39 protein-coding genes and 1 pseudogene are annotated in these 44039 nt (G+C 37.6%); 14 read left to right on the top strand and 26 right to left on the bottom strand.

Annotated elements, in window-relative coordinates; genetic code table 11:
- Both VKY50_RS00090 and VKY50_RS00095 read left to right on the top strand, forming a co-directional pair.
- Positions 1-1159 (top strand): S1 RNA-binding domain-containing protein (locus VKY50_RS00090; RefSeq protein WP_324297578.1); only part of this gene is annotated, 1159 nt, incomplete at its 5' end.
- Between the two features lie 198 nt (positions 1160-1357).
- Positions 1358-2206: a DUF2911 domain-containing protein gene (locus VKY50_RS00095; protein ID WP_324297580.1), complete on the top strand. Its 849-nt coding sequence runs from the start codon at positions 1358-1360 to the stop codon at positions 2204-2206.
- Positions 2207-2273: 67 nt separating this feature from the next.
- Here VKY50_RS00095 and VKY50_RS00100 read toward each other — a convergent pair whose 3' ends face one another.
- From VKY50_RS00100 to VKY50_RS00120, 5 genes are all read right to left on the bottom strand, one after another.
- Positions 2274-2975 carry a hypothetical protein gene (locus VKY50_RS00100; protein ID WP_324297586.1) on the bottom strand — a complete coding sequence of 234 codons (702 nt, stop codon included), beginning with the start codon at positions 2973-2975 and terminating at the stop codon, positions 2274-2276.
- Positions 2976-2992: 17 nt separating this feature from the next.
- Complete coding sequence (gene ggt, locus VKY50_RS00105; RefSeq protein WP_324297589.1) at positions 2993-4675, bottom strand: gamma-glutamyltransferase; 1683 nt, start codon at positions 4673-4675, stop codon at positions 2993-2995.
- 21 nt (positions 4676-4696) lie between these two features.
- Positions 4697-5314, bottom strand: coding sequence for an acyl carrier protein phosphodiesterase (locus VKY50_RS00110; protein ID WP_324297591.1), 618 nt, complete (start codon positions 5312-5314; stop codon positions 4697-4699).
- Positions 5315-5409: 95 nt separating this feature from the next.
- Entirely contained in the window at positions 5410-6297 is an 888-nt protein-coding gene (locus VKY50_RS00115; protein WP_324297654.1) for a 3-hydroxyacyl-CoA dehydrogenase family protein, read from the bottom strand.
- Between the two features lie 32 nt (positions 6298-6329).
- Positions 6330-7295, bottom strand: coding sequence for a Gfo/Idh/MocA family protein (locus VKY50_RS00120; RefSeq protein ID WP_324297593.1), 966 nt, complete (start codon positions 7293-7295; stop codon positions 6330-6332).
- A 234-nt stretch (positions 7296-7529) separates the two neighbouring features.
- Here VKY50_RS00120 and VKY50_RS00125 point away from each other — a divergent pair, with 234 nt between their 5' ends.
- Positions 7530-8171, top strand: coding sequence for a protein-L-isoaspartate(D-aspartate) O-methyltransferase (locus VKY50_RS00125; protein ID WP_324297656.1), 642 nt, complete (start codon positions 7530-7532; stop codon positions 8169-8171).
- Between the two features lie 151 nt (positions 8172-8322).
- Positions 8323-9711 carry a phosphoglucosamine mutase gene (gene glmM / locus VKY50_RS00130; protein WP_324297595.1) on the top strand — a complete coding sequence of 463 codons (1389 nt, stop codon included), beginning with the start codon at positions 8323-8325 and terminating at the stop codon, positions 9709-9711.
- Positions 9712-9718: 7 nt separating this feature from the next.
- On the opposite strand, the gene VKY50_RS00135 is transcribed toward glmM, so the two are convergent.
- Positions 9719-10606 (bottom strand): lysophospholipid acyltransferase family protein, encoded by an 888-nt coding sequence (locus VKY50_RS00135; RefSeq protein WP_324297597.1) that lies wholly within the window; start codon positions 10604-10606, stop codon positions 9719-9721.
- A gap of 292 nt (positions 10607-10898) precedes the next feature.
- Between VKY50_RS00135 and VKY50_RS00140 the strand changes: the two genes are divergently transcribed.
- Positions 10899-11546 (top strand): rhomboid family intramembrane serine protease, encoded by a 648-nt coding sequence (locus tag VKY50_RS00140; protein WP_324297599.1) that lies wholly within the window; start codon positions 10899-10901, stop codon positions 11544-11546.
- A gap of 47 nt (positions 11547-11593) precedes the next feature.
- A complete protein-coding gene (locus VKY50_RS00145) occupies positions 11594-12283 on the top strand; it encodes an SIMPL domain-containing protein (RefSeq protein WP_324297602.1) in 690 nt (229 codons plus the stop codon).
- Between the two features lie 396 nt (positions 12284-12679).
- Here the strand turns inward: VKY50_RS00145 and VKY50_RS00150 are convergent, their stop codons facing one another.
- Positions 12680-13783: a TlpA disulfide reductase family protein gene (locus VKY50_RS00150; protein ID WP_324297604.1), complete on the bottom strand. Its 1104-nt coding sequence runs from the start codon at positions 13781-13783 to the stop codon at positions 12680-12682.
- Positions 13784-13913: 130 nt separating this feature from the next.
- The gene (locus tag VKY50_RS00155) at positions 13914-14408 is read right to left on the bottom strand and encodes a hypothetical protein (RefSeq protein WP_324297606.1); all 495 of its coding nucleotides are present in this window, start codon (positions 14406-14408) and stop codon (positions 13914-13916) included.
- Between the two features lie 81 nt (positions 14409-14489).
- Here VKY50_RS00155 and VKY50_RS00160 point away from each other — a divergent pair, with 81 nt between their 5' ends.
- Positions 14490-17381, top strand: a complete 2892-nt coding sequence (locus tag VKY50_RS00160; protein WP_324297607.1) for an FAD-binding and (Fe-S)-binding domain-containing protein — start codon at positions 14490-14492, stop codon at positions 17379-17381.
- 61 nt (positions 17382-17442) lie between these two features.
- Here VKY50_RS00160 and VKY50_RS00165 read toward each other — a convergent pair whose 3' ends face one another.
- The 4 genes from VKY50_RS00165 to recG form a co-directional block, all read right to left on the bottom strand.
- Entirely contained in the window at positions 17443-17673 is a 231-nt protein-coding gene (locus VKY50_RS00165) for a DUF2007 domain-containing protein (RefSeq protein ID WP_324297609.1), read from the bottom strand.
- Between the two features lie 24 nt (positions 17674-17697).
- A complete protein-coding gene (locus tag VKY50_RS00170; RefSeq protein ID WP_324297611.1) occupies positions 17698-18408 on the bottom strand; it encodes a hypothetical protein in 711 nt (236 codons plus the stop codon).
- Positions 18409-18551: 143 nt separating this feature from the next.
- Positions 18552-20978, bottom strand: coding sequence for a phenylalanine--tRNA ligase subunit beta (gene pheT, locus VKY50_RS00175; RefSeq protein ID WP_324297613.1), 2427 nt, complete (start codon positions 20976-20978; stop codon positions 18552-18554).
- 226 nt (positions 20979-21204) lie between these two features.
- The gene (recG, locus tag VKY50_RS00180) at positions 21205-23307 is read right to left on the bottom strand and encodes an ATP-dependent DNA helicase RecG (protein ID WP_324297615.1); all 2103 of its coding nucleotides are present in this window, start codon (positions 23305-23307) and stop codon (positions 21205-21207) included.
- 154 nt (positions 23308-23461) lie between these two features.
- Here recG and VKY50_RS00185 point away from each other — a divergent pair, with 154 nt between their 5' ends.
- The 4 genes from VKY50_RS00185 to VKY50_RS00200 are packed head-to-tail and all read left to right on the top strand — an operon-like array spanning position 23462 to position 26303.
- Positions 23462-23638: a hypothetical protein gene (locus tag VKY50_RS00185; RefSeq protein WP_324297617.1), complete on the top strand. Its 177-nt coding sequence runs from the start codon at positions 23462-23464 to the stop codon at positions 23636-23638.
- The gene (locus tag VKY50_RS00190; RefSeq protein WP_324297619.1) at positions 23635-25179 is read left to right on the top strand and encodes a 2TM domain-containing protein; all 1545 of its coding nucleotides are present in this window, start codon (positions 23635-23637) and stop codon (positions 25177-25179) included. The genes VKY50_RS00185 and VKY50_RS00190 overlap by 4 nt, the downstream gene beginning before the upstream one ends.
- Before the next feature lie 4 nt (positions 25180-25183).
- Positions 25184-25495, top strand: coding sequence for a 2TM domain-containing protein (locus VKY50_RS00195; protein ID WP_324297620.1), 312 nt, complete (start codon positions 25184-25186; stop codon positions 25493-25495).
- Positions 25496-25547: 52 nt separating this feature from the next.
- On the top strand, positions 25548-26303 hold the full coding sequence (locus VKY50_RS00200; protein ID WP_324297622.1) for a LytR/AlgR family response regulator transcription factor: 756 nt from the start codon (positions 25548-25550) through the stop codon (positions 26301-26303).
- An 18-nt stretch (positions 26304-26321) separates the two neighbouring features.
- On the opposite strand, the gene VKY50_RS00205 is transcribed toward VKY50_RS00200, so the two are convergent.
- Positions 26322-27746, bottom strand: a complete 1425-nt coding sequence (locus VKY50_RS00205) for an L-serine ammonia-lyase (RefSeq protein WP_324297624.1) — start codon at positions 27744-27746, stop codon at positions 26322-26324.
- Between the two features lie 365 nt (positions 27747-28111).
- Between VKY50_RS00205 and lpdA the strand changes: the two genes are divergently transcribed.
- A complete protein-coding gene (lpdA, locus tag VKY50_RS00210; RefSeq protein WP_324297626.1) occupies positions 28112-29515 on the top strand; it encodes a dihydrolipoyl dehydrogenase in 1404 nt (467 codons plus the stop codon).
- Between the two features lie 141 nt (positions 29516-29656).
- On the opposite strand, the gene VKY50_RS00215 is transcribed toward lpdA, so the two are convergent.
- Positions 29657-30541 (bottom strand): aldose 1-epimerase family protein, encoded by an 885-nt coding sequence (locus VKY50_RS00215; RefSeq protein WP_324297628.1) that lies wholly within the window; start codon positions 30539-30541, stop codon positions 29657-29659.
- Between the two features lie 110 nt (positions 30542-30651).
- On the opposite strand from VKY50_RS00215, the gene VKY50_RS00220 reads away from it, so the two are divergent.
- The gene (locus tag VKY50_RS00220; protein WP_324297630.1) at positions 30652-31188 is read left to right on the top strand and encodes an NADPH-dependent FMN reductase; all 537 of its coding nucleotides are present in this window, start codon (positions 30652-30654) and stop codon (positions 31186-31188) included.
- 78 nt (positions 31189-31266) lie between these two features.
- Here VKY50_RS00220 and argH read toward each other — a convergent pair whose 3' ends face one another.
- The 12 genes from argH to VKY50_RS00280 form a co-directional block, all read right to left on the bottom strand.
- The gene (gene argH, locus VKY50_RS00225) at positions 31267-32547 is read right to left on the bottom strand and encodes an argininosuccinate lyase (protein WP_324297632.1); all 1281 of its coding nucleotides are present in this window, start codon (positions 32545-32547) and stop codon (positions 31267-31269) included.
- Positions 32548-32637: 90 nt separating this feature from the next.
- The gene (locus tag VKY50_RS00230; RefSeq protein WP_324297634.1) at positions 32638-33702 is read right to left on the bottom strand and encodes a M20 family metallo-hydrolase; all 1065 of its coding nucleotides are present in this window, start codon (positions 33700-33702) and stop codon (positions 32638-32640) included.
- A gap of 6 nt (positions 33703-33708) precedes the next feature.
- Positions 33709-34494 carry an acetylglutamate kinase gene (gene argB / locus VKY50_RS00235; RefSeq protein WP_324297635.1) on the bottom strand — a complete coding sequence of 262 codons (786 nt, stop codon included), beginning with the start codon at positions 34492-34494 and terminating at the stop codon, positions 33709-33711.
- A gap of 15 nt (positions 34495-34509) precedes the next feature.
- The gene (locus tag VKY50_RS00240) at positions 34510-35448 is read right to left on the bottom strand and encodes an N-acetylornithine carbamoyltransferase (protein ID WP_324297637.1); all 939 of its coding nucleotides are present in this window, start codon (positions 35446-35448) and stop codon (positions 34510-34512) included.
- Positions 35449-35518: 70 nt separating this feature from the next.
- On the bottom strand, positions 35519-36304 hold the full coding sequence (gene proB / locus VKY50_RS00245; RefSeq protein ID WP_324297639.1) for a glutamate 5-kinase: 786 nt from the start codon (positions 36302-36304) through the stop codon (positions 35519-35521).
- 123 nt (positions 36305-36427) lie between these two features.
- Entirely contained in the window at positions 36428-37210 is a 783-nt protein-coding gene (proB, locus tag VKY50_RS00250) for a glutamate 5-kinase (protein ID WP_324297641.1), read from the bottom strand.
- Positions 37211-37293: 83 nt separating this feature from the next.
- Positions 37294-38490, bottom strand: coding sequence for a glutamate-5-semialdehyde dehydrogenase (locus VKY50_RS00255; RefSeq protein ID WP_324297643.1), 1197 nt, complete (start codon positions 38488-38490; stop codon positions 37294-37296).
- Positions 38483-39631 carry an aspartate aminotransferase family protein gene (locus VKY50_RS00260; protein ID WP_324297645.1) on the bottom strand — a complete coding sequence of 383 codons (1149 nt, stop codon included), beginning with the start codon at positions 39629-39631 and terminating at the stop codon, positions 38483-38485. Before VKY50_RS00260 ends, VKY50_RS00255 begins: the two co-directional genes overlap by 8 nt.
- Before the next feature lie 66 nt (positions 39632-39697).
- Entirely contained in the window at positions 39698-40486 is a 789-nt protein-coding gene (gene proC / locus VKY50_RS00265; RefSeq protein WP_324297647.1) for a pyrroline-5-carboxylate reductase, read from the bottom strand.
- 18 nt (positions 40487-40504) lie between these two features.
- Positions 40505-41479, bottom strand: coding sequence for an N-acetyl-gamma-glutamyl-phosphate reductase (gene argC, locus VKY50_RS00270; RefSeq protein ID WP_324297648.1), 975 nt, complete (start codon positions 41477-41479; stop codon positions 40505-40507).
- On the bottom strand, positions 41476-42663 hold the full coding sequence (argG, locus tag VKY50_RS00275) for an argininosuccinate synthase (protein WP_324297650.1): 1188 nt from the start codon (positions 42661-42663) through the stop codon (positions 41476-41478). The genes argC and argG overlap by 4 nt, the downstream gene beginning before the upstream one ends.
- The gene (locus VKY50_RS00280) at positions 42660-43307 is read right to left on the bottom strand and encodes a GNAT family N-acetyltransferase (RefSeq protein WP_324297652.1); all 648 of its coding nucleotides are present in this window, start codon (positions 43305-43307) and stop codon (positions 42660-42662) included. Before VKY50_RS00280 ends, argG begins: the two co-directional genes overlap by 4 nt.
- Before the next feature lie 327 nt (positions 43308-43634).
- Between VKY50_RS00280 and VKY50_RS00285 the strand changes: the two are divergent.
- Positions 43635-44039 (top strand): annotated as a pseudogene (locus tag VKY50_RS00285) (aminodeoxychorismate synthase component I); the annotation flags it as partial.

The following is a 44039-nucleotide window of genomic DNA, read 5'->3' on the forward strand; positions in this document are numbered from 1 at the left end:
GGCTGATATCGAAGAACAGAAAAAAGAAATCATCGGACAACTTGAAAAAGGTCAAGTTCTTGAAGGTACTGTTAAAAACATCACTTCTTACGGAGTGTTTATCGACCTTGGAGGTGTGGATGGACTTATCCATATCACAGACCTGTCTTGGTCACGTATCAACCATCCAAATGAAGTGGTAGAACTAGATCAGAAACTCAATGTTGTTATCCTTGATTTTGATGATAATAAATCAAGAATCCAATTAGGACTTAAACAATTACAGAAACATCCTTGGGAAGCACTTGGAGAAGAAGTAAAAGTTGGTGATAAGGTTAAAGGAAAAGTAGTAGTTATCGCTGATTACGGTGCATTTATTGAAGTGGCCGAAGGTGTTGAAGGTCTAATCCACGTTTCTGAAATGTCATGGTCAACACACTTGAGATCTGCACAAGATTTTGTAAACGTTGGGGATGAGGTTGAGGCAGTGATCCTTACATTGGATCGCGAGGAGCGTAAAATGTCTCTAGGTATCAAACAATTGACACCAGATCCATGGACGGATATTACCGCTAAATACCCAGTTGGATCTAAACACACTGGAATTGTACGTAACTTTACTAATTTCGGAGTGTTTGTAGAACTTGAGGAAGGTATTGACGGGTTAATCTATATCTCTGATCTTTCTTGGACTAAGAAAATCAAACATCCTTCTGAATTTGTAAACGTAGGTGATAAATTAGAGGTTGAGGTTCTAGAACTTGATGTTGATGGACGTAAACTAAGCCTAGGTCACAAACAAACTACAGAAAATCCTTGGGATAAGTACGAGAGTGAATTTGGTGAAGGTACCGTTCATACAGCAGAAATTTCTGAGATTGTCGATAAAGGAGCTACTATTGAATTCAACGAAGATATCGTAGCATTCGTTCCTTCTAGACACTTAGAGAAAGAAGATGGTAAAAAACTGAAAAAGGGAGAAACAGCTGAATTTAAAGTTATCGAGTTTAACAAAGAATTCAAAAGAGTTGTCGCTTCTCATACAGCTATCTTTAAAGAAGAAGAAGAGAAAAATGTTAAAGCTGCAGCAAAACGTAGCACCCAAGCGGAAAAAACTACCCTTGGAGATGCCAATGCAGAGCTTCAAGCATTAAAAGATAAAATGGAAGGAAAAGCGTAATTGACACTTTTTCAAAAAATTTATATCTAGACCCTCCCTTGCGGAGGGTCTTTTCATTTAAAAAATCCACTCGTTTGAACCTCGAATTTACCTAAGTGGTAAAAATGCCTTTTAAGGCAGACAACTGTGATCTATTGTGGGCCAGGTAAACAGTTTTTGTGTAAATTGCCTGTAGTGTAACTAAATAATAAAACAACCATGAGAAAAATCATTTTTTGTGCTTTTATGTTCCTTTGTGGGCTTCAGATACAAGCACAAGTTAAAACGCCACATCCCAGCCCTGGAGCAACTATTGAGCAAACTGTTGGACTTACTGAGGTTACAATTAAGTATTCTCGACCCTCGCTTCGTAATAGAGCTATTTTTGGGGAACTCGTGCCTTATGACAAAATATGGAGAACTGGTGCTAATGAGAATACCATAATCTCCTTTAGTGACGATGTTATCATCGACGGACAAACCTTGCCAAGAGGTCAATATTCTTTATATACCAAACCAGGGAAAAACAACTGGGACGTTTACTTTTATACCACTACAAACAATTGGGGTAATCCTGCACAATGGGATGAATCTAATATAGCTGTATCGCTTCAAGTCACGCCATTAACTCTTCCTTTTAAAATAGAAACATTTACCCTTTCATTGGACAACCTTAGTAATAGCGGTGCTGTGTTAGGGATTCTATGGGAAAACACCTATATAGGGATCCCTTTTCAGGTACCCACCGATAAAAAAGCAATGGCAAGTATCGAGGATGCCTTTAATGGCCCATCAGCGACAGATTATTTCGAGGCTGCAGTCTATTACTTCGAGCAAGGGAAAGATCTTAAAAAAGCGGCGCAATGGGTGGATAAGGCTATTGCTATGCAAGAGCGACCTGCCTTTTGGATGCTCTATCAGCAATCGCTTATTCAACATGCCAATGGTGATACCAAAAAGGCTATTGCCACCGCAAAGGAGTCTTTAAAAGCCGCAAAGGCCGCAGGAAACCCCGATTATGTCCGTTTAAATCAGCATTCTATCCAAAAATGGGAAACCATGGAATAGTCTTATAGAATACCATAACATAAAACCACCGTTTCAAAGTGAAATCACTTTTGTTGCTGTGGTTTTTTTAATTATAAGCCTCTAGATTTGTTAGTTTTATCGTTTGTAGCCATAACTTGTGCTTTGAAGGTAAGAAAATATTAGCCCTAGTAACTTTCCATTCATCCCAGCTTGCCTTAAGACCTCCTATGGGATTTTTTTTGGTCCACATCTTAAAACTGTTTGGAAAACCATCTTCATTTAATAGCCATAGATAAGTATTCTCTGGCTTTTGTTCACTGTCTAAATAGGTCACCAACAAGCCTTCGCTTCCATCTTCTAATTCGACAAAGTGACGCTGAACATTTGGATCCATGATTTCAAACGGAGCAACCAGCCAAAACGAATCATTTTTAAAATAAGATGTTGCTTTTTCTATTAGCGCCTCTTTGGGATCTGTGTGCATTTTAACACCCCCTATGAACACCTCACTTTTAGCATAGTTGTTTAGATTTAATTGCACTTCAATATCCTCCCACTTTACAACAACGTGACCTTTTAATTTATCCCATTTATAATGATTCTTTTCGTTATAGGTCCATTCGAGGTACCTTACTTTTTTGTAATTGGTATAATTTATCGCTTTGAGCATTTTTTGTGTTAACTCCTCAGCTTTTGAACCTGCTTTGGAGGGTGGAATGGGTTCGTTAAGACTAAAGTAAACCCCGGCGCCTAACAACAGTATCACGAGTGCAGTTACCAACAAAAATTTAAATAATTTATAAAACATAATTGATGTGTTAGTGGTTAAAATCCTACTGCCGTGTCATCGCCTCTATGATCAGCACCGCCTTCTAATTGTCCATTCGGTAAAACATAAATTCCATCGACTTTTCCAATAATACGAGACTGCCCATGTTTTATATGGTATCCTTTATTCTTTAGAGTTTGAATGGTTATAGAATCAAATCCATTAGGTTCCATTAAAATCTCATCAGGTAGCCACTGGTGATGGAACCTAGGGGCATCCACCGCTTGTTGCATCCCCATTTTAAATTCGTATACATTTAACAATGTTTGAGCCACGGAAGTTATAATGGTCGCACCTCCTGGGGTCCCCAAAGTCATGGAGAGGGCACCATTCTTTTCAACGATGGTTGGGGTCATACTACTGAGCATACGTTTCTCAGGGGCTATGCTATTGGCCTGACCACCAGTTAAACCAAACATATTTGGTGTTCCAGGCTTGATGCTGAAATCATCCATTTCATTATTGAAGAAAAATCCAAGTTCTTCGCTGTATAGTTTTGATCCATATGCCCCGTTGATGGTCGTAGTGACGGCTATGGCATTACCCATGGGATCCACAATGGAGAAATGAGTAGTCTGATCATGTTCTAGAATTTCGATGGCTCCGTGACCTACATCAGATGAGCTGGTCGCCTTATCAAAAGAAAATGATTCCATACGATTATCTATGTACTCTTGACTCAGGAGCTGTTGTTGTGGCACGTAAATAAAGTCTGGATCGCCTAAAAAGTAAGCTCGATCTGCATAAGCTCTTCTCTCGACTTCAGTCAGTAGTTGGATGTGCTCTATACCATTATGAGAATAATTACCAATGGAGTAAGGTGCAACCATTTTCATAATTTGGGCTAGGGTAATTCCCCCACTACTTGGTGGGCCCATGGAAATGATCTTGAGATCGTTATACTCAAACGTAACGGCATCCCTCCAAACTGCCTGGTATTGCTCCAGATCCTCTAGGCTAATTATCCCATCGTTAATGGTAATAAAGTCTACTATTTTTTGTGCTATTTCACCTTGGTAAAACCCTGCTTTTCCCTTATCTCTTATTTGCTCTAATGTTTTGGCTAAAGCCGTGTATTTAATGGTGTCATTGGCATGGAATTTCTGGGCAAATAAGATGGTATCACCGCTAACTTCAATGATTTTATCTCTGTAATGCTGTAGGGAATTTGCCTGTTTATCTGTAACTACCACTCCTTTTTTAGCTAGATCAATGGCTGGCTGGATAAGGGAACTCATCGGAAGGGTACCAAATTTTTTATGCGCTGCAAACATTCCAGCAACACTGCCAGGCACACCAACGGCAGTAGCTCCTGTAGTACTTTTTCCTTCAATGACATTACCCAAAGAATCGAGGTACATTTGTTTTGTTGCGGCAAGTGGTGCCTTTTCTCTAAAGTCTAATGTACCCGAGGTTCCATCATAAAGGCGGTAGACCATAAAACCCCCACCACCAATGTTGCCTGCAAAAGGAAAACAAACAGCAAGGGCAAACTTAGTGGCAATCATGGCATCAAAAGCATTCCCACCTTTCTTTAAGACCTCAAGACCAATTCGAGATGCCTCCTCTCTAGCCGAGACTACCATGGCATGATCAGCAATAGGACCTGTGGTAATATCCTTTGTCTTACAGGATACGAAAAAAATACATAATAAGATATACAGAGGTGTCTTTTTCATAGAATGTTTCTTCAGGGGAGGCTAGATATCTAGCGGGCTTTTAGTATTTAATTGGGTTAACTTTTGTAATTGAATCGATGAAAAAACTCTTAATTCCTCAAAGAAGGAGATGAATTCAGATTCAAATTCACTGTAATGCTCTTTAAGATCTTCGGTTGCATAATTCATCTTGGATCTGTTTTGTGTTCTACGATTCATCCCATTTAACACCTTGGAAATACCTTCAAGTTTTGCATAGCTCAACAACCAGTTATCTGCTATTAAGTAAGGCATCATACGTTTGACATTCATAGGAAGAATGTGATAATGTTCCCGGAGGAGGTCGTAAAATTCATCAGCATAAACATCCAAGGGTATCTTAGAGTAATCCTGCCAATTTTTGGCTAAAAAGTGATCGTAAAAGATATCGACAATTACTCCGCTGTAATGGCTGTAGTTGGCATGAAGCTTTTTGGTGCTTTTTCGTACCGTTGGATGCGAATCAGTAAAGGTATCTATGGCTCTATGCAATAGTATACCGATTTTGTAATCCTCTGGATAAGCCTCATATTTTTTGCCACGTATACTATCGGCCATAAAATTGCCCACCTTGACTTTGGGATTATCTCCAGATAAGTATATGTGTGCTAAAAAATTCATCCTACGGGTAATTAATATAATATTCCTGGAATCATCAGTAAATGAAATAACATCATTTGATAACCGGTCAGGTATTAAAAGTACTATTTTTTTACTCAACTAAACTGTTCAGCCACCTGCTCTGCTTTTTTACTGTTGCTATAGTTGTAGAATCCTTCACCAGATTTAACACCCAATTTTCCAGCTGTAACCATATTTATCAATAGGGGACAAGGTGCATATTTAGGATTTTTAAATCCATCATAAAGAACATTCATAATATATAAACAGACATCCAATCCGATAAAGTCAGCAAGTTGTAAGGGACCCATCGGGTGAGCCATGCCGAGCTTCATTACAGAATCAATTTCTTTTACTCCAGCGACTCCTTGAAAGAGCGATTCAATGGCCTCGTTTATCATCGGCATTAGAATTCTATTGGCTATAAACCCTGGATAATCATTTACCTCCACAGGAATTTTGGAAATAGATTCACATAGGGACATGATTTGCTTTAAGATCGTATCACTGGTATTATAGCCCTTTATAACCTCTACAAGTGGCATAATTGGAACAGGATTCATAAAATGCATTCCGATAAGGCGACCTGGATTTGATAAAGCGGTGGCGATCTTGGTGATCGAAATGGAGGAGGTGTTGGTGGCTAATATGGCGGTGTCCTTAGAATAGTCATCCAGGGATTTAAAAATTTTTAATTTAAGCGTTAGATTTTCGGTCGCAGCTTCTACTACCAAATCAGCCTTAGCAACGGACTGTTTTAAATCTACTGTAGTTACAATGTTTTCCAAGGTACTGGTTTTAACGTCTTGGGATATTTTTTCTTTGGCTACTAATCTGTCAAGATTAGTCTCTATTGTGGTTATGGCCTTATCAAGTGCCTCCCCGGAAATATCGTTTAGAAATACCTTGTAGCCATGTTGGGCAAAAGTGTGTGCAATCCCATTGCCCATAGTTCCAGCTCCAATGACAGTAATGTTTTGAATGTTTTCCATGTCGTTTAGTTTGTGCTTGTGGATTATTTTCCTACAAGTTCAACAACTTTCAGTGCCACTTTCAGCGCAGCTGTACCTTGTTCAAGGCTAACTGGCGGAACAGTGTCATTTTCAATAGCCTCTGCAAATGTTTCCAACTCTTCCAAGATGGCATTGTTCTGTTGAACTTTTGGATTCTCAAAATATATTTGTTTTTTCTCCCCTTCAGCATTTTGAAGAATAAGAGCGTATTGGTCAGGATCCTTTGGAGCACTTTTCATTTTAACAACCTCCACCTTCTTATCAAGAAAATCCACCGCTATATAAGCATCCTTTTGAAAAAATCGTGATTTACGCATGTTCTTTAAGGAGATTCGACTCGCCGTTAAATTAGCTACGCAGCCATTTTCGAATTCAATTCTGGCATTGGCAATATCTGGAGATTGACTAATTACGGAGGTCCCGCTTGCGTGAATTTCTTTAACGGGCGAATTGACCACACTTAATATAGCATCGATATCGTGTATCATTAAGTCGAGTACTACAGGGACATCAGTACCTCTAGGATTAAACTCCGCTAGACGATGGGTCTCGATAAACATTGGGTTGTCAATTTTATCCTTAACCGATAAAAAGGCTGGGTTAAAGCGCTCAACATGTCCCACTTGTCCTTTGACCCCGTGTTGTTTTGCTAATGCAATTAAATGTTCAGCTTCCTCCACGGTATTGGTAATGGGTTTTTCTAAAAATACATGTTTCCCCTTTTTTATGGCCTCTAAGGCACAATTATAATGTGAGAGTGTAGGGGTCACAATGTCTACCACATCCACTGCATCAATAAGTTCTTCGATAGTGTCGAAGTATCGATAGCCAAATTCAGCAACAATCTTCTTAGCTGTTTTTTTATCTGGATCATAAAATCCTACGAGTGTATATTTATCGGATTGATTGATTAGTTTTAGATGAATTTTCCCAAGGTGACCAGCACCTAGAACTCCTGCTTTAAGCATATAAGTATGTTTTTTAACAAAAATAAGATTATTGAAGCACTCTTTCAACCTTAATTTTTAAAAGACTGAAATCTAAGGAATTATTTTCACTCTTTACTTATTCGAAAAACATTCAATAGCGCAACATATTGGGAACCAGCCACCAGAACAATACGCGAAATATCGTCACTACTTTTTTACATTGAAATTGTCTAGCTTTGTAGAAAACTAATCCATCATAATATTCTAGAAGTGTTGAAAGATACCTATCGACATCAGGGCATGCGTAAAAAATTAGCTGAAATCGTTGAACAAAAAGGTGTTTCAGATAAGAGGGTTCTCAATGCCATAAGAAAAATACCCCGTCATTTATTTATGGAAAGCGGTTTTGAGCAGCATGCATATCAGGATAAAGCCTTCCCAATTGGAGCGAACCAAACCATATCTCAGCCCTTTACTGTGGCCTTTCAAAGCGAATTATTAGCGGTGAAAAAGGGCAGTAAAATACTTGAAATTGGTACTGGGAGTGGTTATCAAACAGCCGTTTTACTTGAATTAGGAGCCCAGGTTTATACCATTGAAAGACAGAAAGAACTTTTTAAAAAGACCAACTTGTTTCTCCCTAAGCTAGGTTATAAACCAAAACAAATGATCTTTGGAGATGGGTATAAAGGATTGGTTTCCCAAGCACCTTTTGACGGTATTATTGTAACTGCGGGAGCCCCTTTTGTTCCTAAACCTCTTTTGGCACAACTTAAAGTAGGGGGAAGACTTGTGATCCCGGTAGGAGAGCAGGTGCAGGTTATGACTTTATACACTCGAAAATCACCTAAAGAGTTTGAGAAATTCGAATATGGTGAATTTCGATTTGTACCCATGTTAGAGGACAAAAATTAAGCAATCTTACCATTTAACTGATTTAATTAAAAATTCGTAGTTGAAACAAATATAGCCTATAGGTTTACGTTATATTTGTCTACCATTACTTTAAGGTAAGGTGCCATGACTTATATAAAATCAACATAATATATTTTAACTGTTTTATTATATGACACTTATAAAATCAATTTCTGGAATAAGAGGAACTATTGGAGGTAAAACTTCGGACAACTTAACACCTTTAGATACAGTGAGGTTTGCTGCTGCATATGGTAGTTGGCTTAAATTACACTCGTCTAAGGAGAAGTTAAAAGTGGTTGTAGGTCGTGATGCACGGCTCTCTGGCGAAATGATTGAAAAGTTGGTCGTATCAACCTTGGTGGGTCTTGGAATAGATGTCATAAACTTGGGATTGTCTACCACACCAACGGTAGAGATCGCAGTGCCATTAGAGAAGGCAGATGGTGGAATTATTTTAACAGCAAGTCATAATCCAAAACAATGGAATGCGCTTAAATTACTCAATCATAAAGGGGAGTTTATAAATGGGGAAGAAGGGCTGAAGATATTAGAAATTTCAGAACTAGAAGATTTTAATTTTGCAGAAGTGGATGATTTAGGAAAGGTTACCTTGAATGACTCCTATATGGATATTCATATTGATCAGGTCTTGAATTTACCCCTTGTGAATGTAGATCAAATTAAGGCCGCAAATTTTAAGGTGGTTGTAGACGGTGTTAATTCAAGTGGAGGCGTGATTATACCGAAGCTTCTAAAAGAACTTGGCGTAACGGTTATTGAATTATACTGTGAACCTACGGGTGATTTTCCACACAATCCCGAACCATTAAAAGAACACCTAACGGATATCTGCAAACTTGTTGTAGAGAAGCAGGCTGATATGGGTATAGTAGTGGATCCAGATGTAGATCGTTTAGCTTTTATCACCAATGAAGGAGAAATGTTTGGTGAGGAATACACCTTGGTAGCCTGTGCAGATTTTGTGTTAGGGAAATCAATAGGAAATACCGTTTCAAATCTCTCTTCATCAAGAGCTTTAAGAGATATTACCCTAAAACACGGTGGACATTATCAAGCCTCCGCAGTAGGAGAGGTTAATGTCGTTTCCCTGATGAAAAAAACGCAAGCCATCATAGGAGGTGAGGGGAATGGAGGGATTATCTACCCTGAGAGCCATTACGGAAGGGATTCTCTTGTAGGAATCGCATTGTTTTTAACTCATTTGGCAGAAAAACAACTAACAGTTAAGGAGCTTCGAGACTCTTATCCTTCCTATTTTATGAGTAAAAAGAAAATTGAATTAACACCAGAATTGGATGTCGATAAAATCCTTGATAGTGTGGTTAAGGCCTATAGCCATGAGGAGATTACTACTATTGATGGGGTGAAAATTGATTTTGATACAAGTTGGGTTCACCTTAGAAAATCCAATACCGAACCCATTATTCGCATTTATACCGAGGCAACCACACAGCAAAAGGCAGATGATTTAGCTGATAAATTTATCGCTGAATTAAAAGCGATAGCACTTGTTTAATAGGGATTTACCTTTTTTTAGGTGCCTTGTCTTTATGCTTAAATCTGTTATGAGTCCAGAGGTAATACTCTGGCTTATTTCTGATCTCACGCTCAAGATATTCCCAATAAATATCGGTTATCTGGTAATCAGGGTATTTTGCTGAATTTGATGCAATGTCAATAATAGTGGTTTCATAATACCCTCTTTTTACCTTTTCGACGCAAAAGAATACCACCGCCATATCAAATTTTTTTGCTAAAGTCTCCGCTGCTGTAAAAACAGGTACCTTTACCCCAAAAAATTCTCTCCAATAGTCCGAATGGACTAATTGAGGCGATTGATCGTTTACGAACCCATATATTGATAAGCGATTCTCCCGATGATTTTTAAGAACTTTTCTTGCTGTTTGATATCTCGAGATCAATTCACCTCCGTTTTTCTTCCTTATTCTTTTAATAAGTCGATCAAAGTATTTATTAGATAGTGGTGAATATATACCAAATCCTTCGTGTTTAATGTGGTTTGCAAGAGATAGTACCCACTCATAATTGCCGTAATGCCCACAGAGCAACACGACACTTTTATTTTGTTCAGCATATTTATCTAAGACCTCCACATTGTGAAAAACAGCGTGTCGTTCCATCTCCTCATGGCTCATGGATAAGGACTTGATCATTTCTAAAAAAAGATCGCACATGTGCCGATAGAATTTTTTGCGAATGGTCAATAATTCTTGGTGACTTTTTTCGGGAAAACAAAGGGTTAGATTCTTAAGGACTAATTTTTTCCTATAACCTACCACATGAAAAAAGATGATATATAAAAAGTCCGAAACCTTATATAATAAAATAAAGGGTAATTTGGAAATAACCCAAAGTATTGGATAAGTTAACAAATAAACTAGTAGCTGCATGCAGTATCAATTTTGGCAAATGTACATAAAAATTAACAGTAGTCTTTTTTGACTAAATTCACCCTGTAGAACTTTTTAAAAATTACTTATCAGTATGTTTCTTGTAGTGTTAAGGGCTGAAAAACCCTTTATAGGTTTGCGTTTAATTGCGCTAGTTTGGTAGTGGGGAAACATATTGAAAATTAGAAGATGGTGGTACTTTTAAGAAGCAATTCTGAGAATTTGGACACCACGAGGATAATATAAAAATGGAATACCATATATTTGAACTAGAAAACTTTTAAAGCGAACTATGAATATAGATATTGTTACCATTGTGGTTATTCTAGCCAATGTTATGGCCTCCTACAAAGGGTTTAATGATCCCAACTTTTTTGATCGTTATAAGTTTCATATTGGTGCTATAAAAGCAGGAGAGAAAATTAGAATTTTAACTTCGGGATTTCTACACGTTGATATGACGCACCTGTTGTTTAATATGTTAACACTCTATTTTTTTGCACCTATTGTGGTGGTTTATTTTGGCAGTGTTAAGTTCTTAATTGTTTATCTAGTTAGTCTTGTAGCAGGAAATGTTCTTTCGATGATTTTCCATAAAAATGAATACCAATATAGTGCTGTAGGAGCTAGTGGAGCTGTTACTGGTATTTTATACGCAGCAATTCTTTTACAACCCGATATGCGTCTTGGATTCTTTTTTATTCCTATCCCGGTTCCGGCCTATATTTTTGGAATAGGTTACCTGTTGTATTCCATTTATGGAATGCGCAATAGGGTAGGGAATATTGGACATACTGCGCACTTTGGCGGTGCCATTGGTGGATACCTGGTCACCCTGTTGTTTTTCCCTTCTCTGATATGGATACAACCACTGATGGTCGGCCTGTTGGCCCTTCCGATAGTAATTTTATTTATTCTTGAAAAATCAAAAAAATTATAGTTTGGCACTAGGTTTGTTAAAGAACTATTGAACCAATAAAGTAAACAATGATGAAAAAAGCAATTTTAGTATTAACTGTATTATTTACAACTATGAGCCTAACAGCACAAGAAACATCACCATACATCTCAGTAAGTGGAGAAGGTATTGTTAAAGTTACTCCAGATCAAGTATTTATTAAAGTAAGAGTAGAGAATCAGGGTAAATCAGCTCAAGAGGTAAAAGAATTAAACGACAAGGCCATCGATAAGGTACTTAAGTATGTCAAATCCATGGGGGTCGATCAAAAGGATGTCAATACAGAATATATCAACTTAAACAAAAACTACGATTACCAAACAAAAGAATACAATTATGTAGCCAATCAGTCGATCGCTATCCTATTAAAAGATTTGGAAAAGTATACTGATTTTACACAAGGGCTATTAAATGCTGGAATAAATAGAATCGACGGGGTAGAATTCAGATCTACTGAGATCGAGAAACACAAAACAGAAGCCCGTATTGCAGCCGTAAAAGATGCGAAAAAGAAAGCAGAGGAGCTCGCTTCTGCTCTAGGAATGAACGTTGGAAAAGCCCTCTATATTAATGAATCAGGAGGGGTGAGTGCACCACAACCCGTTTACAGAATGGAAATGGCTAAAGCAAGTTTTAGTGATTCCAGCAATATGGAAACCATTGCTGTTGGTGAAATGGCTATTAAAGCCTCTGTTTCTATTCGATTCGAACTGAAATAATACGCTATTATCCGCACTCAAAGTAAAGATTTTTTATTGGGCTATCCCCTTGGGTAGCCCTTTTTATTTTAGATTGCTTGAAGCCAACAATCTATCTTTGAACTTTATTAAAACGTGTGATGTAAATCCTCAGAGTACAAAGGTTATCCATTGTTCTATCATTCATTTTATTGAATTTAAAAAGTTACCATGCGTATTAGAAACAGTAGAGGTATGAAAGAATTTCGGACAAGCGTTTGTTTATAGTTTTTATCTAAGGCTTAGTAGAGTAGTGCTCATTGAATGCAATACATCGAACCAAAAGTAAAATGCTCAGGCAATTTTCTAAAAATTGCCTGAGCATTTGTCTTGAGCATAAAAGTATGCTTGTAATATACTATTGTATTTTTTATCTCCCTAAGGAAGAAGAGTTGAAATTTTATTATAAAGCTCCTCTCCACGAAGATCTTTAGCAATAATCCTTCCTTCTGCATCTAAGATATAAGTTGCAGGAATGGACTTAATATTATACAATTTTGCGATAGGATCTTGCCAAAACTTTAAGTTTGACATATGATGCCATGGCAATTGATCCTCCTCTATAGCTTTAACCCAATCTTCTGCCTTTCTATCCAAAGAAACACCTACAACACTTAAACCTTTCTCATGGAAATCGTTGTATAGTTTCACCAAATTAGGGTTTTCAACTCTACAGGGCTTACACCATGCCGCCCAAAAATCAACAATGGTAACTTTACCCAGTGACGATTTTAAAGAGATGGTATCTCCTTCAGGGGTTGGCGCCGAAAAATCAGGAGCAACAGAACCAATGGCAAGTTTTTTAATTCCTTCAAATTGTTTGGTTAAAGCTTTTCCGATCTCATTGTTTTTTAAATCCTCAGACAATGCTTCGAAAAGTTCTGCTGCTTTGTCAGCGTGAGGGCTACTGGCCATCTGCTGAAGAACCATTAAAGAAATGTACGAATCAGGATTGTTCTTTACAAAATTTTGTTCGTATGCTCTGGCCTCTTCTTGAACTTCTTTAAATGTCTCGGTCAAGGTGTTTAATGTAACTGTATCACCTTTTTGTTGAGCTTCCATCCCTTGTTGTTGGATGCTTGCCATTTTATCTCGAATACTCATAGTACCTTCAATAAAGGAAGCGAAGTCATCATTTGATGGAGTTCCAACAACCTTCGAAGTATTTAAACTATCAATATGAGCGGTAACTGTAATGGTACCCTGTTCAAGGATCAATGGAAGTATTCCGCGGTTCCCCTCAAAAAGCAGGTAATGTAATTGGGGACTATTTGCAGTTCCACTGAACTCAACCGTACCATTTTTAATTTCTAAAGTATCTATCACGCTAGGAGGCATTCCTGTTTGTGGCTTTTGTAAATACACTAGTTTCCCATCTTCTACACCGTCCGCATTTACTGTTACCTTGTAGGTATTTTCAGCTACTGTTTCGCAAGCTACCAAACCTAAAAGTAAGACAATAATTAATCCAATTTTTTTCATTCAGTTATATTTATTTGATTTTTGCTGATTACAAAGTTAAAATTTCAGTTCTATTCCAAAAGAGAATTAACAAATAAAAGCCTTGAAACTATTTTTTCAAGGCCTTTACATATAATTTCTATTGAGATTTTTAGAACTGATAACGAATACCTAAACCGATATCGAATCCTAAATCGTCATCGAAGTCGTTGAATCCTAATTCTGGTCTAAAATCCAGAGAGAGTAATAGTGGAATATTAAAATTGTATTCAATTCCCACATCTCCAGCCAAGAATAAAAACGTACCACTATGATCATGATTATGGTCATTGAACCAAGCTTCGTCCCCGTCGTAGCTTCCAAATCCACCACCAGCACCCGCGTACCAATTAAATCCGCCCTCTATTGGAAAAACCCATTGATAAAGTCCAGTTAATTTAAAGGCGTCAAAATGATCTTCATCTCTCCAACCAAGATCAAATTCAAGACGATTACTGGACGAAATGGCTCTTTGATACGATATTTCTGCCCCAAATCCATTACCGTCCCCAAGACGTAATCCTAATGCATTTGTTGAAATTTCCTGTGCAACACTCGCCGAAGTAAATCCAATAACTAAAACGCTAAATAATAGTAGCTTTTTCATAAATTTGGTTTTTTGTTTGACATATATACGATACAATATTAACCAAAAGTTTATGTTCTATTGTTAAAAAATTCTAAACGAATGTTAAAGGCCTTATCCTCAATTATAAAGGGGGAGTTACTCATAGATGATCTACATCGTGCTATATATGCCACCGATGCTTCAGTGTATCGGCAACTCCCTTTAGGGGTTTGCTACCCTAAGGATGTAGAGGATATCACTCAGATTGTTACCTTTTGTCATCAAAATACGATCCCTATTATACCAAGGACGGCTGGAACCTCCCTTGCCGGGCAGTGTGTTGGAGAAGGGCTGGTGGTGGATGTCTCTAAATACATGACCAATATTTTAGAATTAGATAAAGAGAACCATCGCGTAAGTGTGGAGCCTGGTGTTATTCGAGATGAATTAAATATGTTTCTAAAGCCACATGGACTTTTTTTTGGACCCAACACCTCTACATCAAATCGATGCATGATTGGTGGGATGGTTGGAAATAATTCCAGTGGGACTACTTCCATAAAATACGGTGTCACTCGGGATAAGATTGTGGAGATTCATGGAATTTTAAGTGATGGATCCAATGTGGTCTTTAAGGAATTATCCCCTGAGGATTTTGATAAAAAATTGTCTTTAAAAACTCTTGAAGGCGAGATTTATCGTTCCATTTATACCGAACTCTCCAAAGAAGGTGTTGCCTTGCAAATTCGCAATAATTTTCCCAAACCAGAGATCCACAGAAGAAATACAGGCTATGCCATTGATGAATTACTGAAATTTCAACCTTTCAATCGACAAGGAGAAAAGTTTAATTTAAGTAAGTTGATTGCCGGTAGTGAAGGCACCTTAGTTTTTATGACCAAATTGGTACTTGAGCTCGATCCCCTTATGCCTGAACAAGGGGTCATGATTGCCGCGCACTTTAAAAGTGTAGCAGATTGTTGCAATACAGTTCACAAAGTGATGCAACATGATTTGTTTACCTGTGAGATGATGGACAAGGTGATTTTAGATTGTACCAAAAACAACAAATCTCAATTACCGAATCGATTTTTTATAGACGGAGACCCTGAGGCTATTCTCATGTTAGAATTAAGGTCCAATGATAGGGAGCAGCTCAATGACAAGCGGGACCGTTTAATAGCGGATCTAGACCAGAGTTTAAGTTATGCCCATCCTAGTTTATATGGTAGTGAAATTGATCAGGCTCTTGAACTCAGAAAGGCAGGACTTGGACTACTAGGAAATATTGTCGGGGATAAAAAAGCGGTAGCATGTATCGAGGATACTGCGGTTACCATTGAGGACTTAAGTGCCTACATCGAAGCGTTTTCCACTATTATGAAAAAATACGATCAGCGGGCGGTATATTACGCTCATGCTGGTGCAGGGGAACTCCACTTACGTCCAATTTTAGATTTGAAGAAATCAGAAGATGTAAAGTTATTTCGTCAAATAACCACCGATGTGGCCTATTTGGTTAAAGAATATGGTGGTTCCTTCAGTGGAGAACATGGTGACGGCAGGGTACGTGCGGAGTTTATAAAACTCATGATTGGAGAGGCTAATTATAACATCCTAAAACGCATTAAAAACACCTTTGATCCTAAAGGGATTTTAAATCCTGGTAAGATTATAGATGTGGCCCCAATGGATACCAATCTGAGATACGAGCCAGATCGAATAGTGCCCGAGGTTAATACCCTTTTGGATTTTTCTGATTCTCTAGGCATTTTAAGGGCTGCAGAAAAATGTAATGGTAGTGGGGATTGTCGTAAAACTCATCATTCAAGCGGGGCAATGTGTCCAAGTTATCATGCTACAAAAAATGAAAAGGATACCACTAGGGCACGTGCCAATGCACTTCGGGAATATTTAACGCATTCTGAAAAGCCTAATAAATTTGATCAAAAAGAGCTCAAAGAGGTCTTTGATCTTTGCGTTAGCTGTAAGGCCTGTAGTAGTGAATGCCCAAGCAATGTAGATGTGGCTACCTTAAAAACAGAGTTTTTATACCAGTATTACAAGAGTAATGCTCCTTCTTTAAGGGATCGGGCATTTGCCTATAACTCCCAGCTTAATCGATTAGGAAGTGTTCTTCCATGGGTTACCAATAGTAAAATCATGGGGAGTATATTGAAAAAGATCCTAAACATAGCTAGTAAACGAAAATTACCTGAGGTACAGCGTTTTAATTTTACTTCTTATCTGCAAAAGTCTCTTGATCAAAGGCAATCCCCACCAAATTACTTAAAAGAAGTTGTCTTGTATATTGATGAGTTTACACAATATATGGATGTGGCTATTGGTAAAGATGCGATTGATTTACTTGTAGGATTAGGGTATAGCCCAAAATTGTATTTTGGAGAAAGTGGACGTAGTTTTATTTCCAAAGGGTTTTTATCACAGGCTCAAAAATATGCCAATCGAAATGTAGAAGCGCTAAAAGGGTATCTGGAAGAACAACTTCCCATAGTTGGAATCGAACCTTCAGCTATACTGAGCTTTAGGGATGAATATGTAAGGATGGTAAAGGATCAGACCACCGCGAAAAAATTAGCTAATGGAAGTTTTATCCTTGAAGAATTTTTGGCTGATGAAATAAAAAAAGGCATCATTACAGCCGAACAGTTTACACAGGAAAAACGAACTATTAAATATCATGTTCATTGTCATCAAAAATCGCAATCCAATGTCAAGGTGAGTTTTGATATTTTAAATTTACCTATCAATTACAATGTTACACTAATAAACGCTGGTTGCTGTGGTATGGCTGGTTCTTTTGGTTATGAACAGGAACACTATCAAGTGAGTATGCAAATGGGGGAACTTCGGTTATTTCCAGCCATTAGAAAGGCCTCTGATCAAGTTACAATTGTTGCCAATGGTACCAGTTGTAGGCATCAAATAAAAGATGGAACAGGTGTTCAAGCGATTCACCCTATAAGTCTGTTGAGACAGGCCTTGGTATAATTCTTATCGATGAACCCTAGTCAGTCTTGTATTTACAAAAATAGCTTAGTGGAAAGTATTATTAGTCCTCTGTACCTAGATCTTGGCTAATTTTTATAGCGCGGGCGTGTTCATCTTTATGAACGAAAATTTGAACCTGGTCAACAACAGCAGGACCAAAACCAGCTAATCTAGCAGACTCAGTTTCGTTTTTAACAATTGGATTAATTCCAGCCACTTTCAGCTGCTGTTCTAATCGTTTGCTAATGATATTGCTTCCTGTGAAAATTCGGATATAGTCTTGATCTTCCATGATATTTACCTATTAAATTACTATCTAACTATTATAATACTTGCTATTCCATATGGCTGGGTTAAAGTTCTTACCCAAGGCCACTCCATAAAATATCGCAATGGTTCCAATCATTTTAAAAACAAAAAGAAATAGGATCCAAAAATAGACACTATCATCCTCTGGAGTAAAGAGTTCTAATGGTATTAAACTCGCCACTATCCAGCTTAGTGCTAAGACCGTAATAGCTAGATGCAGAAAGCTTTTAAATGGTAAAACCAAATACTTTCGAAGGGGATGCAGATCCTTTCCCCACTTGTGAATCAGGTAGAAATAACCATTGCCCATAGGGGCAAACAATAGGGGATCATCGGCATTTTCCAATTTGAAAAGTTTAGAAGGCGCTACAATTTTAAATCCTTGTAATTTTATCTGATGCTCGTCTTCGATTTTCTTCACCGCTTCAAATACTTGTTTTGGATAGGTTCCCTTGAAGTATTTAGCACTTAAAAAACGTAGGCGATACGAAATACATATGGCTTTGATTTGATCAATGTGATAAATTTTATCACGATCCAATAAGTCAAATTGAAATTCGTTATATCCCTTATTAGAGGACTTCAGTTCTTCTAGAATGTCGGATGGCTGGTTTAAAATCTCATAAACCTCTTTTAGTAATTGCTCCCCGTGATTGTTTTTATCTCTGAAGGTTTTAAGTTTTTCTTCAATGTTAACACGACTCCACATAGACTTCATTACTTTAAATTAAAATAAGAACTCTATCAAATTTAAACAAATTATCCCAGATCAATCCTTGGATGGTGTTAAAGTTAACACTTTAGGACCTTTGGGATAATTCGTTATTCGAAATTCGATGATACCTTTAAAAGCGCTTACTTTTAACGTAATTGCGCGTTAAGCTGCTTTTCAAAACTGCTTTGTAGTTTACGCATGACCTTATCAATTTGTTTGTCGGTTAAGGTTTTACTAGGATCCTGTAAGATGAAACTTACTGCATATGATTTTTTGCCTTCTGGAACCTTGTCTCCTTGGTAAACATCAAATAAATTGACCTCTTTTAAAAGGGATTTTTCGCACTTATATGCAATCTCTGTGATGGTATCAAAATTGATGTTTTGGTCGATCAGCAGGGCCAAATCTCTTCGAACCTCAGGATATTTTGACAACGAAGTGAAATTAATGTCTTGCTGTTTTACAAGTTCAAGGACATTGTCCCAATAAAAATCGGCATAGAGTACCTGTTGTTTGATATCAAAGTGCTTTAAAATCTTTTGATCAACCACACCGAAGGATACAATATTCTCATTAGCGATCCTATAGACTAAACCTTCAGCATAGATAGAAGCCTGCACTTCGCTGGCTTTTGGTATAGGAAGTCCAAGACGCTCTATAATGGAATCAAGAATACCTTTTAAGACAAAGAAGTCACTCTTTTGTTCAGCTACACCCCAGTTTTCACGGTGAAGATTCCCAGTTATTAGTAGGCTCAAATGCTTTTGTTCTTCTCTTTGATCACCATATTGATGATAGGTTTTTCCAAATTCAAAAAGCTTCAAATCGTTACTCTTGCGATTGATATTATGCTCAATGGCTTCTAGTCCACTAAAAAGCATAGACTGTCTCATGACAGAGAGTTCCTTGCTCAGTGGATTTAGCATGTTGATATTGTGTTGCTCTTTCAAATCCTCAGTGAGTGCTACATAGGTAGGAGAGGAGAGCGAATTGGTCATTATCTCATGAAATCCTATTGCAGCCAATTGGTTGGCAATGGAATTCTGAATTTTATAATCCTCAAACTTAGAGGTTGGTGCAACAGACGCGTTTAATTTTTGGGTAAACTCTATGTTGTTGTACCCATAGATGCGCAAAATTTCTTCGATCACATCTACCTCGCGTTGTACATCCACTCTGTAAGAAGGTATTGTCAGTCCAATTCCTGTTTCGGTGACATTGTTAATTTTAATATCAAGGGAACTTAAAATGGATTTAATTGTATCGGTAGAGAGGTTTTGACCGATCAGTGAATTTACCTTTTCGAAGGTTAAGAACACCTGAAAATCTTCAAACTTTTTCGGATAAAAATCTTCTGCATCACTGGAGATAGTTCCGCCGGCAATTTCTTTGATATATAAAGCGGCTCTTAATAGCGCATACCGCGTACTGTTGATGTCAATACCTCTTTCAAAGCGGAAAGAAGCGTCGGTATTTATTCCGTGTCTTTTAGCTGTTTTTCGAACCGACACTGGATTGAAATAAGCACTTTCTAAGAAAACTGCTGTCGTTCTCTCTGTTACTCCAGAATTCATTCCGCCAAGAACCCCCGCAATACATAATGGCTTTTCGCTATCACATATCATGAGGTCTTCTTGATGAAGCTCCCGTTCCACCCCATCAAGAGTGGTGAACTTCTCTCCTGGTACAGCCGTTCGTACTACAACCTTCTTAGAGGCAATCATATTGGCATCAAAGGCATGAAGGGGTTGTCCTAATTCATGAAGTACATAATTGGTGATGTCCACCACATTATTCTTCGGTGTGATGCCAATGGCCTTGAGTCTATTTTGAATCCAAGCTGGAGATTCTTCGACTTTTATTCCAGAGATCGTCACCCCACAATAGCGTGGACATAGTTCTTTATTTTGAACATCCACATCGACTCGAAGTGTTCTATTATCGACATGAAAACTACTTACTGAAGGGGTGATAAATTCTAAATGAATATCATTTTGTATGAGCCCTGCCCTTAAATCACGAGCCACACCATAATGACTCATAGCATCTGCACGGTTAGGGGTAAGCCCAATTTCAAAAACGGTATCGGTTTCAATATCAAACAATTCAGCACATGGGGTTCCTGGTTCAAATGATTGATCTAAGATCATGATGCCGTCATGATTTTTACCTAGACCTAATTCATCCTCAGCGCAAATCATTCCAAATGATTCTTCTCCTCTAATTTTTCCTTTTTTAATAACCCAAGACTCTCCGTTTTCTGTATAAAGGGTAGTTCCAATTGTAGCTACCGGAACCTTTTGGCCTGCTGCTACATTAGGTGCTCCACATACAATCTGAAGAGGTTCTGCTGCCCCGATATCTACCTTAGTGATCTTTAAACGATCTGCATTTGGATGTTGCTCACATGAGAGTACATGACCCACCACAATGCCTTTTAAAGAACCTTTTACCGACTCAAATTCTTCAACTCCTTCTACTTCTAACCCTAAATCAGTTAATAGTGCGGATGTCCTGTCAGCATCCCAATCAAGTTGAATAAATTGTTTTAACCAGTTATATGATATTTTCACCTGTGCTTAATAATTTGAATTCAAGTGCAAATATAGTAATCCACAATGGAAAATAGGAAATATTACTATGTAGAATAACATGGCAAATGCAACATATTTTGTGGCAATTTTAAAGCATGGTAAAGGAAGACTATAAATTCAGCAGGCGCGCGTATAAATTGTATGGGATGAAAATAAGACAGTTAAAAAGTAAAATAATACTGACAATACGTAACTCATAGAAAGGTTAACTGATGTAATTCCATATTTTTTTATCCTTATTTAGAAGAAAGTAGTTGTGACGAATCACTCGGTGTTCTGACATGGCTAATTTAGGATCCTTTTTTAAAATAACACTCGCGTAAAGCCTGGCTTTTTTTAGAATCTCATTATCCTTTACAATGTCCGCTATTTTTAAATTAAGAACGCCGCTTTGCTGGGTTCCCATCAGATCGCCAGGACCTCTGAGTTTTAAATCTACTTCTGCAATTTCAAATCCATCATTGGTGGAAACCATGGTTTGCAGTCGTGTTTTGGAGTCTGAGGAGAGTTTGTGGCCTGTCATTAAGATACAGTAGCTTTGTTCTGCACCACGACCAACGCGTCCTCTTAATTGATGCAGTTGGGAGAGCCCAAAACGCTCGGCACTTTCAATTATCATCACCGAGGCATTGGGTACATTTACCCCAACTTCAATCACAGTAGTGGCAACCATAATCTGGGTTTCTCCTTTGATGAAGCGATCCATTTCATAATCTTTATCCGCAGGCTTCATCTGTCCATGGACAATCGATATCTGGAATTCAGGAGCTGGAAATTCCCTTACTATACTCTCATACCCATCCATGAGATCTTTGTAGTCCAATTTCTCCGATTCCTGAATTAAGGGATACACAATGTAGATTTGTCGACCTTTTTGTATTTCATCTTTTATAAACCGAAATACTTTGAGTCGGTTGCTGTCGTACCGATGCACTGTACTAATAGGTTTTCTACCTGGTGGAAGCTCATCAATAACAGAGATGTCAAGATCGCCATATAAACTCATGGCTAAGGTACGTGGAATTGGCGTTGCTGTCATTACTAAAATATGGGGAGGAGTATGATTTTTACGCCATAGTTTAGCCCGCTGAGCTACACCAAAACGGTGTTGTTCATCCACAATGGCAAGGCCCAAGTTTTTGAAATGTACCTTATCCTCCAAGACAGCATGTGTTCCAATAAGGATATGTAGCGCTCCGCTTTGGAGTTGTTGATGTATTTCTTTTCGAGCTGCTGATTTTGTAGATCCTGTAAGTAAACTTACTACAATATCCATGTCCTTTACTAATTCTACAATGCCATTATAATGTTGAATAGCTAAGATCTCAGTGGGGGCAACCAAGGTTGCTTGAAATCCGTTGTCAATTGCAAGGAGCATACTCATTAACGCAACAATGGTTTTTCCAGATCCTACATCTCCTTGCAAAAGCCTATTCATTTGTGCACCATTTCCCAAGTCATTTCTAATCTCTTTAACCACACGTTTTTGAGCAGTGGTGAGTTCAAAGGGGAGGTAATTGTCGTAGAAGGATTTAAAATGATGACCGACCTTCTCAAATACATAGCCCTTTATCTTAGTTTTACGACTGATGTTTTTGGAGAGCAGTTGAAGTTGTATATAAAACAACTCTTCAAATTTTAATCGGAATTGCGCTCTAGAGAGAAGGCTTTGACTTTGAGGAAAGTGAATATTAAACATGGCTTTGCTTTTGGAGAGCAATTTAAGCTCTTGCGTTATACCCTCAGGTATGGTCTCCAAAAAGCGACCTTTGGTGGCTATAAATAGCTGTTCCATTAACTTTATGATCACGCGATTACTGATCCCTTTTTGAGAAAGTTTTTCGGTGGAGGGATAAATCGCTTGCATAGCCGAACGCATGCTTTTCTCATGCTGTGAGAATAGCTCCATCTCCGGGTGTGCCATGGAGAATCCGTTATACCAATTTACCTTTCCAAAAATCACGTAGGGCTGGTCGCGTTTGGTATTTTCAGCGATCCATTTTTGTCCCCTAAACCAAACTAGCTCCATCGTTCCTGTGTCATCTCGAAAAGTAGCTACGAGTCGTTTGCCTTTTTTTTGCTCTACGGTACGGAAGTGGGTGATATAGCCTATTAATTGGACATCCGCCATGTTTTGTTGCAATTCATTAACCTTGTAATAACGAGTCTTATCAATATAACGATTCGGAAAGAGTTGTATGAGATCTTGATACGTATGAACACCTAATTCTTTGCGCAAAATAGCTGCACGTAAAGGCCCCACTCCCTTTAAATATTCGATAGGTGTTTGTAGTATTTCCAGATTCATGATTACGAAGATAATGGTTCGCTGGAAAGTTTAAAAGTCCTCTTAAAACTAATAATTAACAATTCATCCTTCAAATTCTACAATTCAGTCATTTAAATTTTAAGAAAACCTGATAATGTCACAATTTTGGATCAAATCATAAATCAATCAAAAAATGATGCAGTTAATTTATTATTTGGTGTATTACCTGATCACAGGAATTCTAACCTTAAACCCTTTGGGTATTGAGTTGAATCAGCGTAACTTGGATGGATCAATGACCATGGTTCAACAAGAAAGTGTGTGCCAAAGTTTTACTACTTTTATAAATCAAAATTCGTTGTTGGGATGATGCTTAATGTAATAAAAGATACCGTTAGAGGCATTTTAGTAGGAATCGTTGTTTTTGTGATTATTACGATCATTTACTATAGCAACCAAGGCCAGGTTTCTCTTGATAAGGCTTTATGGTCTCGATTGATTCTTACCCTAGTGTACACGATGGTTCTTTTTATAGCTAATGCGAGCTTTTTTAGGTGGATTCGAAGACACCATAAATTTAAAATAAATGCCAATTCACTGTTTCTTATAACCTCAATTGGAGCAGTGTTACTCAGTTATATTTGTTTGGTGGTTTTAAATTTTGGTGTTCAGTTCGTAGTAAATGGGGCCACCATAGAAGAGTTTTTGATTCATGATAAGTTAGAAGACTACCTCATACCATTGGCGGTTAGTTTTATAGTTGGGGTTGCATTTAGTGGATTTCATCTATATCGATCAAGGCAAGAATCGAAGTTTAAACAGCAGAAATTTATAGCTGGGGCTGCTACTGCTCAATTTGATGCCCTAAAGAGTCAATTGGATCCACATTTTTTATTTAATAGCTTAAACGTTCTCAATAGTTTAATTGAAGAAAATACGGAAGCAGCCCAAAAGTTCACCACCTTGCTCTCTAAGGTGTATCGTTATGTTCTAGAACAGAAATCCAAAGAACTGGTCACCGTGGAGGAAGAGCTGAACTTTGCTAAAGCTTATATGACACTAGTTCGAATGCGATTTGAAAACAGCATTGTTTTTGAAGTGGCCCAGAATATTAATTTCCAAGCAAAGGTGGTTCCATGTTCTTTGCAGTTGCTTCTTGAAAATGCCATTAAACACAATCAAATTACACAAGATTCACCACTTGTCATAAAAATTTATCAAAAAGATAATTATTTAATCGTATCCAATAATTACAAACCCAAGGCGGTCATTAAGCACAGTATCGGTGTGGGGTTGGTAAATATTAAACAACGTTATGCATTGCTTACAGCACGAGAGGTAGAGGTTGGAAAATCAGACTGTGAATTCAGTGTTAAATTACCACTTTTAACCAAACGTGTTAAAATGGAACAAATTCAGGAGGTTTATATCGATGAGAAGCGTTATGCGTTGGCTAAAAAAAAGGTAGAGGAATTGAAAGGATTCTATGGAAACCTTACCGCTTACATCTTTGTGATCCCATTTTTAATCTGGGTGTATTTCATTACATATTCGGGTTTCCCATGGATTGTTTTTCCAGTAGTAGGATGGGGCATAGGAATCGTTTTGCACGGTTTAGAAGTATTCAATTATCATCCTTTTATTAGCAAAGAAACAGACAGCATTAAATACAAAAAATTAAAAGAATTTTATACCAATCTTACCGCCTATGTTCTTGTGATTCCTTTTCTTGCATGGATCAATCACATTACAAGTCCAGAATTTTCGTGGGTCATTTTCCCAATCATTGGTTGGGGAATTGGACTTGCGATCCACGGTATGGAGGCTTATAATTATCATCCCTTTTTAGGTAAAGATTGGGAGGAGAAAAAAATGAAAGAAATTATGAATAAAGACAATAAAAACAAGTAACATTATGGAATTAGATCAAAAATATATCAAGGCCAAAGAACGTGTTAAAGAATTAAAAAAGTTTTATTCCTCATTGACTATTTTTATTATCGTGAACTTGTTTTTAATACTATGCAATTATATGACCAATGGATTATCCTATCCTTGGTTTTTATGGGTGACTGTATGGTGGGGAATTGCCATTGCAATTCATGGCTTAAAAGTCTTTGGATTTAATTTAATTTTATCAAAAGACTGGGAAGAACGTAAAATTAAGGAAATTATGGAAAAAGGTGGTGAAACCTACAACAAGGAGGCGCAACACAAATGGGAATAAGGGTGTTCTTAAAGGCGAGTATTAATTAGCACCAACTAAAGGAAATATTTTTATGAAAGTAGTAGTCATAGAGGATGAGGCTGCATCAGCACGTAGATTAGGCCGAATGTTACATAAACTAGGGGTAGCGGTGGATCAATTGCTGCATAGTGTGAAGGAGTCAGTGGAATGGTTTAGTAATAACCAACATCCAGATTTAATTTTCTTAGATATCCAGCTCTCCGACGGTTTGTCTTTTGAAATCTTTGAAACGGTTCAGATTCATAGCGTAATTATCATTACCACTGCCTATGATGAGTATGCATTAAAGGCCTTTAAACTCAACAGTATTGATTATTTGCTTAAGCCCATTGATGAAGAAGAACTAGAGAAAGCTATTGTAAAGTACCGCCATTTTAAACCGGTTAACGGCCAGGTTTCTCTAAACTTTGAAGAGGTGAAAAAATTGCTGGTCAATCCTCTTGACCGCGGGTATAAAAAACGTTTTAGTGTAAGTGTTGGACAACGCATCAAGCTCATCGCTATGGATGAAATTGTATGCTTTTTTAGTCGGGACAAAGGGACCTACCTTCACACCTTAGAGAATCGAAGCTACCTATTGGATAGTAGCATGGATGCGATCTATGAGGACCTACAACCTGACTTGTTTTTTCGAATTAGTAGAAGTTATATTATAAACATAAATCAAATTGGCGAAATACTTAATTACACCAATAATCGCCTACGACTAAAGATGAATCATTTAGAAGATAATCAGGTCATCGTTAGCCGTCAAAGAGTAAAGGACTTTAAGGATTGGTTGGGCTAAATTAAGGTGCTCTTATGTCTAACAGTCACTGAGATGGACTCCCACAGCCAATCCTCCCTCTGAGGTTTCTTTGTATTTAGAGTTCATATCTTTAGCTGTTTCCCACATGGTGTTAACTACCACATCCAAAGGCACTTTCACGTTCTTTGGATCGGTATCCAAGGCTAGTTCTGCAGCATTGATTGCCTTTATGGCTCCCATTGAGTTGCGCTCAATACAAGGAATTTGGACCAGACCTCCTATCGGATCACAGGTGAGTCCTAAGTGGTGTTCCATCGCGATTTCTGCAGCGATCAATACCTGATCTGGGGTACCTCCAAGAAGTTCTGTTAAAGCACCTGCAGCCATTGCTGAGGAAACTCCTATTTCTGCTTGGCAGCCGCCCATTGCTGCGGAGATAGTAGCTCCTTTTTTGAAGATGCTCCCAATTTCTCCCGCCACTAATAAGAATTTTTTAATTTCTTCAAAACCAGCTTGATGATTTTCGATCACTAAATAGTACATTAACACCGAAGGAATAACACCAGCGCTTCCATTGGTCGGTGCGGTAACTACTCTTCCTAAAGAAGCATTCACCTCATTTACTGCAATAGCAAAACAGCTTACCCATTTTAAAATTTGTCTAAACTTGACCTCCGTTTTACGAATCACCTCAACCCACTGCTCTGGGGAATTGTATTTCAGGTCTCCTTTGAGTCGCTGATGGATATCATAGGCACGTCTTCTTACATTAAGTCCTCCAGGTAAATTGCCTTCGGTGTGACAACCGATATACATGCACTCTAGCATGGTATCCCAGATGCGTTTTAACTCGATGTCGATTTGTTCAGCACTACGAAGCGAAAGTTCGTTTTCTAGGACAATTTCTGAAATGGACTTCTGTTCATTTTGGCAGAAGTGAAGTAATTCAGTTCCTTTTTGGATTGAAAATGGAAACTGCTTAATAATATCCAGGTTGTCTTTTGGGTGATAGAGTTCTTCTTTGACAACAAATCCCCCACCTATGGAATAGTATGTTTGTTCATAAGTGGTGCCATCATCCAGGGTAGCCGAAAAACGCATACCATTGGCATGGAAAGGAAGGAAGTTCCTGTGAAAAACTAGGTCTTTTTCAGGGTTAAATGGAACTTTTCTCTCGTTATTAAAGTTCAGTACTAATGAATTTTTTATTTGATTAACAATAGGATTTATATTTTCAATAGGTACATACTCTGGATCTGTTCCTGAAAGCCCGAGTAAAATGGCCAAATCAGTGGCATGCCCTTTACCTGTGAGCGATAAGGAACCATACATGTGAACCTGGATGCCTTCCACCTTGTAAAACAATTGGTCATCCTTTAGTTCTTCAATCCACCGCTGAGCTGCTCGCCAAGGGCCTAAGGTATGTGAGCTCGATGGGCCAACGCCAATTTTTAGCATGTCAAAAACACTGATACACTCCATAGACGAAAACGTTAAAGTAGCCACAAAGATACATTTACTTCTACAAGGGAAAAGTGAATAGGTCTAAAATATTTTTGTATGGAGGTTCCCAGTGTTTTTAGTAGTTTAAGAACATTTAGGGTTATTTGTAATTACCCGCAGCGTGGCTAATTTCTGTAATTTTCTCCATAATTTTAAAAGAGCTTAAATTGGTTTTGAAAAAATGTTGAAATTTTGGTGCTAATTTTTGAAGATTTTTGGAATTCGCTACCCCTATTCTAAAGGCTTCTTAAAAGCGATATTTTTCAATTATTTCATAGCCTTAGTTGGGCAAAACATTTGTACTTTTGTTATTCAACTAGATTAATTATAGAAAATTAACTTTTATGAATTCATATGACGTAGCCGTAATCGGCTCTGGACCTGGTGGCTATGTAGCTGCAATACGCTGTGCTCAACTCGGAATGAAAACAGCTATTATTGAAAAGTACGATACTCTAGGAGGAACCTGTTTAAATGTTGGTTGTATTCCTTCAAAGGCTCTTTTAGATTCTTCTCACCATTACGAGGAGGCTATAAAAAATTTTGATGCTCATGGTATTGAAATCCCTGGAGAAGTAAAAGTTAATATCGAAAAAATGATTTCTCGTAAACAAGGTGTGGTAGATCAAACCACCAAAGGGATTGAATTTTTGATGGATAAGAATAAAATTGACGTTTACCATGGAATAGGTAGCTTTAAAGATGCAACACATATCAGCATAGATAAAGATGGTCAAAGGCAAGAAATAGAAGCTAAATACAGTCTTATTGCTACGGGATCTAAGCCATCTACCTTACCATTTATTACCCTAGATAAAGAACGTATCATTACCTCTACAGAAGCGTTGTCTTTAAAAGAAATTCCAAAACATCTTGTCATTATTGGTGGCGGAGTTATCGGATTAGAATTAGGACAGGTGTACAGCCGACTTGGGGCTCAGGTAAGTGTAATTGAATATATGGATCGTATCATCCCAACTATGGACGGTGGTCTATCTAAAGAGCTACAACGTTCTTTGAAAAAAGGTGGGATGAAATTCTATACCTCACATAAAGTAAAAGAAGTTACTCGTGATGGCGATAAGGTTATTGTCAAAGCAGATGATAAAAAAGGAAAAGAAGTTAGCTTTGATGGGGATTACTGTTTGGTATCTGTCGGAAGAAGACCTTATACAGAAGGACTTCACTTGGATAAAGCAGGGGTAAAGGTAAATGATAGAGGACAGGTTGAGGTAAATGAACACCTGCAAACTAATGTCTCTAATATTTATGCAATTGGCGATGTTGTTAAAGGAGCAATGCTCGCGCATAAAGCTGAAGAAGAAGGGGTGTTTGTCGCTGAAACTTTAGCTGGTCAGAGGCCACATATTAATTATAATCTTATTCCCGGAGTGGTTTACACATGGCCAGAAGTTGCTGCAGTTGGAAAAACGGAAGAGCAATTAAAGGAAGAAGGAGTGGGGTATAAAATTGGACAATTTCCAATGAGAGCCTTAGGTAGAGCTCGTGCTAGCATGGATATAGATGGTTTTGTTAAAATTCTCGCTGATGAGAAAACTGATGAGGTTCTTGGAATCCATATGATTGGCGCCAGAACAGCTGATCTAATTGCGGAAGCAGTAACGGCTATGGAATACAGAGCCAGTGCGGAAGATATCGCTAGAATGAGTCATGCGCATCCAACTTATGCAGAGGCTGTTAAAGAAGCAGCGCTAGCAGCTACGGAAGATAGAGCTTTACATGTGTAAGGGATGTTTTTATGGGTTTATCTATAGACTTTAACTACATTAATTAAATACTTAGTGCTAGAGTATAATTAAATAGAGGGGTTGGTTTTTTTAAAATCAGCCCCTTTTTTATTTTATTTTGGTGCTATTTAAAGTCACCTTTTAAAATATATCAATAGTAAAAGACGCCTTGAAGGTTTTGCCTGGCCCAAGGGTTAATATCCCTTCTTTATTTTCAAAATCACCATTGGTATCCACATGATCGGTAATGCCAAGCCAGGGTTCAATACATACAAAGTTACCGTCCGTTTTAGCCCAAAGTCCCAAGTAATCAAAATCTTCGAAGGATACCCTTAATACATCTCCTTTAGTCTTATGAGCCAAACTAATCCGTCGAGATTTTAAATCTTTGAAAATTAGCGCATCATCTTTAAATATTGAATGTTGTAACTCGATGGTATCCTCATTATTTAAAAATGGCTGGGATTGCCCGTTTTGTAAACCATTTTTATCGATTAAATGTCGTTTGCTATTTTCTTTGTGTTCAAATTTTAAAACGTAATCATGGTAATTTTCCGTAGCTTTTAATGGACATTTGAACGCTGGATGCCCCCCTAAAGAAAATAACATCTCCTTGTCGTCGTGATTTTTTACTTGATGAAGAACCTCTAAACTTTTACCCCTTAAGACAAAGCTAATGGTAAACTCAAATTTAAATGGGTAGTTTTTAAGAGTTTCATCATTATAGGCATACTGAAGTTGTAAAATGTGCTTTGAATGTGTAACAACCTGCAGGTTGTTATTATTTCGGATGAATCCATGTTTAGAAATACTGTACTGGTGCCCTTTATAGGTGTATGTGCCATTTTTTAAAGCACCGATAATGGGAAACAGTACAGGAGCATGACTTCCCCAAATCTTCGGTTCAGCTTGCCAGATATATTCAAGACCATCGTTGTCTTTTATACTGGAAATTTCAGCTCCAGTACCCTGAATAACTATTTCTAAATGCTCGTTTTGTATGGTATATTTATTTGATTTTGACATGGAAAAGTAGCTATAGAAAATTTGACTGTAAAAGTAAATCTTTGAAGAATTAATTTGAAAAAAGTTAATTATATTTAACAATAATAACGAATTTAATTAGCTTATAATTCATGAAAAGACTCATTGCTTTTGCAGGAAGTAATTCAAGTGCTTCAATAAACTACGAATTAGTTAAATATACGGTCTCTTTAATTGATGATTATGATATTCAATTATTAAATATGGCTAAAATGGAATTTCCACTATTTAGTGAAGATTTGGAAAAGGAAAAGGGGTATAAAGCGTCCTTGGTGGCACTAAAGGATGATATCCTTGAAGCAGATGGTCTCATTATTAGTGTAAATGAACACAATGGCAACCCTTCTGCATACTTTAAAAACCTAATTGATTGGTTGTCTAGGGTTGACCGGAATTTTTTAAATAATAAACCAATTTTTCTTTTAGGAACTTCTAATGGAGCAAGAGGAGCAAAGGGCTCTATTGAGGTGACAGAAAAATTACTTCCTCGTTTTGGTGCCCTTGTAGCGGATAAATTCTCCTTACCGAATTTTAAAGAAAACTTCTCTATCAAAAAAGGGTTGATCACAAATGAGGAGCTAAAGGAACAACATCAGAAGGTTTTAAATGATTTCTTAAATAGGGTTTAGGTACCCAACGCAAATAATAATAAAAAAACAAGGTACACAGAACTTATATAGTACCTTGTTTCTTTGTAATATAAGGTATTAAAGGATTTGATCCATTTTAGCTTTGATCTGATCAAGGCATAAATTTCCCAAGCTCCCTTTATGGGTGTGTTTAATATCCTTCTTTGGCTCATAGGTGCCCTTTTCAATATCCTGACCCATTTGCTTATAGGCGTCTCTAAAGGGTATCCCTTTTAAAACTAGATCATTTAAAGTATCAACACTGAAGAGGTAGTCGTACTTTTTATCGGCTAATATATGCTCATTGACAATAACGTTCGTAATTGAAAAACGCATCATTTCCAAACAAGATTTAAGCTCCTGAATAGCTGGGACAATTATTTCTTTAGTCAGTTGTAGATCCCTGTGATAACCACTTGGTAGGTTAGTGGTTAGCATGGCCAATTGATTAGGAACCGCTTGAATTTTATTGCATTTCCCACGGATGAGTTCAAATACATCTGGATTTTTTTTGTGAGGCATGATGCTCGATCCAGTGGTAAGCTCATTAGGGAAGGTAATGAATTCAAAGTTCTGACTCATATAAAGACAGATATCCATGGCAAATTTGGAAAGCGTTGCAGCTACAGCGCTCAGTGCAAATGCCGTTGCTTTTTCGGATTTTCCACGACTCATTTGTGCGGCAACCACATTGTATTTAAGATCTTTAAAATCTAACGCAGCAGTGGTGAAATCTCGATCAATTGGAAAAGAACTCCCGTAACCCGCAGCACTTCCTAATGGATTTTGATCCACAGTCTTATAAGCCGCTTCCACAAAATACATATCGTCGATAAGGCTTTCCGCATATGCAGAGAACCACAGTCCAAAAGAAGATGGCATGGCGATTTGCAGATGCGTATAACCAGGTAATAAAACATTTTTATAGGTATCAGCCAAAGTGATTAAATCATCAAACAATTCTTTAGTACTTTGCCTAATTTGTCCAAGTTCATTTTTTAAATAGAGGTTTACAGCCACTAAAACTTGATCGTTCCTGGATCGCGCAGTATGAATTCGTTTACCCGTATCACCTAGTTTTTCAGTTAGCAAAAACTCTATTTTTGAATGTACATCCTCGAAACTATCCTCTATGGTAAAATGACCCTTTTGTATTTCTTCTCCAATGGTATCTAAAGCAGCGGTCAATGAATCGGCTTCTTGTTGAGAAATCAGTCCGATTTTAGCTAGCATCTTGGCATGTGCCTTGGACGCTAAAACATCATATTTGGCGATTACCAGATCCAGTTCTCTATCTGAACCAACAGTAAACACATCTATCTTTTTATCTGTAGAAAAGCCTTTATCCCAAAGTTTCATAGCCTTAATAATTTTTTGAATTCTAATGCCGTAAAATTAGTAGTTGTTTTTTTATTCGTCTTATGATAAATCATTTTTTATTGCCTCAAGCTACAACAAGACCTTTGTAAGTAACTGAATATATAATTCTACCCCTTGCTGGATTTCAGCTACGTAGATAAACTCATCGGCCGAATGCGAACGAGTGGAGTCTCCAGGGCCTAACTTCAACGAAGGACAATATAAATTGGCTTGATCGGAAAGGGTAGGTGAACCGTAAGTTGTTCTACCCAGGGCGAGTCCAGCTTGGACTAATGGGTGATCTTCGGGGATAGCAGAGGAGTTTAACTGGAGGGATCTGGGGGTCAATTCACAGGGTGCTTCACTCTTTAAAATGTCGTATATTTCTTGATTACTATATTTATCATTCACCCTAACGTCAATAACCATTCTCACATCGGCTGGTACAACATTATGCTGATTTCCTGCCTCAATTTGAGTGACTGTTAATTTGACAGGCCCTAACACATCTGATACTTTTTCAAATTTATAATCTTTAAACCACTGCAGGACATCAATGGTTTTATATATGGCATTATCATCATTTGGGTGTGCTGCATGACTTGGTGTCCCTTTTACAATAGCGTCAAAAACAACTAAACCCTTTTCGGCAACTGCCAAATTCATCAGTGTGGGTTCGCCTACAATGGCGACATCGATATGAGGTAAATCCTTTAAAAGAGATTTAAGCCCATTTGGTCCAGAACTTTCCTCTTCGGCTGAAGCTACAAGGACCAGGTTGTATTTTAGATTGGTCTTTTTAAAAAAGTAGGTGAATGTAGCTATTAGTGATACTAAACAGCCACCAGCATCATTGCTTCCCAATCCATAGAGTTTTCCATCCTCAATATGCGCATCAAAGGGATCCTTCGTATAGGCGCTGTTAGGTTTTACCGTGTCATGGTGGGAATTCAGCAACATGAGTGGTTTATCGGATTGAAAATCTTCGTTAAAGGCCCAGATATTGTTTCCCTGTCTTTTATAAGGGATTTGATAACGCTTGAACCACTCGATTATTAAAAGAGCGGTTTTGTCTTCTTCTGAAGAAAAGGATTGGGTTCTTATAAGTGATTTCAGAAGAGAAATGGCCTCTTCTTTTAGTGATTCTATAGTCATTATATGCTAGTTGTATTGGTTTAAATGTAGGGTTGTTTTTATTTCATCTTGGTTTGCTAACATTGCAATACTTCCTACATAGACATGTTGTACTTTATTCTCGAGTGCATGAAAACAATTGTGTAGTTTTGGAAGCATTCCATCTGCAATGATTCCCTGTGCGATCAAATTTTTATAGGAAGAGGGGTCAATATCAGTTATTACGGAGTTCTCGTCGAGAACATTTCTAAGAACTCCTTTTTTCTCAAAACAATAATAAAGTGCTACCTCATATTCACTGGAGAGTGCTATGGCAATCTCTGAGGCAATTGTATCGGCATTGGTATTGAGTAATTGTCCATTGCCATCATGGGTGATTGCGCAGCAAACTGGGGTTATTTGAGCATTTAGCAGTGTGGTGAAGCTTTGTGCGTTTACTTTGCTGATATCTCCTACAAAACCAAAATCATTTTCTTTTACGGGGCGCTTTAAGGATTGAATACAATTTAAATCCGCTCCAGAGAGACTTATTGCATTACACTGTTTTGCTTGTAGTTTTGAAACAATAGTTTTACCTACCAATCCTCCATAAACCATGGTTATAATTTCTAGAGTTTGTGCATCGGTAACCCTTCGCCCTTGGATCATTTTAGTTTTAATGCCCATTTTTTGTGCCAATTGTGTGGCGAGTTTTCCCCCTCCGTGCACCAAAATTTTCAGGCCTTCGAGCTGTGCGAAATTGTTCAATGCTTGTTCTAAATCAGCATCATCCTCAATGAGATTGCCACCTATCTTAACTACGGATACTTTCATTTTTTTACAATTACATTACAAATTCTCAAGAAGTTCCTTTAGAACAGCTTGAGCGGCATAGGTTCGGTTATTGGCTTGTTGTATCACAAGCGATTGATCGCTATCTAATACACTATCATCTACAATAACATTTCGACGCACTGGTAAACAGTGCATAAATTTGGCATTGTTTAATTTTTCTAAATTAATCATCCATCGCTGGTCCGTTGACAATATTTTACCATAATCTGTATAACTGCTCCAATTTTTGGCATATATAAAATCGGCATTTTCTATAGCTTCTTCCTGGTTGTAAATAATAGGAGTGTTTTGGGTGATCTCTGGGTTGAGCTCATAACCTTTAGGATGGGTAATACTAAAATCCACATCCATCATCTGCATTACCTTTGCAAATGAATTTGGCACAGCATGAGGTAAGGCCTTTGGATGGGGCGCCCAACTTAAAACCACTTTTGGTCTTTTAACAATACTGTGTTCTGTGATTGTAATGGCATCGGTGAGTGCTTGTAGTGGATGTGCAGTAGCACTTTCCATATTAACCACTGGGACACTAGCATATTTTTGAAAACTCTTCAGGATCGTTTCCTTTTGATCTTGTTCTTTATCGATTAGGGTAGGGAATGCTCTTAGCGCAATAATATCCACATACTGCGAGATAACCGCTGCAGCTTCTTTGATGTGTTCGGCTTTGGTGGTATCCATGATACTTCCTTCCTCAAATTCCAATTGCCAACTGTCGGTCTTAAGATCCAAAGTCATCACGTTCATTCCAAGATTCTGTGCTGCCTTTTGGGTGCTTAACCTGGTTCTTAGACTGGAGTTAAAAAACAACAATCCTATGGTTTTGTTCCGTCCGAGTTCCTGGTGGTGAAAGGGATTGTTTTTTAGCGTTATAGCTTTTTGGATTAAGTTATCTAAATCTTTGATGTCTTCTAAATCTAAATATTGTTTCATGGGTTGAACGATTTATGTTTTCTCACCTCTAAACTTATAATATAGCTAAGCCTTGGTTTGTTGATTTTTATTAATATATTACTGTTTTGTCTATTTTGGTAAAAACACTGGATCCTTGCACTGCTTTAACAATAAATTCGTCCTCCAAGCCATTGATGATCCAGGTTTCAATATTTGCACTGTGTGCAATTTTCACGGCTTCAATTTTAGAAAGCATCCCACCAGTACCATGGGTTGATTTACCATCGGCAACCTCCTTTAGGAGTTCTTCCACACTACTTACAGAGGTAATTGTTTTTGGTTGATTTTCCTCAATAGAGTTTCGCGTATAAATTCCATTGGTGTTGGTAGCTATAACTAATAGATCCGCGCCAAGTAGAACTGCTGTCATGGCTGCTAACTTGTCGTTATCTCCAAATTGTATTTCATCTGTGGCTACCGTATCGTTCTCATTGATAATGGGTATGTAATCATTTTCACACAGGATATTTATAGTATTTACAATATTCTCTCTTGTAGAATCACTATTAAAGTCAGAGTAGGAAAGCAGGCATTGGGATACATAGAGCCCCAATTCTCTAAAGTTCTCTTGGTAAATACGCATCAGATGCAATTGACCAATAGAGGCTAAAGCTTGTTTAACATTTATATCTTTTCCATTACCCTCGAGCTGTACAAATTGTTTTGCAGCGGCAATAGCACCTGAGCTCACAATGATGAATTCGTATTCATCTTTAAGCGAGGCAACCTGGTTGGCGATGTCCTCAATTTTCCCTCGGGAAATATGGTTGGTCTCTTTGGTTAGGGTGTTGGACCCTATTTTAAGAACCATTCTTTTTTTGGTCTTTGCATTCATTTAATTTCTGTGATGATATAATAAGGATTAAAAAACGCCCAAAATGTACAACTTATCACCTTTTTTACGTTGCTTAGGAAGACATTTTGGGCGTTCATACTCCTATTAAGATTGTCTTACCATTTATTCAATTTTAGTAAAAGGGGTTTTCTGGTTGATCGAATTTATAATAAAATTATCTTTCAATCCATTCACAATCCAGGTTTCTATATTGGCCTTATTGGCAATTTCTAAAGCAACTACTTTTGAACTCATCCCCCCAGTACCATGACTGGATTTATCATTATCTACAACTTCCTTTTTGAGATCTGAAAAATTCTGCACCTCTGTTATGGTCTCCGGATGTCCATTTTTAAAGGATTTTGCTGTATAGATCCCAAAGGTATTGGTGGCAATTATTAAAAGATCTACCTCCAATAATGCTGCCGTTAAGGCCGCGAGTTTATCATTATCACCAAACTGAATCTCATCAGTGGCTACAGTATCATTTTCATTGATAATAGGAATATACCCATTATCGACAAGAATATTAATGGTGTTCACAATGTTTTTCTTCGATTCTTCTTTTTCAAAATCGGAATACGAGAGAAGGCATTGTGAGGCCAACAATCCTAACTCCCTAAAGTTCTCTTGAAAGATTCGAATAAGGTGGGGCTGACCGATAGAGGTGAGGGCTTGTTTTACATTAATTTCTTCGCTGTAAGTGCTTTCCAAGTTTACAAATTGTTTTGCCACTACTTTTGCCCCAGAACTGACAATTACAAATTCATAATCATCTTGTAAAGTTGCGATTTGTCGACCAATATCTTCAATTTTACCTCTTGAGATTTGATCTGATTCTTTTGTAAGCGTATTGGAACCTATTTTTAATAGAATTCGTTTCTTCTTCTTTTTTGGCTTACTCATTTTTTTGTGTTTATGTGTTTCTCTAAATGTATTTCGAAGTATTCGAAATAGGAATTATAAAAATTTTATTTATTTTACAATAGTTATCGTATCTGTCCATCGCCGTGGATGTACCACTTGTTGGTTACTAAATGTTCTAATCCAATAGGACCACGTTGATGTAGTTTATCTGTGCTAATAGCCAGTTCTCCTCCTAATCCTAATTGACCGCCATCGGTAAATCTAGTTGAAGCATTGTGGTAAACGGCTGCTGTGTCTACTGCAGTCATAAACTGATCAGCAATTTGTTGATCTTTGGTTATGATGGAAGAAGAGTGCCCTCCAGAATATTTGTTTATTTTAGCAATGGCTTGTTCTACAGAGTCTACCAGGCCGATCACAATTTTATAATCTAAAAATTCTTCATACCAAATGTCTTGATCGGTGATGGTTTTCACGTCTTCAAATGAGCTGAGCTGCTGATCTACATGTACCGCTACTTTAGACGCTGCGAGTCGATTTAAAAGTCTTTGCACAAATTCATTGTAATTGGACAGGTTTTTGTCAATTAAGACCTTATCCAAAGCATTACACGCTGAGATCTTTGCTGTTTTAGCATTGATAATAACTTTTAACGCTAGATCTAAATCAGCATCCTTATGTACGTAGAGGAAATTGTTTCCTCTTCCGCTGACAATCACTGGACACCTAGCATTTTTCTTAACAAATTCAATTAAGCGTTCGCCCCCACGAGGGACAATTAGATCAATAGGTTGTGTTGGATTCTCTAAAAACGCTTGGGTTTGTTTTCTGTCAAATTTTAAATATTCTACCCACTTTTCTGTGATGCCGTGCTGTTTTAAAGCGCGATCCCATAGTTCAACAATTTTCAGATTTGAATTAATGGATTCTTTCCCTCCTTTTAAGACGATCTTATTTCCAGATTTAAAAGCAATTCCAGCCGCCTCTACGGTGACATCAGGGCGCGATTCATAGATAATCATTACAGTTCCGAAAGGTGCCGTTTTGTTATAAACATGCATGCCGTTCTCATGCTGAAAATGGAAACGTTCTTTTCCTAGAGGATCCTCTTTTTCTGCAAGTTCGTTGAGGGAGGTGATCATCACTTGTATTTTCTCCTGGTCAACTTTCAAACGATCCTCCATCGCTAAATCGCCACCATTATAGGCATCTAAATCTTTCTGATTTTCTTTTATGATGGCCTCCTTTTCCTTTAGGATCAGTTCGGCCATAGTGGTTAATACATTGTTTCGTTCTGTAATTGTTAATACTTTATTCATTTTGTTTTTGATTTTTTAAAACATCATCTAGAGCAGTAAAAAACTGATCAATATGATGTTCTTTAATCGTTAACGGCGGTAAAATTCTTAATAAGTTCTTATTTGCCGAGCCGCCAGTAAATATGTGTTTCTCGTAAATAAGCTCTTTTCTTATTTCTGATACAGGTTGTTCAAACTCCATTCCAAGCATGAGTCCTCGTCCTTTAATTTTTTGTAAAGTATTGATTTTCTTTGCTTTTTCAATGAAATAAGCGCTAACCTTTGTTGTATTATTTATAAGATTTTCCTTTTCCATAACCTCTAGAACAGCAATTCCAGCAGCACATGCCAGATGATTACCTCCAAAGGTAGTCCCGAGCATTCCGTGTTTAGCTTTAAATTTAGGATGAATTAAAACACCTCCCATAGGGAATCCATTCCCCATACCTTTAGCAACTGTAATTATGTCAGGTTCGATGTTGTGGTGTTGGAAGGCAAAAAACTTACCACTCCTTCCGTACCCGGACTGAATTTCATCCAAAATAAGAACAACGTTGTGTTTATTACACAAACGAGTAACTTCTTGCAGAAATTCCGTGGTTGGTTCGTCTAATCCACCAACCCCTTGAATGGGTTCTATTATAACCGCACAAACGTCACCGAACGCTAATTCATAATCTAAAGAGTGAAGTTGGTTTAAAGGAAGGAAAGTGGTGACGCTGTGCTGGTTATTAATAGGAGCGTTGATAGCCCTATTATCGGTTGCAGCAACTGCTGCAGATGTTCTTCCATGAAATGCATTTTTAAAAGCAATAACCCGTGATTTTCCAGTATGAAATGAGGCTAACTTAAGTGCATTCTCGTTGGCTTCTGCCCCTGAATTGCAAAGAAATAAATCGTAATCTTCGCAATTAGAAAGTCTTCCTAACCTTTCCGCCAGTTCCACTTGAAGTGGATTTTGAACAGCATTGGAGTAAAAACCTAGTTTATTGATCTGATTGGTCAAGTGTCCTACATAGGTAGGATGTGCATGACCGATGCTAATCACGGCGTGACCCCCGTAGAGATCTAAATATTCTACACCGTTATTATCGTAAACAAATACATCGCTTGCTCGCTGTGGAGTAACGTCGTATAATGGGTAAACATCGAACAGTTTCATTTATTGTGTACAGAAATTATAAATTTGATATTTTAACGGAATTCTATAGAAATCCAACAAAATACCCTAATTAATGTTATTTATTCGTTGGTATGCTGCCATCACACCTTTAATTACAGCAGAGCTTAGACCATTGTGTTCCATAGCATTTAATCCTTCGATAGTGCAACCTTGTGGTGTGGTAACGTTATCAACCTCGACCTCGGCGTGTGTTCCATCTTCAATAAGTGCAGCAGCTCCTATGGCGACCTGTGCTGAAATCTCTTGAGCTTCATGCGGGTGGAATCCCATTTGAACGCCTCCTTGCGTTAACGCTCTTAGAAAGCGCAAGAAAAATGCGGTGCTACTAGCTCCTAAAACTGTCGCCGCTTGCATTAAATGTTCTTCTATAATCATCGTTTTTCCGATAGTGCCAAACATTTTCTCAACAAATGCTACATCCTGATGTTCATTATCTAGAGAGGTGATAAAAGACATCGATTGTTGTTTGATGGCTGCCGTATTAGGCATGGCTCTTATGACTTTGTTATTGGGAACAGTTTCATTTATCTCTTCAATGGATACCCCTGTAACAGTCGAGATTAATATTTGATCGGGATTGAGTTGATCTTTGATCTCATCCAAAACCAATTTTAGGACTCTGGGCTGAATGCATAGGATAATCCATTTGGCATCTTTGATGGCAATGTTGTTATCTGGAGTCACGGAGACTCCAGAAGAATTTTTAATAAATTCTAAATTTTCGTTTGATTTGTCTGCTACTAAAATGTTCTTTGGATCAAATAATGCACTGGAGGCTAATCCAGCAATAATAGATTTTCCAAGATTTCCTGATCCAATGACGGTAACTTTCATGTGTTTTGTTTTTAGTTTTTAGAAATAACTTCCTTTTAAATTTAGTCCGTCACTTTCTGTAAAACCAAAGAGCAAATTCATATTCTGTATGGCCTGACCAGAAGCACCCTTGATCAAATTGTCAACGATACTTGTGATAAGCAATACATCATTATGCTTGTGAAGGTGAATAAAACAATGATTGGTATTAATAACTTGCTTTAAGTGGACTTCTTTGGTCGAAACATGTGTGAACGGTTCCTTAACATAATAATCTTGGAATAAATTCCAAGTTTCTTCCAAACCTTTTTCAAATTTCATGTAGGATGTTACAAAAATTCCTTTGGCAAAATCACCACGCTGAGGTAATAAAAAGATGTCTGGTTGGTTGCTTTGAAGACTAATAATACTTTGATTGATCTCTCCTAAATGTTGGTGTGTAAATGGTTTGTACCAGGATAAATTATTATTTCTCCAACTAAAATGTGTCGTTGAAGATGGAACTACACCAGCGCCAGTACTCCCTGTTGTAGCATTGATGTGAATCGATTCTTTTAAAAGCCCTTCTTTTGCTAAAGGCAATAGAGCGAGTTGTATGGCTGTTGCAAAACAACCAGGGTTGGCAATATGTTGTGCGTTTTTAATGGTCTGCTTTTGCAGTTCTGGAAGTCCATATTCGAAGGTTCTTCCACCATAGGTCTTGTCAGGGGTTAATCTGAAGTCATTACTAAGGTCTATGATTTTGGTTTTAGCAGAAAATTCATGGGAGTCTAAGAATTTTTTAGAATTCCCGTGGCCTAGACATAAAAATAACACATCAACTTTAGAATTTATCGTCCCGACAAACTTAAGATCACTACTTCCAAGGAGATCTTCATGCGTATGAGCAATAGGTTGATCCACCTTGGTGGTGCTATAAACAAAATCAATTGTAACCTTTGGATGGTTTAACAAGAGTCGAATTAATTCGCCTCCTGTATAACCTGAACCTCCTATAATACCTGCTTTGATCATTTTTCTGAGTTGTTTACGGATTGATGGATTTTAACGGCATTGGAACTGAGTTTAATAAAGCCTTTGGCCTGTTCGGCTGTCCAACCTTTATTCATCTCACCATAACTACCGAATTTAGCATTCATTAAATCATGCGATGATTTGATTCCTTCTATTTGGAAACGATATGGGTGAAGGCTTACATAAACCTCACCAGTTACATTCTTTTGAGTGTCCGTTAAGAAGGTTTCAATATTTCTCATCACTTCATCCAGGTAATTTCCCTCGTGCAATAACATCCCGTACCAGTTGGAAAGGTAATCTTTGTGTTGTTGTTGCCATTTAGTCAATACGTGTTTTTCAAGGGTGTGGTGCGCTTTGATTATAATAAGTGGCGCAGCTGCTTCAAAACCAACTCTTCCTTTTATTCCAATAATAGTATCTCCCACATGGATATCTCTTCCAATGGCAAATTGTGATGCTATGGCGTTGAGTTTTTCAATTAATGCAACGGCAGTGTCAGATTTACCATCTATGGCGGTTAATTCACCTTTGGTAAAACTGAGCGTTAACCGTTGTGTTCCCATATTAGTCAGTTGGCTTGGATAGGCCTCATTTGGTAGTGGTAGGTGAGAGGTAAGGGTTTCATCACCTCCGACACTTGTACCCCAGAGTCCTTTATTGACCGAGTATTTAGCCTTTTCCCAAGACATATGAATACCTTTGCTTTTTAAATAATCAATCTCTTGTTGTCTAGAGAGTTGTTGATCTCTAATCGGCGTAATAATTTCAATCTCTGGAGCTAGAATTTGGAAGATCATATCGAACCGCACTTGATCGTTCCCAGCTCCTGTACTACCGTGAGCAATGTAATTAGCGCCATTTTCCTTGGCGTAATTTACAATTTCAATGGCCTGGACAATGCGCTCTGCACTTACCGAGAGTGGGTAGGTGTTGTTTTTGAGAACGTTTCCGAAAATAAGGTATTTAACAACCTTGTCGTAAAAATTATCTACAGCATCAATGGACACGTATTCCTTGGCCCCTAATGCAATGGCTTTTTGTTTAATTTCTGCAATTTCTTCTTTAGAAAAACCTCCAGTGTTCACACTAATCGCATGTACTTCATATCCTTGTTCAGAGAGTGATTTTGCGCAATAGGAAGTATCTAATCCTCCACTGTAAGCTAATACTAATTTTTTCATTTTTTAAATATTTTTTCTAGTTTGTCCTTTGGTAGATGTAAGGATTCTTTTATACTTTTTAACCGTTTAAAAACCTTTGAGTCTTTACTGTGTTTACCTGGTGCTTTGTTGTTTTTTTCCTTTTCAACTGGATCGTACAACATCCCTGTGCACAAGCACATTTTCCCTTCATTACGCATTAATATGTCGTAATTTCTACAGGTTTTACAACCATTCCAAAAACTTGGGTCATCTGTAAGCTCAGAGAAAGTCACAGGTTCATAACCCAAATCATAATTAATTTTCATTACTGCGAGCCCCGTAGTAATTCCGAAAATTTTAGCCTCCGGAAATTTTTCTCTACTGTGTTGAAATACCTTCTTTTTGATTTCAGTGGCTAAACCTTGGCCTCTAAAATCAGGATGGACGATCAGTCCAGAATTCGCCACAAATTTCCCATGCCCCCAAGTTTCTATATAGCAAAATCCGGCAAACTTTTTGCCCTCAATGGCAATTACCGCATTCCCATTCTGAATTTTGGTGGTAATGTATTCAGGAGTTCGTTTTGCAATACCAGTCCCTCTTTGTTTAGCAGACTCTTCTATGGTATCACATATCTCCTTAGCATAATGAATATGCTTATCGTTTGCAATTAGTATTTGCATTCAATTACCTGATTAAAAATTAATGAAAATATAAAAATGATTTCTTTGAAGGGGAGTCGGACACACCTGACTCCAATAATATGATCGCACCCTTACGGGCGACGACGGCGAGGAAAGCGAACTTGACGAACAGGCACCACAGCAAATAACGACGCTTTGCTTAACGCCGCACTTTGGATGGTATTATAATTTTGTTGTTCTGTTTGCATTGTGCAATTAAATTCGTATTGTATTAATTCTACAGTGCAATATTAGGAATTATTATTAGATTAAAATGTGTAATCTTTGTTAAATTTGTAACATACTAATGTAAAGCCTAACCACAATATGCGTAGAACTGTTAAACAATTCAATATTTTAAATGTTGAGCTGTTTAAAGCCCAGCTACTAAGCTGGTCGAATCAATTTGAAGAAGTGACCTGGTTGGATAGCAATCATCACAAAGACAATAACAGCAACTATGAAGCAGTTCTGGCAACTGATGCATTAACTAGCATCAAGACCGATTATGCTCATGCTTTTAAAGAGTTAAAAGAATACCAAAGCAATATAAAAGACTGGATATTTGGCTATCTGACTTATGATCTAAAAAATGCTGTTGAGGATTTAAGTTCTGAAAATTTTGACGGTTTAAATTTGCCTGACCTTTATTTTTTTCAACCTAAAAAGTTGTTTTTAATAAAGGATGCTGTCGTTGAACTTCACTACTTGGCAATGGTGGATGATGAACTA

Source organism: Galbibacter sp., from assembly GCF_035306585.1.
Taxonomy (GTDB): domain Bacteria; phylum Bacteroidota; class Bacteroidia; order Flavobacteriales; family Flavobacteriaceae; genus Galbibacter.

Coding starts and splice junctions, on each gene's coding strand:
- VKY50_RS00095 (WP_324297580.1), top strand. CDS start 1,358: ATGAGAAAAATCATTTTTTGTGCTTTTATGTTCCTTTGTGGGCTTCAG.
- VKY50_RS00100 (WP_324297586.1), bottom strand. CDS start 2,975: ATGTTTTATAAATTATTTAAATTTTTGTTGGTAACTGCACTCGTGATA.
- ggt (WP_324297589.1), bottom strand. CDS start 4,675: ATGAAAAAGACACCTCTGTATATCTTATTATGTATTTTTTTCGTATCC.
- VKY50_RS00110 (WP_324297591.1), bottom strand. CDS start 5,314: ATGAATTTTTTAGCACACATATACTTATCTGGAGATAATCCCAAAGTC.
- VKY50_RS00120 (WP_324297593.1), bottom strand. CDS start 7,295: ATGCTTAAAGCAGGAGTTCTAGGTGCTGGTCACCTTGGGAAAATTCAT.
- glmM (WP_324297595.1), top strand. CDS start 8,323: ATGACACTTATAAAATCAATTTCTGGAATAAGAGGAACTATTGGAGGT.
- VKY50_RS00135 (WP_324297597.1), bottom strand. CDS start 10,606: ATGCAGCTACTAGTTTATTTGTTAACTTATCCAATACTTTGGGTTATT.
- VKY50_RS00140 (WP_324297599.1), top strand. CDS start 10,899: ATGAATATAGATATTGTTACCATTGTGGTTATTCTAGCCAATGTTATG.
- VKY50_RS00145 (WP_324297602.1), top strand. CDS start 11,594: ATGATGAAAAAAGCAATTTTAGTATTAACTGTATTATTTACAACTATG.
- VKY50_RS00150 (WP_324297604.1), bottom strand. CDS start 13,783: ATGAAAAAAATTGGATTAATTATTGTCTTACTTTTAGGTTTGGTAGCT.
- VKY50_RS00155 (WP_324297606.1), bottom strand. CDS start 14,408: ATGAAAAAGCTACTATTATTTAGCGTTTTAGTTATTGGATTTACTTCG.
- VKY50_RS00160 (WP_324297607.1), top strand. CDS start 14,490: ATGTTAAAGGCCTTATCCTCAATTATAAAGGGGGAGTTACTCATAGAT.
- VKY50_RS00165 (WP_324297609.1), bottom strand. CDS start 17,673: ATGGAAGATCAAGACTATATCCGAATTTTCACAGGAAGCAATATCATT.
- VKY50_RS00170 (WP_324297611.1), bottom strand. CDS start 18,408: ATGAAGTCTATGTGGAGTCGTGTTAACATTGAAGAAAAACTTAAAACC.
- recG (WP_324297615.1), bottom strand. CDS start 23,307: ATGAATCTGGAAATACTACAAACACCTATCGAATATTTAAAGGGAGTG.
- VKY50_RS00185 (WP_324297617.1), top strand. CDS start 23,462: ATGATGCAGTTAATTTATTATTTGGTGTATTACCTGATCACAGGAATT.
- VKY50_RS00190 (WP_324297619.1), top strand. CDS start 23,635: ATGATGCTTAATGTAATAAAAGATACCGTTAGAGGCATTTTAGTAGGA.
- VKY50_RS00195 (WP_324297620.1), top strand. CDS start 25,184: ATGGAATTAGATCAAAAATATATCAAGGCCAAAGAACGTGTTAAAGAA.
- VKY50_RS00200 (WP_324297622.1), top strand. CDS start 25,548: ATGAAAGTAGTAGTCATAGAGGATGAGGCTGCATCAGCACGTAGATTA.
- VKY50_RS00205 (WP_324297624.1), bottom strand. CDS start 27,746: ATGGAGTGTATCAGTGTTTTTGACATGCTAAAAATTGGCGTTGGCCCA.
- lpdA (WP_324297626.1), top strand. CDS start 28,112: ATGAATTCATATGACGTAGCCGTAATCGGCTCTGGACCTGGTGGCTAT.
- VKY50_RS00215 (WP_324297628.1), bottom strand. CDS start 30,541: ATGTCAAAATCAAATAAATATACCATACAAAACGAGCATTTAGAAATA.
- VKY50_RS00220 (WP_324297630.1), top strand. CDS start 30,652: ATGAAAAGACTCATTGCTTTTGCAGGAAGTAATTCAAGTGCTTCAATA.
- argH (WP_324297632.1), bottom strand. CDS start 32,547: ATGAAACTTTGGGATAAAGGCTTTTCTACAGATAAAAAGATAGATGTG.
- VKY50_RS00230 (WP_324297634.1), bottom strand. CDS start 33,702: ATGACTATAGAATCACTAAAAGAAGAGGCCATTTCTCTTCTGAAATCA.
- argB (WP_324297635.1), bottom strand. CDS start 34,494: ATGAAAGTATCCGTAGTTAAGATAGGTGGCAATCTCATTGAGGATGAT.
- VKY50_RS00240 (WP_324297637.1), bottom strand. CDS start 35,448: ATGAAACAATATTTAGATTTAGAAGACATCAAAGATTTAGATAACTTA.
- proB (WP_324297639.1), bottom strand. CDS start 36,304: ATGAATGCAAAGACCAAAAAAAGAATGGTTCTTAAAATAGGGTCCAAC.
- proB (WP_324297641.1), bottom strand. CDS start 37,210: ATGAGTAAGCCAAAAAAGAAGAAGAAACGAATTCTATTAAAAATAGGT.
- VKY50_RS00255 (WP_324297643.1), bottom strand. CDS start 38,490: ATGAATAAAGTATTAACAATTACAGAACGAAACAATGTATTAACCACT.
- VKY50_RS00260 (WP_324297645.1), bottom strand. CDS start 39,631: ATGAAACTGTTCGATGTTTACCCATTATACGACGTTACTCCACAGCGA.
- proC (WP_324297647.1), bottom strand. CDS start 40,486: ATGAAAGTTACCGTCATTGGATCAGGAAATCTTGGAAAATCTATTATT.
- argC (WP_324297648.1), bottom strand. CDS start 41,479: ATGATCAAAGCAGGTATTATAGGAGGTTCAGGTTATACAGGAGGCGAA.
- argG (WP_324297650.1), bottom strand. CDS start 42,663: ATGAAAAAATTAGTATTAGCTTACAGTGGAGGATTAGATACTTCCTAT.
- VKY50_RS00280 (WP_324297652.1), bottom strand. CDS start 43,307: ATGCAAATACTAATTGCAAACGATAAGCATATTCATTATGCTAAGGAG.